44 protein-coding genes and 1 pseudogene are annotated in these 52,852 nt (G+C 56.1%); 30 read left to right on the top strand and 15 right to left on the bottom strand.

Annotated elements, in window-relative coordinates; translation table 11 throughout:
• Positions 1-4: 4 nt before the first annotated feature.
• The 5 genes and pseudogenes from leuD to leuL form a co-directional block, all read right to left on the bottom strand.
• A pseudogene (gene leuD / locus QRD42_RS08285) lies at positions 5-604 on the bottom strand (3-isopropylmalate dehydratase small subunit); the annotation flags it as partial.
• Between the two features lie 10 nt (positions 605-614).
• On the bottom strand, positions 615-2,015 hold the full coding sequence (gene leuC, locus QRD42_RS08290) for a 3-isopropylmalate dehydratase large subunit (RefSeq protein WP_321988610.1): 1,401 nt from the start codon (positions 2,013-2,015) through the stop codon (positions 615-617).
• Positions 2,016-2,017: 2 nt separating this feature from the next.
• On the bottom strand, positions 2,018-3,109 hold the full coding sequence (gene leuB / locus QRD42_RS08295) for a 3-isopropylmalate dehydrogenase (protein ID WP_072570576.1): 1,092 nt from the start codon (positions 3,107-3,109) through the stop codon (positions 2,018-2,020).
• The gene (gene leuA / locus QRD42_RS08300; RefSeq protein WP_072570578.1) at positions 3,109-4,680 is read right to left on the bottom strand and encodes a 2-isopropylmalate synthase; all 1,572 of its coding nucleotides are present in this window, start codon (positions 4,678-4,680) and stop codon (positions 3,109-3,111) included. The genes leuB and leuA overlap by 1 nt, the downstream gene beginning before the upstream one ends.
• Positions 4,681-4,772: 92 nt before the next feature.
• Entirely contained in the window at positions 4,773-4,859 is an 87-nt protein-coding gene (gene leuL, locus QRD42_RS19605) for a leu operon leader peptide (RefSeq protein WP_099458810.1), read from the bottom strand.
• 629 nt (positions 4,860-5,488) lie between these two features.
• On the opposite strand from leuL, the gene leuO reads away from it, so the two are divergent.
• The 23 genes from leuO to mutT all read left to right on the top strand — a co-directional run bounded on the left by leuO (position 5,489) and on the right by mutT (position 32,608).
• Positions 5,489-6,433, top strand: coding sequence for a transcriptional regulator LeuO (gene leuO, locus QRD42_RS08305; RefSeq protein WP_072570580.1), 945 nt, complete (start codon positions 5,489-5,491; stop codon positions 6,431-6,433).
• Positions 6,434-6,740: 307 nt separating this feature from the next.
• A complete protein-coding gene (ilvI, locus tag QRD42_RS08310; protein ID WP_321988611.1) occupies positions 6,741-8,465 on the top strand; it encodes an acetolactate synthase 3 large subunit in 1,725 nt (574 codons plus the stop codon).
• Positions 8,466-8,467: 2 nt separating this feature from the next.
• Positions 8,468-8,959, top strand: a complete 492-nt coding sequence (ilvN, locus tag QRD42_RS08315; protein ID WP_072570582.1) for an acetolactate synthase small subunit — start codon at positions 8,468-8,470, stop codon at positions 8,957-8,959.
• A 180-nt stretch (positions 8,960-9,139) separates the two neighbouring features.
• Positions 9,140-10,144 (top strand): catabolite repressor/activator, encoded by a 1,005-nt coding sequence (cra, locus tag QRD42_RS08320; protein ID WP_072570584.1) that lies wholly within the window; start codon positions 9,140-9,142, stop codon positions 10,142-10,144.
• A 608-nt stretch (positions 10,145-10,752) separates the two neighbouring features.
• The gene (gene mraZ / locus QRD42_RS08325) at positions 10,753-11,211 is read left to right on the top strand and encodes a division/cell wall cluster transcriptional repressor MraZ (RefSeq protein WP_072570586.1); all 459 of its coding nucleotides are present in this window, start codon (positions 10,753-10,755) and stop codon (positions 11,209-11,211) included.
• A gap of 2 nt (positions 11,212-11,213) precedes the next feature.
• Positions 11,214-12,155: a 16S rRNA (cytosine(1402)-N(4))-methyltransferase RsmH gene (gene rsmH, locus QRD42_RS08330; RefSeq protein WP_318363859.1), complete on the top strand. Its 942-nt coding sequence runs from the start codon at positions 11,214-11,216 to the stop codon at positions 12,153-12,155.
• Complete coding sequence (gene ftsL, locus QRD42_RS08335; RefSeq protein ID WP_072570590.1) at positions 12,152-12,517, top strand: cell division protein FtsL; 366 nt, start codon at positions 12,152-12,154, stop codon at positions 12,515-12,517. The genes rsmH and ftsL overlap by 4 nt, the downstream gene beginning before the upstream one ends.
• Positions 12,518-12,532: 15 nt before the next feature.
• Positions 12,533-14,299, top strand: a complete 1,767-nt coding sequence (gene ftsI, locus QRD42_RS08340) for a peptidoglycan glycosyltransferase FtsI (RefSeq protein WP_318373929.1) — start codon at positions 12,533-12,535, stop codon at positions 14,297-14,299.
• Positions 14,286-15,773, top strand: a complete 1,488-nt coding sequence (gene murE, locus QRD42_RS08345) for a UDP-N-acetylmuramoyl-L-alanyl-D-glutamate--2,6-diaminopimelate ligase (protein WP_318376570.1) — start codon at positions 14,286-14,288, stop codon at positions 15,771-15,773. The genes ftsI and murE overlap by 14 nt, the downstream gene beginning before the upstream one ends.
• Complete coding sequence (gene murF, locus QRD42_RS08350; protein ID WP_321988613.1) at positions 15,770-17,128, top strand: UDP-N-acetylmuramoyl-tripeptide--D-alanyl-D-alanine ligase; 1,359 nt, start codon at positions 15,770-15,772, stop codon at positions 17,126-17,128. Before murE ends, murF begins: the two co-directional genes overlap by 4 nt.
• The gene (gene mraY / locus QRD42_RS08355) at positions 17,122-18,204 is read left to right on the top strand and encodes a phospho-N-acetylmuramoyl-pentapeptide-transferase (protein ID WP_072570598.1); all 1,083 of its coding nucleotides are present in this window, start codon (positions 17,122-17,124) and stop codon (positions 18,202-18,204) included. The genes murF and mraY overlap by 7 nt, the downstream gene beginning before the upstream one ends.
• A 2-nt stretch (positions 18,205-18,206) precedes the next feature.
• Positions 18,207-19,523, top strand: a complete 1,317-nt coding sequence (gene murD, locus QRD42_RS08360; RefSeq protein ID WP_321988614.1) for a UDP-N-acetylmuramoyl-L-alanine--D-glutamate ligase — start codon at positions 18,207-18,209, stop codon at positions 19,521-19,523.
• Positions 19,523-20,767 carry a cell division protein FtsW gene (gene ftsW, locus QRD42_RS08365; RefSeq protein ID WP_072570602.1) on the top strand — a complete coding sequence of 415 codons (1,245 nt, stop codon included), beginning with the start codon at positions 19,523-19,525 and terminating at the stop codon, positions 20,765-20,767. Before murD ends, ftsW begins: the two co-directional genes overlap by 1 nt.
• Positions 20,764-21,831: an undecaprenyldiphospho-muramoylpentapeptide beta-N-acetylglucosaminyltransferase gene (murG, locus tag QRD42_RS08370; protein ID WP_321988615.1), complete on the top strand. Its 1,068-nt coding sequence runs from the start codon at positions 20,764-20,766 to the stop codon at positions 21,829-21,831. The genes ftsW and murG overlap by 4 nt, the downstream gene beginning before the upstream one ends.
• Before the next feature lie 55 nt (positions 21,832-21,886).
• Complete coding sequence (murC, locus tag QRD42_RS08375; RefSeq protein ID WP_072570605.1) at positions 21,887-23,362, top strand: UDP-N-acetylmuramate--L-alanine ligase; 1,476 nt, start codon at positions 21,887-21,889, stop codon at positions 23,360-23,362.
• A complete protein-coding gene (locus QRD42_RS08380; protein ID WP_072570607.1) occupies positions 23,355-24,275 on the top strand; it encodes a D-alanine--D-alanine ligase in 921 nt (306 codons plus the stop codon). Before murC ends, QRD42_RS08380 begins: the two co-directional genes overlap by 8 nt.
• Before the next feature lies 1 nt (position 24,276).
• Positions 24,277-25,110: a cell division protein FtsQ gene (ftsQ, locus tag QRD42_RS08385; protein ID WP_318363866.1), complete on the top strand. Its 834-nt coding sequence runs from the start codon at positions 24,277-24,279 to the stop codon at positions 25,108-25,110.
• Positions 25,107-26,363: a cell division protein FtsA gene (ftsA, locus tag QRD42_RS08390; RefSeq protein ID WP_072570610.1), complete on the top strand. Its 1,257-nt coding sequence runs from the start codon at positions 25,107-25,109 to the stop codon at positions 26,361-26,363. Before ftsQ ends, ftsA begins: the two co-directional genes overlap by 4 nt.
• Positions 26,364-26,424: 61 nt before the next feature.
• Entirely contained in the window at positions 26,425-27,576 is a 1,152-nt protein-coding gene (gene ftsZ / locus QRD42_RS08395) for a cell division protein FtsZ (protein ID WP_072570612.1), read from the top strand.
• 100 nt (positions 27,577-27,676) lie between these two features.
• Positions 27,677-28,594, top strand: coding sequence for a UDP-3-O-acyl-N-acetylglucosamine deacetylase (gene lpxC / locus QRD42_RS08400; RefSeq protein ID WP_072570614.1), 918 nt, complete (start codon positions 27,677-27,679; stop codon positions 28,592-28,594).
• A gap of 290 nt (positions 28,595-28,884) precedes the next feature.
• Complete coding sequence (gene secM, locus QRD42_RS08405; protein ID WP_318363868.1) at positions 28,885-29,388, top strand: secA translation cis-regulator SecM; 504 nt, start codon at positions 28,885-28,887, stop codon at positions 29,386-29,388.
• A 61-nt stretch (positions 29,389-29,449) separates the two neighbouring features.
• Entirely contained in the window at positions 29,450-32,155 is a 2,706-nt protein-coding gene (gene secA / locus QRD42_RS08410; RefSeq protein ID WP_072570618.1) for a preprotein translocase subunit SecA, read from the top strand.
• A gap of 60 nt (positions 32,156-32,215) precedes the next feature.
• The gene (mutT, locus tag QRD42_RS08415; RefSeq protein WP_072570620.1) at positions 32,216-32,608 is read left to right on the top strand and encodes an 8-oxo-dGTP diphosphatase MutT; all 393 of its coding nucleotides are present in this window, start codon (positions 32,216-32,218) and stop codon (positions 32,606-32,608) included.
• Here mutT and yacG read toward each other — a convergent pair.
• From yacG to coaE, 3 genes are read right to left on the bottom strand one after another with little or no spacing between them, the layout of a single operon-like run.
• Positions 32,605-32,799, bottom strand: coding sequence for a DNA gyrase inhibitor YacG (yacG, locus tag QRD42_RS08420; protein ID WP_088220816.1), 195 nt, complete (start codon positions 32,797-32,799; stop codon positions 32,605-32,607). The genes mutT and yacG overlap by 4 nt on opposite strands.
• A 9-nt stretch (positions 32,800-32,808) precedes the next feature.
• Positions 32,809-33,552, bottom strand: coding sequence for a cell division protein ZapD (zapD, locus tag QRD42_RS08425; RefSeq protein ID WP_072570624.1), 744 nt, complete (start codon positions 33,550-33,552; stop codon positions 32,809-32,811).
• The gene (gene coaE, locus QRD42_RS08430) at positions 33,552-34,172 is read right to left on the bottom strand and encodes a dephospho-CoA kinase (protein ID WP_072570625.1); all 621 of its coding nucleotides are present in this window, start codon (positions 34,170-34,172) and stop codon (positions 33,552-33,554) included. Before coaE ends, zapD begins: the two co-directional genes overlap by 1 nt.
• A 261-nt stretch (positions 34,173-34,433) precedes the next feature.
• Between coaE and QRD42_RS08435 the strand changes: the two genes are divergently transcribed.
• Positions 34,434-35,477, top strand: a complete 1,044-nt coding sequence (locus tag QRD42_RS08435) for a GMP reductase (protein WP_318373939.1) — start codon at positions 34,434-34,436, stop codon at positions 35,475-35,477.
• 36 nt (positions 35,478-35,513) lie between these two features.
• On the opposite strand, the gene hofC is transcribed toward QRD42_RS08435, so the two are convergent.
• The 4 genes from hofC to nadC form a co-directional block, all read right to left on the bottom strand.
• A complete protein-coding gene (gene hofC, locus QRD42_RS08440; RefSeq protein WP_321988617.1) occupies positions 35,514-36,716 on the bottom strand; it encodes a protein transport protein HofC in 1,203 nt (400 codons plus the stop codon).
• Positions 36,706-38,091: a type II secretion system protein GspE gene (gene gspE / locus QRD42_RS08445; protein WP_072570630.1), complete on the bottom strand. Its 1,386-nt coding sequence runs from the start codon at positions 38,089-38,091 to the stop codon at positions 36,706-36,708. Before gspE ends, hofC begins: the two co-directional genes overlap by 11 nt.
• A complete protein-coding gene (gene ppdD / locus QRD42_RS08450; RefSeq protein ID WP_318377031.1) occupies positions 38,088-38,537 on the bottom strand; it encodes a prepilin peptidase-dependent pilin in 450 nt (149 codons plus the stop codon). The genes gspE and ppdD overlap by 4 nt, the downstream gene beginning before the upstream one ends.
• A 175-nt stretch (positions 38,538-38,712) precedes the next feature.
• Positions 38,713-39,609, bottom strand: coding sequence for a carboxylating nicotinate-nucleotide diphosphorylase (gene nadC, locus QRD42_RS08455; RefSeq protein ID WP_321988618.1), 897 nt, complete (start codon positions 39,607-39,609; stop codon positions 38,713-38,715).
• An 87-nt stretch (positions 39,610-39,696) separates the two neighbouring features.
• On the opposite strand from nadC, the gene ampD reads away from it, so the two are divergent.
• Positions 39,697-40,260 carry a 1,6-anhydro-N-acetylmuramyl-L-alanine amidase AmpD gene (gene ampD, locus QRD42_RS08460; protein ID WP_072570633.1) on the top strand — a complete coding sequence of 188 codons (564 nt, stop codon included), beginning with the start codon at positions 39,697-39,699 and terminating at the stop codon, positions 40,258-40,260.
• A complete protein-coding gene (gene ampE / locus QRD42_RS08465; RefSeq protein ID WP_072570635.1) occupies positions 40,257-41,111 on the top strand; it encodes a beta-lactamase regulator AmpE in 855 nt (284 codons plus the stop codon). The genes ampD and ampE overlap by 4 nt, the downstream gene beginning before the upstream one ends.
• A gap of 152 nt (positions 41,112-41,263) precedes the next feature.
• On the opposite strand, the gene QRD42_RS08470 is transcribed toward ampE, so the two are convergent.
• From QRD42_RS08470 to aroP, 3 genes are all read right to left on the bottom strand, one after another.
• The gene (locus tag QRD42_RS08470; protein WP_321988619.1) at positions 41,264-42,214 is read right to left on the bottom strand and encodes a family 43 glycosylhydrolase; all 951 of its coding nucleotides are present in this window, start codon (positions 42,212-42,214) and stop codon (positions 41,264-41,266) included.
• 10 nt (positions 42,215-42,224) lie between these two features.
• Positions 42,225-43,619, bottom strand: a complete 1,395-nt coding sequence (locus tag QRD42_RS08475) for a glycoside-pentoside-hexuronide (GPH):cation symporter (protein WP_318377026.1) — start codon at positions 43,617-43,619, stop codon at positions 42,225-42,227.
• 169 nt (positions 43,620-43,788) lie between these two features.
• Positions 43,789-45,162 carry an aromatic amino acid transporter AroP gene (gene aroP, locus QRD42_RS08480; protein WP_318363875.1) on the bottom strand — a complete coding sequence of 458 codons (1,374 nt, stop codon included), beginning with the start codon at positions 45,160-45,162 and terminating at the stop codon, positions 43,789-43,791.
• A 552-nt stretch (positions 45,163-45,714) separates the two neighbouring features.
• On the opposite strand from aroP, the gene pdhR reads away from it, so the two are divergent.
• From pdhR to lpdA, 4 genes are all read left to right on the top strand, one after another.
• The gene (gene pdhR / locus QRD42_RS08485) at positions 45,715-46,479 is read left to right on the top strand and encodes a pyruvate dehydrogenase complex transcriptional repressor PdhR (protein ID WP_072570643.1); all 765 of its coding nucleotides are present in this window, start codon (positions 45,715-45,717) and stop codon (positions 46,477-46,479) included.
• A 121-nt stretch (positions 46,480-46,600) separates the two neighbouring features.
• A complete protein-coding gene (gene aceE / locus QRD42_RS08490) occupies positions 46,601-49,264 on the top strand; it encodes a pyruvate dehydrogenase (acetyl-transferring), homodimeric type (RefSeq protein WP_072570645.1) in 2,664 nt (887 codons plus the stop codon).
• A gap of 14 nt (positions 49,265-49,278) precedes the next feature.
• Positions 49,279-51,180: a pyruvate dehydrogenase complex dihydrolipoyllysine-residue acetyltransferase gene (gene aceF / locus QRD42_RS08495; RefSeq protein ID WP_321988620.1), complete on the top strand. Its 1,902-nt coding sequence runs from the start codon at positions 49,279-49,281 to the stop codon at positions 51,178-51,180.
• Positions 51,181-51,378: 198 nt separating this feature from the next.
• On the top strand, positions 51,379-52,803 hold the full coding sequence (lpdA, locus tag QRD42_RS08500; RefSeq protein ID WP_321988743.1) for a dihydrolipoyl dehydrogenase: 1,425 nt from the start codon (positions 51,379-51,381) through the stop codon (positions 52,801-52,803).
• The last annotated feature ends 49 nt before the right edge of the window (positions 52,804-52,852 follow it).

Genomic DNA, 52,852 nt, shown 5'->3' on the forward strand with positions numbered 1-52,852 from the left:
AGCGCATAAACGCCGGTTGTTTTGCTTCGTAAGACGCGATGGCGTCGTCGTGCTGCAAGGTCAGGCCGATGCTGTCCAGCCCGTTCAGCATACAGTGGCGGCGGAAGGCGTCGATGTTAAAGCGGTAGGTTTTATCCCCGGCCTTCACTTCCTGCGCTTCCAGATCCACTTCAAAGCGGATCCCCGGATTGGCCTTCACCAGCTCAAACAGTTCATCCACTTCGGCGTCGCTCAGTTTCACCGGCAGCAGCTGGTTGTTAAAGCTGTTGCCGTAGAAGATGTCGGCGAAGCTTGGGGCGATCACCACTTTGAAGCCGTAATCGGTCAGCGCCCAGGGGGCGTGCTCACGGGAGGAGCCGCAGCCAAAGTTTTCCCGCGCCAGCAAAATGGACGCGCCTTTGTAGATCGGGAAATTAAGCACGAAGTCAGGATCCGGCTGCTGGCCTTTGTCGTCCAGGAAACGCCAGTCATTAAACAGATGCGCGCCAAAACCGGTGCGGGTCACTTTCTGCAAAAACTGCTTCGGAATGATCGCGTCGGTATCGACGTTGGCGGCATCCAGCGGAACCACCAGGCCGGTATGTTGAATAAATTTCTCTGCCATGATGGTGTCCTTATTTCAGGTTGCGAATGTCAGCGAAGTGACCGGTGACGGCGGCAGCCGCTGCCATGGCCGGGCTCAGCAGGTGCGTGCGTCCGCCGCGGCCCTGACGTCCTTCGAAGTTACGGTTGCTGGTGGAGGCGCAACGCTCGCCGGGGTTCAGGCGGTCATTGTTCATTGCCAGACACATGGAGCAGCCCGGCAGACGCCATTCAAAACCGGCTTCGATGAAAATCTTGTCCAGCCCTTCCGCTTCCGCCTGAGCTTTCACCGGCCCGGAACCCGGCACCACCAGCGCCTGTACGCCCGGCGCGACTTTGCGCCCGCGGGCGATGTCAGCCGCCGCGCGCAGATCTTCAATACGCGAGTTGGTGCAGGAGCCGATAAATACTTTATCGATAGCCACCTCGGTCAGCGGCACGCCCGGTTTCAGGCCCATGTAGGCCAGCGCTTTTTCCGCGGAGGCGCGTTCGACCGGATCGGCAAAAGAAGCCGGATCGGGAATAATATCGTTCACCGAGATCACCTGGCCGGGGTTGGTGCCCCAGGTCACCTGCGGGGCGATCTCTTCGGCGCGCAGCGTCACCACACGGTCAAACTCTGCATCTTCGTCGCTTTTGAGGGTGGACCAGTACGCCACCGCCTCGTCAAAATCGTGGTCTTTCGGCGCGTGCAGACGGCCTTTCACATAGTTGAAGGTGGTTTCATCCGGCGCGACCAGGCCCGCTTTCGCGCCCATCTCAATCGCCATGTTGCACAGCGTCATGCGGCCTTCCATGCTCAGGGCGCGGATCGCGTCGCCGCAAAACTCCACCACATAGCCGGTACCGCCGGCGCTGCCGGTTTTGCCGATGATCGCCAGCACGATGTCTTTCGCGGTGATCCCCGGCGCTGCCTGGCCGGTGACTTCAATCTTCATGGTTTTCGCGCGGCCCTGTTTCAGGGTCTGCGTCGCCAGCACGTGTTCCACTTCCGACGTGCCGATGCCGAACGCCAGCGCGCCAAATGCGCCGTGGGTGGCGGTGTGGGAATCGCCGCAGACGATGGTCATGCCCGGCAGGGTGATGCCCTGTTCCGGCCCCATCACGTGCACGATCCCCTGATACGGGTGGTTCAGATCGTAAAGTTCGACGCCGAATTCATTGCAGTTCTTGATCAGCTCCTGCATCTGGATGCGCGCCATTTCGCCGGAGGCGTTGATGTCTTTGGTCTGCGTCGAGACGTTGTGATCCATGGTGGCGAAGGTTTTACCCGGCTGACGTACCGGGCGCTTGTGGGCGCGCAGGCCATCAAACGCCTGCGGCGAGGTCACTTCGTGCACCAGATGGCGGTCGATATACAGCAACGGGGTTTCGTCTGGCGCTTCATAGACGACGTGCGCATCAAACAATTTTTCATACAAGCTCTTAGCCATGATCACACCCCTTCGGAAACATAACGGGCAATAATGTCGCCCATTTCATCAGTACTGACGGCCGCGCCGCCGTGGGCCAGGTCACCGGTACGCACGCCTTCTTCCAGCGCGCGGTTAATGGCGACTTCAATGGCCGTGGCGGCCTCGTTCGCGTCCAGGCTGTAGCGCAGCAGCAGCGCCAGCGACAGGATCTGCGCGATCGGGTTGGCGATATTTTTCCCGGCGATATCCGGCGCGGAGCCGCCGGCGGGTTCGTACAGACCAAAGCCCTGCTCGTTCAGGCTGGCGGACGGCAGCATACCCATGGAACCGGTGATCATCGCGCATTCGTCAGACAGGATGTCGCCGAACAGGTTAGAGCACAGCAGCACGTCAAACTGCGACGGATCTTTAATCAGCTGCATGGTGGCGTTATCGATATACATATGCGCCAGTTCAACGTCCGGGTATTCCTGCGCGATTTCGTTAACGATTTCGCGCCACAGGATCGACGACTGCAGGACGTTCGCTTTATCGATGGAGGTCACTTTGTGGCGGCGTTTACGCGCCGATTCAAAGGCGATACGCGCGATGCGTTCGATCTCAAAACGGTGATACACCTCGGTGTCGAACGCTTTTTCGTGCTGACCGCTACCTTCGCGGCCCTTCGGCTGACCAAAGTAGATGCCGCCGGTCAGTTCACGTACGCACAGAATGTCGAAGCCGTTCGCGGCGATATCGGCACGCAGCGGGCAAAAGGCTTCCAGCCCCTGGTACAGCTTCGCCGGACGCAGGTTGCTGAACAGCTTAAAGTGTTTACGCAGCGGCAGCAGCGCGCCGCGCTCGGGCTGCTGATCGGGCGGCAGCTTTTCCCATTTCGGGCCGCCGACGGAGCCGAACAGCACCGCATCGGCCTGTTCGCAGCCTTCAACGGTGGCCTGCGGCAGCGGGTTGCCGTGGCGGTCAATGGCGATACCACCCACATCGTAGTGGCTGGTGGAAATACGCATGTCAAAACGGTTACGGATCGCGTCCAGTACTTTCAGGGCTTGCGCCATCACTTCCGGGCCAATGCCGTCGCCCGGCAAAACTGCAATATGATAATTTTTAGACATCACACGGTTTCCTGATTGTTTTCTTTAATAGCTTTGCGTTGCAGTTCTTTTTCGACTTCGTTAGCACGCCAGATATTGTTCAGCACGTGCACCATGGCTTTGGCGGAGGATTCCACGATATCGGTGGCCAGACCCACGCCATGGAAGCGACGCCCGTTATAGTTCGCCACGATGTCCACCTGGCCCAGCGCGTCTTTGCCGTGGCCTTTGGCGGTTAACTGGTATTTCACCAGCTCAATGTTGTAGTCGGTGATGCGGTTGATCGCCTGGTATACGGCGTCGACCGGGCCGTTGCCGTTGGCGGCTTCGGCTTTCACGTCATCACCGCATGCCAGCTTCACGGAGGCGGTGGCGATGTCGTTAGAGCCTGACTGCACGCTGAAGTAATCCAGACGGAAATGCTCCGGCTCTTCCTGCTGCTTATTAATGAAGGCTAAGGCTTCCAGATCGTAATCAAAGACCTGGCCTTTTTTATCCGCCAGCTTCAGGAAGGCGTCGTACAGGTTGTCCAGGTTGTAGTCGCTTTCTTTATAACCCATCTCGTCCATGCGGTGTTTCACAGCGGCGCGGCCAGAGCGGGAGGTCAGGTTCAGCTGCACCTGGTTCAGACCGATGGATTCCGGGGTCATGATTTCGTAGTTGGAGCGGTTTTTCAGTACGCCGTCCTGGTGAATACCGGAGGAGTGGGCGAAAGCGCCGGTGCCGACAATCGCTTTGTTGGCCGGGATCGGCATGTTGCAGATCTGGCTGACCATCTGGCTGGTGCGCCAGATTTCCTGATGGTTGATACGGGTGTGCACCTTCATGATGTCCTGGCGTACTTTGATCGCCATGATCACTTCTTCCAGCGAGCAGTTACCGGCACGCTCGCCGATACCGTTCATCGCGCCTTCGACCTGACGCGCGCCGGCGTTAACGGCGGCCATGGCGTTGCCGACGGCCAGCCCCAGATCGTCATGGGTATGCACAGATATAATGGCTTTATCAATGTTCGGCACGCGCTCATACAGGCCGCTAATGATACTGGCGAATTCGAACGGCATGGTGTAGCCGACGGTATCAGGAATATTAATGGTTCTGGCCCCGGCGTTGATCGCCGCTTCGACCACGCGCGCCAGGTCTTCAATCGGCGTGCGGCCTGCGTCTTCACAGGAGAACTCCACATCGTCGGTATAGTTACGGGCGCGTTTGACCATGTAGACCGCGCGCTCAATCACTTCATCCAGCGTACTGCGCAGTTTGGTGGCGATGTGCATCGGGGAGGTGGCAATAAAAGTGTGAATACGGAAGGCTTCCGCGACTTTCAGCGACTCCGCCGCTACATCAATATCTTTCTCCACACAGCGCGCTAAAGCACAGACGCGGCTGTTTTTAACCTGACGGGCGATGGTCTGCACAGATTCAAAATCGCCAGGGGAGGAGACAGGGAACCCGACTTCCATGACGTCAACACCCATACGTTCCAGCGCCAGCGCGATTTGCAGTTTTTCTTTCACGCTCAGGCTTGCCTGTAATGCCTGTTCACCGTCACGTAAGGTCGTATCGAAAATAATGACTTGTTGCTGGCTCATGGTTTAGGTCCTTTTCTGTCTGAGGGCGCTTTGCTACGAGCATAAAAAAACCCGCGCAATAGCGCGGGTTCGTTATTCTACCGGGAGATGACTTAATTCTGCGTGTCGCCCACCAGTCCACCGCGCAAGGAAGATGCGTTTAGTAGTAGTAGACCGGCGAAACGAACGTGGCGAATCATGTGTCATGCTCCAGATGAATACAATATGCTTCTAGTGGTACTGGATACGTAATCTGATGTCAACCCCCGATCCCGGAAATGCACTTTTTTAAGCGCGTCAGCCGTATGGCGTGATGAGGTAATTGTGCTGTATCTGACAGCAAAGGCAGTGACATCCTTTTTCAAAAAATGACGCGCTTGCATTTTGTGACAAATACACATGACTGCTTATTTTTGTTCGCAAGCCGCAATGACGATTTTCCTGTCTGTATCGCTATGATTTTCCATTACTTGTTTCAGATACTGGTTTTGTCTCAGGAATATATTGTTAAGTATTGTACTTATCATGTTAATTCTCTGGTGCTTTATTGTTTTGAGTTAAGAGAAACTGAAATGGCGATTAAATAAAAGTGATTATGTATATTCATGGTGTTTATGTTTTTATTTGCGTCAAGTTATACGGTGAATGTGTTGATCACTAATACGCCGCATTGATTACCAAATTTAATCTCTTTACTCATCAAGAGATCTTTATATATTCCTATTTTGTAAAAATCTTCTTTTGCTTGTTTCATATGCATGGTAAATAATATTTCACGAAATTATTACTGCATAAGTAAAGGGAGGTTGGCGTGACAGTGGAGTTCAATATGCCCGAAGAAAACATTACCAATATTAATCCATCCGAAGCGACGAAACCCAAGCTGCGAATGGTCGACCTTAATTTACTGACGGTATTTGATGTGGTGATGCAGGAGCAAAACATCACCCGCGCCGCGATGCATTTACAGATGTCGCAACCCGCCGTCAGCAACGCGGTTGCCCGTCTGAAAGTGATGTTCGATGATGAGCTGTTTGTCCGCTATGGCCGCGGCATCCAGCCCACTGCGCGCGCTTTCCAGCTGTACGGATCTGTTCGCCAGGCGTTGCAGCTCATTCAGAATGAACTGCCGGGAGCGGGTTTCGAGCCGATTAACAGCGCACGGGTATTTAATTTATGCGTCTGTAGTCCGCTGGACAATTATCTGACGTCGGTGATTTATAATCGCGTCGAAGAAATGGCCCCCAATATTCATTTAGTCTTTAAATCTTCCCTCAATCACAATACTGAACATCAACTGCGCTATCAGGAAATTGAGTTCGTGATTGGTTATGAAGAATTTCGTCGTCCGGAGTTTTCCTGTATTCCTCTGTTTAAAGATGAAATGGTGCTGGTGGCCAGTAAAAAACATCCGCGCCTGACGGGGCCATTACGGGAAAGCGATGTTTATAATGAAGAGCACGCGGTGGTGGCGCTGGATCGTTATGCCTCTTTTAGCCAGGCATGGTATGACACGCCGGAAAAACAGCGCTGTATCGCTTATCAGGGCATGGCATTAATTAGCGTTCTGAATGTCGTATCGCAAACGCATCTGGTCGCTATTGCGCCGCGCTGGTTAGCGGATGAATATGCCGAGAAATTAGAATTACAAATTCTGCCGTTACCGCTGAAATTGAATAGCCGCACCTGTTTCCTTTCCTGGCACGAAGCGGCAGGGCGCGATAAGGGCCATCAATGGATGGAGGAGTTGCTCGTTTCCGTCTGCCGTCGTTAAATCTTAACAGACGCGCAGCGTCTTATTTATTCTGTTAATCATTTATAATGCAATATTTTCTACTAATGCATTTTTAACGTCAGCCTTCGCGCGACGTTAAAAATGCATGATTACCTGTCTCATTCCCTTTTACCGTGACGATTGGTCATCGTCTTTACTTATCATGGTGTATTCTTCTTTCTGAGCTTCGCCGACCTCTTATTTCTTCTTCCTGATGACTGTCGGGCTAAACCTTTGCCAATTGCCTGCCTGATTTTGAGCGGTTAAGGTGATCCTCAAATAACAAAATAACGCCTGGAGGCAAACCATGGAGATGTTGTCTGGAGCCGAGATGGTCGTCCGATCGCTTATCGATCAGGGCGTAAAGCAAGTATTCGGTTATCCCGGAGGCGCCGTCCTTGATATATATGACGCCTTACATACGGTAGGGGGCATCGATCATGTGCTGGTGCGCCATGAGCAGGCGGCGGTGCATATGGCAGACGGGCTGGCACGCGCGACCGGTGAAGTCGGCGTCGTGCTGGTGACTTCAGGACCGGGCGCCACCAACGCCATTACCGGTATCGCTACCGCGTATATGGACTCTATTCCGCTGGTAGTGCTTTCCGGTCAGGTGGCGACCTCGCTGATTGGCTACGATGCCTTCCAGGAGTGCGACATGGTGGGCATCTCCCGCCCGGTGGTGAAGCACAGTTTCCTCGTCAAACAGACAGAAGACATACCCGGCGTGCTGAAAAAGGCCTTCTGGCTGGCAGCGAGCGGCCGTCCCGGCCCGGTGGTGGTCGATTTGCCGAAAGACATTATGAACCCGGCGAACAAATTCCCTTATGTGTGGCCCGAGTCGGTCAGCATGCGTTCTTATAATCCAACCACCCAGGGGCATAAAGGCCAGATCAAACGCGCGCTGCAAACGCTGATCGCGGCGAAAAATCCGGTGGTTTACGTCGGCGGTGGAGCGGTGAACGCGGGCTGCGAAGCACAGCTGCGCGAGCTTATCGAAAAACTCAATCTGCCGGTGGCGTCATCATTAATGGGGCTGGGGGCGTTTCCGGCCACGCACCGTCAGGCGCTCGGCATGCTCGGGATGCACGGCACTTACGAAGCCAACATGACGATGCACCATTCCGATGTGATCTTCGCCGTTGGCGTGCGTTTCGACGATCGCACCACCAATAACCTGATGAAGTACTGTCCGAATGCCACCGTGCTGCATATCGACATCGATCCCACGTCCATTTCAAAAACCGTGGCGGCGGATGTGCCTATTGTCGGCGATGCGCGTCAGGTGCTGGAGCAGATGCTGGAACTGCTGGGACAGGAAACCTCCAGTCAGCCGCTGGACGATATCCGCGACTGGTGGCTTAAGATCGACCAGTGGCGCGCCCGGCAGTGTCTGAAATATGACACCAGCAGCGAAAGCATTAAGCCGCAGGCGGTGATCGAAACCATCTGGCGCTTAACCCAGGGCGACGCCTATGTGACTTCCGATGTCGGTCAGCACCAGATGTTCGCCGCCCTCTATTATCCCTTTGATAAGCCGCGTCGCTGGATCAACTCCGGCGGCCTCGGCACCATGGGCTTCGGCCTGCCCGCGGCGCTGGGCGTAAAAATGGCGCTGCCGGAGGAAACGGTGATCTGCGTGACCGGTGACGGCAGCATCCAGATGAACATTCAGGAACTCTCCACCGCGTTGCAATACGAGCTGCCGGTGCTGGTGCTCAACCTGAATAACGGTTATCTGGGTATGGTGAAGCAGTGGCAGGACATGATCTATTCCGGCCGCCACTCCCAGTCCTATATGAACTCCCTGCCTGATTTTGTGCGTCTGGCGGAAGCCTACGGGCATGTGGGCATGCGCATTACTCATCCAGCCGAACTGGAAAGCCAGCTGGCAGAAGCCCTTGCGCAGGTACGCAACAATCGTCTGGTGTTTGTCGATGTCTGCGTGGATGGCAGTGAACACGTTTATCCGATGCATATTCGCGGCGGCGGCATGGATGAGATGTGGTTAAGCAAAACGGAGAGGACCTGATTATGCGCCGGATATTATCTGTGTTACTGGAAAACGAGTCCGGGGCCTTGTCCCGCGTGATCGGTCTGTTTTCCCAGCGCGGCTATAACATTGAAAGCCTGACCGTAGCGCCCACTGACGATCCCACGCTTTCGCGCATGACCATTCAGACGGTGGGCGATGCGAAAGTGCTTGAGCAGATCGAAAAGCAGCTGCACAAGCTGGTGGACGTGCTGCGCGTCAACGAACTGGGGCAGGGGGCGCACGTTGAGCGTGAGATCATGCTGGTGAAAATCCAGGCCAGCGGATACGGGCGTGAAGAAGTGAAGCGCAACGCCGAAATCTTCCGTGGACAGATCATCGACGTGACGCCGTCGATTTACACGGTTCAGCTTGCCGGCACCAGCGATAAGTTGGACGCTTTTCTGGCGACGATCCGCGATGTCGCCAAAATTGTCGAAGTGGCACGCTCCGGCGTGGTGGGTCTGTCTCGCGGCGATAAGATCATGCGTTAAGACGATAGCGCCAGCCTAAATCCCGGCCCGACACTCCCTGTCGGGCTTTTTTTTGCGAATTCAATTGAAAGCATGCGCGAAAGCGGTTGCCGCAGTGACTATTCTGCGTTTAGATGTTATGGAATTTAACCTATATCCTCAAAAAGGTTATGGAGTATCTTTTTTTCTTGAGAGGCAATTGTGAAACTGGATGAAATCGCCCGGCTAGCCGGCGTCTCACGTACCACAGCCAGCTATGTCATCAACGGTAAAGCTAAGCAGTATCGTGTCAGCGATAAAACCGTTGAAAAAGTTATGGCCGTGGTCCGTGAGCATAACTACCATCCGAATGCGGTAGCGGCCGGGCTGCGTGCAGGACGTACGCGATCGATTGGACTGGTTATTCCCGATCTGGAGAACACCAGTTATACGCGGATTGCAAACTATCTGGAGCGCCAGGCGCGGCAACGCGGCTATCAGTTACTGATTGCCTGCTCCGAAGATCAGCCGGATAACGAAATGCGCTGCATTGAACATCTGCTGCAACGACAGGTGGATGCCATTATCGTCTCCACCTCGTTACCGCCAGAGCATCCATTTTATCAGCGCTGGGCTAATGACGCGTTCCCCATCGTCGCCCTCGATCGCGCGCTGGATCGTGAGCACTTCACCAGCGTGGTCGGTGCCGATCAGGACGACGCCGAAATGCTGGCCGCCGAATTGCGCACCTTCCCCGCTGAAACGGTTCTTTATTTAGGCGCGCTGCCGGAGCTGTCGGTAAGCTTCCTGCGCGAGCAGGGATTCCGCACCGCCTGGAAAGACGATCCGCGCGAAGTGCAGTATCTCTACGCTAACAGTTATGAACGGGAAGCCGCCGCGCAGCTATTCGAAAAGTGGCTGGAAACACACCCGATGCCGCAGGCGCTGTTCACCACATCTTTTGCGCTGTTGCAGGGCGTGATGGACGTCACGCTGCGTCGCGATGGCAAGCTGCCATCGAATCTGGCTATCGCCACCTTTGGCGACCACGAACTGCTGGACTTCCTGCAATGCCCGGTACTGGCCGTCGCGCAGCGTCACCGTGATGTGGCGGAGCGCGTGCTGGAGATCGTCCTGGCAAGCCTTGATGAACCGCGCAAACCGAAGCCAGGCCTGAGCCGTATCCGGCGTAATCTGTACCGCCGCGGCATACTTAACCGTATTTGAGTTCCACCCGAAAGGCAGCCATAGCTGCCTTTTTCTTTTCTGCTGGTTTTAAATTATCACGCCTGCTTAAGAATCAGATTAATCCTTAAAAAATTCAGGGGCGTTAATAACGAAGGCGATTAATTATCTGTGGCCTGTTTTTCATCATTATAAGAAGTAAGCATTCGTATATTTTGAATTGTTTTGTTACATCCTCATCTGATTTGCCGAATTAACCATCACTTTTCCCGGCGGCTTTTATAAATTGCGCTTATGGCCGCGCAGCCGCGGCATGCGCAGCTTTAACGGGCGCTGTCATCTGAATGCAATATGGCTTAAAATGCCGCCCGCGTCGCAAACTGACACTTTATATTTCAGCACTGCTAAGAAGTGTGAGGGAGCGCTCATGAAGAAATTCGGTTTATTTTCTTACAAATATTCATGACGTTAATTTGCAGTGCAGGTAGGGCAAAATTTCCCCGGTGCCGATCGCTGTCTGAAGCTGGCTGGCTTTTAAATCGCTTAGCGTCAGTGCTGGCTTGACAAGCTTTTCCTCCGCTCCGTAAACTCCTCCAGTGGAGATTTGTGGGATAAAGTGGTGAAAAGGGTCATGGTGAGGTGAAACTGGCATGTTCCGTGGAGCAACATTAGTTAATCTCGACAGTAAAGGCCGGCTCGCTGTGCCTACCCGTCATCGGGAATATCTGGTCGGGCACGCTTCTGGTCAACTGGTTTGCACCATCGACATCCACCACGCCTGTCTGCTGCTTTATCCTCTCCCGGAATGGGAAATTATTGAGCAAAAATTATCGCGTCTGTCGAGTATGAACCCGCTGGAGCGACGTGTGCAGCGTTTACTGCTGGGCCATGCCAGTGAATGTCAGATGGACAGCGCGGGCCGTTTACTGATACCGCCCGTTTTACGGCAGCACGCCGGACTAAACAAAGAAGTGATGCTGGTCGGGCAGTTTAATAAATTTGAACTGTGGGATGAAACGACCTGGTATCAACAGGTCAGGGAAGATATCGACGCTGAGCAATCTGGTGCTGAACAGCTTTCAGATCGATTGCAGGATTTGTCTCTATAACGATGATGGATAATTTTAAACATACTACGGTTCTGCTGGATGAAGCGGTTAACGGCCTTAACATCCAGCCGGACGGCATTTACATTGACGGCACCTTTGGCCGCGGTGGACATTCACGTTTGATCCTCTCTCAGTTGGGAGCGGAAGGTCGCTTACTGGCTATCGATCGCGATCCAGAAGCCATTGCCATTGCTAATACCATTGATGATCCCCGCTTTTCTATTGTGCACGGGCCTTTCTCGGCGCTGGCAGATTACGTTGCTGAGCGCGGGCTGACCGGCAAAATCAACGGCATTCTCCTCGATCTGGGCGTTTCTTCTCCGCAACTTGACGATCCTGAGCGCGGCTTTTCCTTTATGCGCGATGGCCCGCTGGATATGCGTATGGATCCAACGCGGGGCCAGTCTGCCGCCGAATGGCTGCAAAACGCGGACGAAGCTGACATCGCCTGGGTGCTGAAAACCTTCGGCGAAGAGCGTTTCGCAAAACGTATTGCGCGCGCCATTGTCGAGCGTAATCGTCTCGATCCGATGACCCGCACCAAAGAACTGGCGGAAGTGGTCGCTGCGGCCACGCCGATTAAAGATAAGTTTAAACACCCCGCGACCCGTACCTTCCAGGCGGTGCGCATCTGGGTTAACAGTGAACTGGAAGAGATTGAGCTGGCGCTAAAAAACTCGCTCAACGTGCTGGCCCCGGGAGGCCGGCTTTCCATCATCAGTTTCCACTCCCTTGAAGACCGCATTGTGAAGCGCTTTATGCGTGAAAACAGCCGTGGTCCGCAGGTTCCGGCGGGATTACCGATGACGGAAGCACAACTCAGCAAGCTGGGTGGCCGTTATCTGCGGGCATTAGGCAAGTTGATGCCGGGCGATGAAGAAGTGGCAGAGAACCCACGCGCCCGTAGTTCAGTTCTGCGCATCGCAGAGAGGACGAACGCATGATCAGCAGAGTGACAGAGACCTTCAGCAAGGTTAAAGAATCGTTAGGAAGCAACGAGCGCCATGCCTTGCCTGGTGTGATCGGCGACGATCTTTTGCGATTTGGGAAACTGCCACTCTGTCTGTTCATTTGCATCATTGCCACGGCGGTGACGGTAGTCACTACCGCGCACCATACGCGCTTACTCACCGCCCAGCGCGAACAGCTGGTGGTGGAGCGCGATGCGCTGGACATCGAATGGCGCAACCTGATCCTTGAAGAGAACGCGCTCGGCGATCACAGCCGGGTTGAGCGGATCGCCACCGAGAAGCTGCAAATGCAGCATGTCGATCCTTCGCAAGAAAATATTGTCGTACAAAAATAAGGACTTACCCGACGCATGAAAGCAGCGGCGAAGGCGATAAAACCGAAACGCCAGGAAGAACAGGCCAACTTTATTAGTTGGCGTTTTGCGTTGCTTTGCGGTTGCATTCTACTGGCGCTGGCATTTTTGCTGGGTCGCGTAGCATGGTTGCAGATCATCAACCCGGATATGCTGGTGCGGCAGGGCGACTTACGCTCGCTGCGCGTGCAGGAAGTGTCTACCTCGCGCGGTATGATCACCGATCGCTCTGGCCGCCCGCTGGCGGTAAGCGTGCCGGTAAAAGCGATCTGGGCCGATCCGAAAGAGCTGCATGACGCAGGCGGCATTTCGCTGGATAACCGCTGGAAAGCCCTTTCCGACGCGCTGAATATGCCGCTGGATCAGCTTGCGGCGCGCGTCAATGCCAACCCGAAAGGGCGCTTTATCTATCTGGCGCGCCAGGTTAACCCGGATCTGGGCGATTACATCAAAAAACTCAAACTGCCCGGCATTCACTTACGTGAAGAGTCTCGCCGTTACTACCCTTCAGGCGAAGTTACCGCTCACCTCATCGGCTTTACCAACGTTGACAGCCAGGGCATTGAAGGCGTCGAGAAAAGCTTTGATAAATGGCTCACCGGTCAGCCGGGCGAGCGCATCGTGCGTAAAGACCGCTACGGTCGCGTGATCGAAGACATCTCTTCCACCGACAGCCAGGCGGCGCACAACCTGGCGCTGAGTATTGACGAGCGCCTGCAGGCGCTGGTGTACCGAGAACTGAACAACGCCGTCGCCTTTAACAAAGCGGAATCAGGCAGCGCGGTGCTGGTGGATGTGAACACCGGCGAAGTGCTGGCGATGGCGAACAGCCCCTCCTATAACCCGAATAACCTCACCGGCACGCAGAAAGATGTCATGCGTAACCGTACCATCACCGACGTCTTCGAACCCGGTTCGACCGTCAAACCCATGGTGGTGATGACGGCGTTACAGCGCGGCGTGGTGCGGGAAAATACGGTGCTCAACACCGTGCCTTACCGGATCAACGGTCACGAAATCAAAGACGTGGCGCGTTACAGTGAATTAACCCTCACCGGGGTATTGCAGAAGTCGAGTAACGTCGGTGTTTCAAAGCTGGCGTTAGCGATGCCGTCCTCAGCGCTGGTAGAAACTTACTCGCACTTTGGGCTGGGAAAAGCGACCAATTTGGGGTTGGTCGGAGAACGCAGTGGCTTATATCCTCAAAAACAACGGTGGTCTGACATAGAGAGGGCCACCTTCTCTTTCGGCTACGGGCTAATGGTAACGCCGTTACAGTTAGCGCGAGTCTACGCAACGATTGGCAGCTATGGCGTTTATCGTCCGCTGTCGATCACCAAAGTTGATCCCCCGGTGCCGGGCGAACGTATCTTCCCGGAATCCATTGTGCGTACCGTGGTGCACATGATGGAAAGCGTGGCGCTGCCTGGCGGCGGCGGCGTGAAAGCGGCGATCAAAGGCTATCGCATTGCCATCAAAACCGGTACGGCGAAAAAAGTCGGCCCGGACGGAAAATACATCAATAAATACATTGCTTACACCGCAGGCGTTGCGCCCGCCAGTCAGCCGCGTTTCGCGCTGGTGGTGGTGATTAACGATCCGCAGGCGGGTAAATATTACGGTGGCGCCGTTTCCGCGCCGGTGTTCGGTGCCATCATGGGCGGCGTTCTGCGCACCATGAACATCGAACCGGATGCGCTGGCGACGGGCGAGAAAAGTGAATTTGTGATTAATCAAGGCGAGGCAACAGGTGGCAGATCGTAATTTGCGCGACCTACTCGCTCCGTGGGTACCAGCACTGCCTGCGAGAGCACTTCGGGAAATGACACTCGACAGCCGCGTGGCGGCGTCGGGCGATCTCTTTGTGGCCGTTGTTGGTCATCAGACGGACGGGCGTCGTTATATCCCGCAGGCGATTGCCCAGGGTGTTGCCGCTATTATTGCCGAAGCGCAGGGTGAAGCCACCGACGGCGAGGTGCGTGAAATGCACGGCGTGCCGGTGATCTACCTGAGCCAGCTTAATGAACGCCTCTCCGCGCTGGCGGGCCGTTTTTACGATGAGCCGTCAGATCGGTTACGCCTGATTGGCGTGACCGGCACCAACGGCAAAACCACCACCACGCAGCTTATTGCGCAGTGGGGCCAGCTGCTCGGCGAAACCAGCGCCGTGATGGGCACCGTCGGTAACGGTTTACTGGGCAACGTTATTCCTACTGAAAACACCACCGGCTCCGCCGTTGATGTGCAGCATGTGATTGCCGGACTGGCAGAGCAGGGCGCGACCCTGGCGGCAATGGAAGTCTCTTCCCACGGTCTGATCCAGCACCGCGTGGCGGCGCTCAAATTCCGCGCCAGCGTCTTTACCAATTTAAGCCGTGATCACCTTGATTATCATGGCGATATGGAAAACTACGAAGCGGCAAAATGGCTGCTGTTTTCCGCGCATCATTATGGCGAAGCCATTGTGAACGCCGATGATGAAGTGGGCCGCCGCTGGCTGGCAAAACTGCCGGACGCGGTTGCCGTTTCGATGGAAGATCACATCAACCCGGACTGTCATGGCCGCTGGTTAAAAGCGACCGACGTCAACTATCACGACAGCGGCGCGACTATCCGTTTTGACTCCTCCTGGGGCGAAGGCGAGATCGAAAGCCGTCTGATGGGCGCCTTTAACGTCAGCAATTTACTGCTGGCGCTGGCCACCCTGCTGGCGCTGGATTTCCCGTTAAGCGATCTGCTGAAAACCGCTGCGCGCCTGCAACCGGTATGCGGCCGTATGGAAGTGTTCAGCGCGCCGGGTAAACCGACGGTGGTGGTGGATTACGCGCACACGCCGGATGCGCTGGAAAAAGCCCTGCAGGCGGCGCGCCTGCACTGCACCGGCAAACTGTGGTGCGTGTTTGGCTGCGGCGGCGATCGCGATAAAGGCAAGCGTCCGCTGATGGGGGCCATTGCCGAAGAGTTCGCCGACATCGCCGTAGTGACCGACGACAACCCGCGTACCGAAGAGCCGCGCGCCATCATCAACGACATTCTGGCCGGTATGCTGGACGCAGGCCATGCCCGCGTCGTGGAAGGCCGTGCGGAAGCGGTGACCAACGCCATTATGCAGGCCCAGGAGAACGACGTGGTGCTGCTGGCGGGCAAAGGACATGAAGATTATCAGATTATCGGCACCAACCGTCTGGATTACTCGGATCGCGTGACTGCCGCTCGTCTGCTGGGAGTGGTCGCATGATCAGCGTGAATTTAAGCCAGCTTGCCGGGATCCTGAAAGGTGAACTGATCGGTTCGGATCTGACTATTGATGCGGTGACGACCGACACGCGTAAACTGACGCCCGGCTGCCTGTTTGTGGCCCTGAAAGGCGAACGTTTCGACGCTCACGATTTTGCCGCGACCGCTAAAGAAGGCGGCGCGGGCGCGCTGCTGGTCAGCCGCAAAGTGGAGTGCGATTTACCGCAGCTGCTGGTGAAAGACACCCGTTTAGCCTTTGGCGAACTGGCGGCCTGGGTGCGTCAGCAGGTGCCGACGCGCGTCGTGGCGCTGACCGGTTCCTCCGGCAAAACCTCGGTCAAAGAGATGACCGCGGCGATCCTCAGCCAGTGCGGAAACACACTTTATACCGCCGGCAACCTAAATAATGACATCGGCGTGCCGATGACATTGCTGCGTCTGACGCCGGAGCACGAATTTGCGGTGATCGAACTGGGTGCCAACCACCAGGGCGAAATCGCCTGGACCGTGAGTCTGACCCGTCCGGAAGCGGCGCTGGTGAATAACCTGGCGGCGGCGCATCTGGAAGGTTTCGGATCGCTGGCCGGCGTGGCGAAGGCCAAAGGTGAGATCTTCACCGGCCTGCCGCAAAACGGCATAGCGATCATGAACGCGGATAATAACGACTGGCTTAACTGGCAGAGCGTGATTGGCGATCGTAAAACCTGGCGTTTTTCCCCGAATGCCGCCAACAGCGATTTTACCGCCACCAATATCCATGTGACCTCCCACGGCACGGAATTCACCCTGCAAACGCCGACCGGCGATGTTGAGGTGCTGCTGCCGCTGCCGGGCCGTCATAACATTGCTAACGCGCTGGCCGCGACGGCATTGTCTATGGCAGTGGGCGCAACCCTGGACGCGGTGAAAACCGGGCTGGCGCAGCTGAAAGCCGTACCGGGGCGTTTGTTCCCGATTGCGCTGGGGGAAAACCAGCTGCTGCTGGATGACTCCTATAACGCCAACGTCGGTTCCATGACCGCCGCCGCGCAGGTGCTGTCTGAAATGCCGGGCTACCGCGTGATGGTGGTGGGCGATATGGCGGAACTGGGCGCAGAAAGCGAAGAATGTCATGCGCAGGTCGGCGCCGCCGCGAAAGCCGCAGGCCTGGATCGGGTACTGAGCGTAGGTACAGCAAGTAAAACCCTTAGCGACGCCAGCGGTGTGGGCGAGCATTTTAACGATAAGTCTGCGGTCGTAACGCGTCTGAAAGCGCTGATCGCAGAACATCAAATTATCACCATTCTGGTGAAAGGTTCACGTAGTGCTGCCATGGAAGAGGTAGTACACGCATTACAGGAGAACGGGACATGTTAGTGTGGCTGGCCGAGCATCTGGTCAAATATTATTCTGGCTTTAACGTCTTTTCTTATCTGACGTTTCGCGCCATTGTCAGCCTGCTGACCGCGCTGTTCATCTCGCTGTGGATGGGCCCGCGCATGATTGCCCGTCTGCAAAAACTCGCTTTTGGCCAGGTCGTCCGTAACGACGGTCCGGAATCGCACTTCAGTAAACGCGGTACGCCAACCATGGGCGGGATCATGATCCTGACCGCGATTGTCATTTCCGTCCTGCTGTGGGCCTATCCCTCCAACCCTTACGTCTGGTGCGTACTGGTGGTGCTGGTCGGCTACGGCATCATCGGCTTTGTGGATGATTACCGCAAGGTGGTGCGTAAAGACACCAAAGGACTGATTGCCCGCTGGAAGTATTTCTGGATGTCAGTGATCGCGCTGGGCGTGGCCTTTGCGCTTTACCTCGCCGGTAACGATACGCCAGCCACGCAGCTGGTAGTGCCGTTCTTCAAGGACGTGATGCCGCAGCTGGGGCTGTTCTATGTGCTGCTGGCCTACTTCGTGATTGTCGGCACCGGCAACGCAGTCAACCTGACTGACGGTCTGGATGGCCTTGCCATTATGCCGACGGTGTTTGTCGCCGGGGGCTTTGCGCTGGTGGCCTGGGCGTCCGGTAACATGAATTTCGCCAACTATCTGCACATCCCTTACCTGCGTCATGCGGGTGAACTGGTGATCGTCTGTACGGCAATCGTCGGCGCAGGACTCGGTTTCTTATGGTTCAACACCTATCCGGCGCAGGTCTTTATGGGCGACGTCGGCTCGCTGGCGCTGGGCGGCGCGCTGGGCATTATCGCCGTGCTGCTGCGTCAGGAATTCCTGCTGGTGATCATGGGCGGCGTCTTTGTGGTGGAAACCCTGTCGGTGATCCTGCAGGTTGGCTCGTTTAAACTGCGCGGCCAGCGGATCTTCCGCATGGCGCCGATCCATCACCATTACGAACTGAAAGGCTGGCCGGAGCCGCGCGTTATTGTGCGCTTCTGGATTATTTCGCTGATGCTGGTCCTCATCGGACTGGCAACGCTGAAGGTACGTTAATCATGGCAGATTACCAGGGCAAAAAAGTCGTCATCATCGGGTTAGGTTTAACCGGCCTGTCCTGCGTGGACTTTTTCCTTGCGCGCGGCGTTAACCCGCGGGTAATGGACACGCGCGTTGCGCCGCCGGGGCTGGACAAGCTGCCGGAAACGGTGGAGCGCCATCTTGGTAGTCTGAATGACGACTGGCTGCTGGCCGCCGATCTGATTGTCGCCAGTCCGGGTATGGCGCTGGCGCATCCGTCCCTCAGCGCCGCCGCCGATGAAGGCGTGGAGATTATCGGCGACATCGAACTGTTTTGCCGTGAAGCCCAGGCGCCGATCATCGCCATTACCGGTTCAAACGGTAAAAGCACCGTCACCACTCTGGTGGGCGAAATGGCGAAAGCTGCGGGTATGAACGTTGGCGTCGGCGGCAATATCGGCCTGCCTGCGCTGATGCTGCTGGACAGCGCCTGTGAACTGTACGTGCTGGAACTGTCGAGCTTCCAGCTGGAAACTACCACCAGCCTGCGCAGCGTGGCGGCGACGATCCTGAACGTCACTGAAGATCATATGGATCGCTATCCGTTTGGCCTCCAGCAGTATCGTGCGGCGAAACTGCGCGTCTATGAAAACGCCAAAGTCTGCGTGGTGAATGCCGATGATGCGCTGACCATGCCGGTGCGTGGCGCGGACGAACGCTGCATCAGCTTCGGCGTGGATGTGGGCGACTATCACCTGAACCGCCAGCAGGGGGAAACCTGGCTGCGCGTGAAGGGCGAAAAGGTGCTGAACGTAAAAGAGATGAAGCTTACGGGGCAGCATAACTACACCAATGCGCTGGCGGCGCTGGCGCTGGCGGATGCCGCCGGTATACCGCGCGCCAGCAGCCTGAAAGCGCTAACCACCTTCACCGGTCTCGCGCACCGTTTCCAGCTGGCCCTTGAGCATAACGGCGTACGCTGGATCAACGACTCCAAAGCCACCAACGTCGGCAGCACCGAAGCGGCGCTGAACGGCCTGCAGGTGGACGGCACCTTACATTTATTGCTCGGCGGCGACGGCAAATCCGCGGATTTCTCGCCGCTGGGGCGTTATCTGACCGGCGATCGTGTTCGCCTGTACTGCTTTGGCCGCGACGGCGCTGAACTTGCCGCGCTGCGTCCGGACGTTGCCGTGCAAACGGAAACCATGGAACAGGCGATGCGCCTGATCGCGCCGCAGGTAAAAGCCGGGGACATGGTGCTGCTGTCGCCCGCCTGCGCCAGCCTGGATCAGTTTAAGAATTTCGAACAACGGGGCGATCTCTTTACCCGTCTGGCGAGGGAGTTAGGCTGATGCGTTTATCGCTACCGCGCCTTCGACTGCCGCGCCTGCCGGGGATGGGTATCCTTGGCTGGGCTGGCTCGGCACTTCGTGGCTGGGTCATGGGATCCCGTGAGAAAGACACCGACAGTCTGATCATGTATGACCGCATGCTGCTGTGGCTGACGCTTGGCCTGGGTGCGGTAGGTTTTATCATGGTGACCTCGGCGTCGATGCCGGTCGGCCAGCGCCTGACTAACGATCCGTTCTTCTTCGCCAAACGTGACGCGCTGTATCTGTTCCTCGCGTTTTGTCTGGCGGTGATCACCCTGCGTCTGCCGATGACCTTCTGGCAGCGCTACAGCTCGGCGATGCTGATCCTCGCCATTATCATGCTGCTGCTGGTTCTGGTAGTGGGCAGCTCGATCAACGGGGCATCGCGCTGGATCGATTTAGGGCTGATGCGTTTCCAGCCCGCGGAATTTACCAAGCTGTCGCTGTTCTGCTATCTGGCGAACTACCTGGTGCGTAAGGTTGATGAGGTGCGAAATAACCTGCGCGGCTTCTTAAAACCGATGGGCGTGATCCTCGTGCTGGCGGTGTTACTGCTGGCGCAGCCTGACCTCGGTACGGTGGTGGTGCTCTTTGTCACCACGCTCGCGATGCTGTTTCTGGCGGGCGCCAAGCTGTGGCAGTTCATCGCCATTATCGGCATGGGCATCTCCGCGGTGGTGCTGCTGATCCTCGCCGAACCCTATCGTATCCGCCGCGTGACCTCTTTCTGGCGTCCGTGGGACGATCCGTTCGGCAGTGGTTACCAGCTTACGCAGTCGCTGATGGCATTTGGTCGCGGCGAATTGTGGGGGCAGGGGCTGGGGAATTCGGTACAGAAACTGGAATATCTGCCCGAAGCGCATACTGACTTTATCTTCGCCATTATTGGTGAGGAACTGGGTTATATCGGTGTGGTACTGGCGCTTTTGATGGTATTCTTCGTCGCTTTCCGCGCCATGTCCATCGGTCGCAAGGCGCTGGAGATCGATCAGCGTTTTTCCGGCTTTCTGGCCTGTTCGATCGGCGTCTGGTTCAGCTTCCAGGCGCTGGTTAACGTCGGTGCGGCGGCGGGTATGCTGCCAACCAAGGGTCTGACGCTACCGCTGATCAGTTACGGTGGTTCCAGTTTGTTGATTATGTCGACGGCGATCATGCTGCTGTTACGTATTGATTATGAAACTCGTCTGGAAAAAGCCCAGGCGTTTACACGAGGTGTTCGATGAGTGTTCAGGCGAAGCGATTAATGGTGATGGCTGGCGGCACCGGCGGGCATGTTTTCCCCGGGCTGGCGGTTGCGCATCATTTAATGGCTGAGGGCTGGCAGGTTCGCTGGCTGGGCACCGCCGACCGAATGGAAGCGGATTTAGTGCCGAAACACGGCATCGAGATCGATTTTATCCGCATTTCCGGCCTGCGCGGGAAAGGCGTGAAAGCGCTGCTGCTGGCGCCGCTGCGAATTTTCAACGCCTGGCGTCAGGCGCGCGCCATCATGAAGCGCTTTCGTCCGGACGTGGTGCTGGGCATGGGCGGTTATGTGTCAGGCCCCGGCGGGCTGGCGGCCTGGTCGCTGGGCATTCCCGTGGTGCTTCATGAGCAGAACGGCATCGCCGGTCTGACCAACAAGTGGCTGGCGAAAATCGCCAGAACGGTGATGCAGGCGTTTCCCGGTGCCTTTGCCAATGCAGAGGTGGTCGGCAACCCGGTGCGTACCGATGTGCTGGCGCTGCCGCTGCCGCAGGATCGTCTGGCCGGTCGTGAAGGGCCGGTGCGCGTGCTGGTGGTGGGCGGCTCCCAGGGGGCGCGCATCCTGAACCAGACCATGCCGCAGGTCGCCGCGAAGCTCGCCGACCGCGTCACCATCTGGCATCAGAGCGGCAAGGGCGCGCAGCAGACCGTCGAGCAGGCGTATGCGGAAAACGGTCAGCCGCAGCATAAAGTTACCGAATTTATTGACGATATGGCGGCAGCTTATGCCTGGGCCGATGTCGTGGTTTGCCGTTCCGGCGCGTTAACGGTGAGCGAAATTGCCGCCGCCGGTTTACCGGCGCTGTTTGTGCCCTTCCAGCACAAAGATCGGCAGCAGTACTGGAATGCCCTGCCGCTTGAAAAAGCGAGCGCGGCAAAGATCCTTGAACAGCCGCAGTTTACCGTCGATGCCGTGGCAGAGACGCTGGCGGGCTGGGATCGCAGAACATTATTAGTCATGGCAGAGCGCGCACGTGCCGCCGCCATACCGGATGCAACCGATCGGGTTGCCAGAGCAGTATGCCTTGCAGCACAGGCATAAAGATCGCGACGCCTTTTGCGTCGCACGAATTTTTGAAGTCGATGGCGTTTAGAGAATGAATACACAACAACTGGCGAAACTGCGTTCTATCGTGCCCGAGATGCGTCGCGTCCGGCACATTCACTTTGTTGGCATTGGCGGTGCCGGTATGGGCGGTATCGCTGAAGTGCTGGCCAACGAAGGCTATCAGATCAGCGGCTCCGATCTGGCGCCCAATCCGGTGACGCAGCAGTTGTCTTCCCTCGGCGCGACCATCTACTTCAATCACCGTCCAGAAAACGTACTGGATGCCAGCGTGGTGGTGGTGTCGAGCGCCATTACCGCGGATAACCCGGAGATCGTCGCCGCTCATGAAGCGCGCATTCCGGTGATCCGCCGCGCTGAAATGCTGGCGGAGTTAATGCGTTTTCGTCACGGTATCGCCATCGCCGGTACGCACGGTAAAACCACCACCACGGCGATGGTGGCCAGTATTTATGCGGAAGCAGGGCTGGATCCGACCTTCGTTAACGGCGGTCTGGTGAAAGCGGCGGGCGTGCATGCGCGTCTGGGTCACAGCCGTTATCTCATCGCCGAGGCGGATGAGAGCGATGCCTCTTTCCTGCATTTGCAGCCGATGGTGGCGATTGTTACCAATATCGAAGCCGATCATATGGATACCTACCAGGGCGACTTTGAAAATTTAAAGCAGACGTTCATTAACTTCCTGCACAACCTGCCGTTTTATGGTCGTGCGGTAATGTGCGTGGACGATGGCGTGATCCGTGAGCTGCTGCCGCGTGTGGGACGTCAGACGACCACTTATGGCTTCAGTGATGATGCGGATGTGCGCATTGAAAATTATCGCCAGACCGGGCCGCAGGGGCACTTTACGCTGCTGCGTCAGGACAAGCCTGCGCTGCACGTAACGCTGAACGCGCCGGGTCGCCATAACGCGCTGAACGCAGCGGCGGCGGTAGCGGTCGCTACAGAAGAAGGTATCGACGATGCGGCGATCCTGCGCGCGCTGGAAAGTTTCCAGGGCACCGGCCGTCGTTTCGATTTCCTCGGTGAATTCCCGTTAGAGACGGTGAACGGTAAAGCAGGTACCGCGATGCTGGTTGATGATTACGGTCATCACCCGACGGAAGTGGACGCCACGATCAAAGCGGCACGCGCGGGCTGGCCGGAAAAGAATCTGATCATGATCTTCCAGCCGCACCGCTATACCCGTACCCGCGATCTCTACGACGATTTCGCCAACGTGCTGACGCAGGTGGATACCCTGCTGATGCTGGATGTGTATTCCGCCGGCGAAACGCCGATCCCGGGCGCAGACAGCCGTTCGCTTTGCCGTACCATTCGTGGTCGCGGTAAAATCGACCCGATCCTTGTGCCGGATCACGCGCAGGTGGCGGCGATGCTGGCGCCGGTATTAACCGGCAACGATCTGATTCTGGTGCAGGGCGCAGGCAATATCGGCAAAATCGCCCGCAGCCTTGCTGAAAGTAAACTGAAACCGCAAACCCAGGAGGAAGAACATCATGGCTGAGAAAGTTGCCGTCCTCTTTGGCGGAACCTCTGCGGAACGTGACGTATCGCTGAATTCCGGCGCGGCAGTGCTGGCCGGTCTGCGCGAAGGGGGCGTTGATGCCCATCCTGTTGATCCGCGCGATACCGATGTCACGCAGTTAAAAGCGCTCGGCTATCAGAAAGTGTTTATTGCCCTGCACGGTCGCGGGGGAGAAGATGGCACGTTACAGGGATTGCTGGAGCTGATCGGGCTGCCCTATACCGGCAGCGGCGTGATGGCGTCGGCGATCTCCATGGACAAACTGCGCAGCAAATTGTTGTGGCAGGGCGCGGGTTTACCGGTCGCCCCCTGGGTGGCGCTAACCCGTAAGGCCTTCGAAGCGGGTCTTGATGACGCCGTTACGGCACAGATTTCCGCGCTGGGCTTACCGCTGATTGTGAAGCCGAGCCGCGAGGGCTCCAGCGTGGGCATGTCAAAAGTCACCGAAGCCAGTGCATTACAGGATGCATTGACAATGGCTTTTCAACATGATGAAGATGTTCTTATTGAAAAATGGCTCAGTGGCCCGGAATTTACGCTGGCCGTGCTCGGTGAAGAAATTTTACCGTCAATTCGCATCCAACCCGCTGGAACCTTCTATGATTATGAGGCGAAGTATCTCTCTGATGAGACACAATATTTCTGTCCTTCCGGTTTAGAAGCAGGCGATGAATCGCATTTACGCGATCTGGTGCAAAAAGCATGGACCGCGTTAGGCTGTCAGGGCTGGGGTCGCATTGACGCCATGCAGGACAGCGATGGCCAGTTTTATCTCCTGGAAGCGAATACCTCGCCGGGCATGACCAGCCATAGTCTGGTGCCGATGGCGGCGCGCCAGGCGGGAATGAGCTTCTCGCAGCTGGTTGTAAGAATTTTGGCATTGGCGGACTGATATGTCGCAGGCGGCACTGAACACGCGCAACCAGAGTGAGGAAGAGGTTAGCTCCTCACGACGGAATAATGGAACGCGTCTGGCAGGGATTATTTTCCTGCTTACGGTAGTGTGTACCGTGCTGGTGAGCGGCTGGATGGTGCTGGGCTGGATGGATGACGCGCAACGTTTACCCCTTTCCAGACTGGTAGTCACGGGCGAACGGCATTACACGCGTAATGATGATATTCGTCAGTCCATACTGGCGCTGGGATCGCCCGGCACCTTTATGACGCAGGACGTCAACATCATTCAGAGCCAGATCGAGCGCCTGCCGTGGATCAAACAGGCGAGCGTTCGTAAGCAATGGCCTGATGAATTGAAGATTCATCTGGTTGAATATGTGCCTATAGCGCGGTGGAATGATCAGCACATGGTGGATGCCGACGGCAATTCGTTCAGCGTACCTGCGGATCGCGTCAGTAAAGAGGGATTACCTCTGCTGTACGGTCCCGAAGGCAGCGAAAACGAAGTTTTGCAGGGCTACCGTGATATGGGTAAAGAGCTGGCTAAGGATAAGTTCACGTTGAAAGAGGCGGCCATGACCGCGCGGCGCTCCTGGCAATTAACGTTGAACAACGATATTAAGCTCAATCTTGGGCGGGGCGATACGATGAAACGCCTGTCCCGCTTTGTTGAACTGTACCCGGTGCTTTTGCAGCAGGCGCAGACCGATGGCAAAGAGATTAGCTACGTTGACTTGCGCTATGACTCAGGCGCGGCGGTCGGATGGAAACCGGCTCCCATTGAGGATCCTAATCAGCAACAGAATCAGGCACAGGCAGAGCAACAATGATCAAGGCGACGGACAGAAAACTGGTAGTTGGACTGGAGATTGGCACCGCGAAGGTCGCCGCTTTAGTAGGGGAAGTTCTGCCCGACGGTATGATCAATATCATTGGCGTGGGCAGCTGCCCGTCCCGTGGTATGGATAAAGGTGGGGTTAATGACCTGGAGTCCGTGGTTAAATGCGTACAGCGCGCCATTGACCAGGCCGAATTAATGGCAGACTGCCAGATTTCGTCAGTGTATCTGGCGCTTTCAGGTAAACACATCAGCTGCCAGAATGAAATTGGTATGGTGCCGATTTCAGAAGAAGAAGTGACGCAGGAAGACGTTGAAAACGTGGTGCATACCGCTAAATCCGTACGTGTTCGCGATGAGCATCGCGTCCTGCATGTGATTCCGCAGGAGTACGCCATTGATTACCAGGAAGGGATCAAGAACCCGGTAGGTCTGTCGGGCGTACGTATGCAGGCAAAAGTGCACTTGATCACATGTCACAACGATATGGCGAAAAACATTGTCAAAGCCGTTGAACGTTGTGGCCTGAAAGTTGACCAACTGATCTTTGCCGGACTGGCGTCCAGTTATTCTGTGCTGACAGAAGACGAACGTGAGCTGGGTGTCTGCGTTGTAGACGTCGGCGGTGGTACAATGGATATTGCCGTCTATACCGGTGGGGCGTTACGTCACACAAAAGTGATCCCTTATGCGGGGAACGTCGTCACCAGCGATATCGCTTATGCCTTCGGTACGCCGCCGAGCGATGCCGAAGCCATCAAAGTGCGTCATGGCTGCGCACTCGGCTCCATCGTCGGTAAAGACGAGAGCGTAGAAGTGCCGAGCGTGGGCGGTCGTCCGCCGCGCAGCCTTCAGCGTCAGACGCTGGCGGAAGTGATTGAGCCGCGGTATACCGAACTGCTCAATCTGGTAAACGAAGAGATTTTACAGTTGCAGGAGCAGCTTCGTCAGCAGGGTGTGAAACATCATCTGGCGGCGGGGATTGTGTTGACAGGCGGTGCCGCGCAGATTGAAGGCTTAGCCGCCTGCGCACAGCGAGTGTTCCATACGCAGGTGCGTATTGGTGCGCCGCTGAATATTACCGGACTTACGGATTATGCCCAGGAGCCGTATTATTCCACGGCGGTTGGGTTGCTTCACTACGGGAAAGAGTCCCATTTGAGTGGTGAAGCAGAAGTGGAAAAACGTGTGTCAGTCGGCTCGTGGATCAAACGACTCAACAGCTGGCTGCGAAAAGAGTTTTAATTTTTCAGAGACCGGAGAATATTAGCGGTCTCAGGCGACAGGCACAAAACGGAGAGAAATTATGTTTGAACCTATGGAACTGACCAACGACGCGGTGATTAAAGTCATCGGCGTCGGTGGTGGCGGCGGTAACGCCGTCGAACACATGGTGCGCGAACGCATCGAAGGTGTGGAATTCTTCGCGGTGAATACTGACGCTCAGGCGTTGCGTAAAACTGCGGTGGGTCAAACCATTCAGATTGGCGGCGGCATCACCAAAGGTCTGGGAGCAGGCGCTAACCCGGAAGTCGGTCGCAATGCGGCAGAAGAAGATCGTGAAGCACTGCGTGCGGCGCTGGATGGCGCAGACATGGTGTTTATCGCAGCGGGCATGGGCGGCGGTACCGGTACCGGTGCAGCGCCAGTCGTCGCTGAAGTAGCAAAAGATTTAGGTATTCTGACCGTTGCTGTCGTGACCAAGCCTTTCAATTTTGAAGGCAAGAAGCGTATGGCGTTTGCGGAGCAGGGTATCACTGAGCTGTCCAAGCATGTGGATTCGCTGATCACCATTCCTAACGACAAACTGCTGAAAGTGCTGGGACGCGGTATCTCCCTGCTGGATGCGTTTGGCGCGGCGAATGACGTGTTAAAAGGCGCAGTGCAGGGTATCGCTGAACTGATCACCCGTCCGGGCCTGATGAACGTCGACTTTGCTGACGTGCGCACCGTAATGTCCGAAATGGGCTATGCGATGATGGGCTCCGGCGTGGCCAGCGGTGAAGACCGTGCGGAAGAAGCGGCAGAAATGGCGATCTCCAGCCCGCTGCTGGAAGATATCGATCTGTCCGGTGCGCGCGGCGTGCTGGTTAACATCACCGCTGGCTTCGACCTGCGTCTGGATGAGTTCGAAACCGTGGGTAACACCATTCGTGCCTTCGCTTCCGATAACGCGACCGTGGTAATTGGTACGTCGCTGGATCCGGAAATGAACGACGAACTGCGCGTGACTGTGGTGGCGACCGGTATCGGCATGGACAAACGTCCGGAAATCACGCTGGTGACCAACAAGCAGACGCAGCAACCGGCTCTGGATCGTTACCAGCAGCACGGTATGGCGCCGCTGACGCAGGAACAAAAACCGGCAGCAAAAGTGGTTAACGACAACACGCCGCAGACCACCAAAGAGCCGGATTATCTGGATATCCCGGCATTTTTGCGTAAACAGGCTGATTAAGAATTGGCTGGAAGTTGGGCATCTCCGCTCTTTGTGCTAAACTGGCCCACCGGTTGTGTAGTACAATCTGGTTGGATAGGTAATTAGGCGAGATAATACGATGATCAAACAAAGGACTCTTAAACGTATCGTTCAGGCGACTGGCGTCGGTTTACATACCGGCAAGAAAGTCACACTGACGCTACGCCCTGCGCCGGCAAACACCGGGGTCATCTATCGTCGCACCGACTTGAATCCACCGGTAGATTTCCCGGCTGATGCCAAATCTGTGCGTGATACCATGCTCTGTACTTGCCTGGTCAATGAGCATGACGTACGAATTTCTACCGTAGAGCACCTTAATGCCGCTCTGGCGGGTCTGGGTATCGACAACATTATGATTGAAGTCGACGCGCCAGAAATCCCGATCATGGACGGTAGTGCCGCGCCGTTCGTATACCTGCTGCTTGATGCCGGTATCGAAGAGCTTAATTGCGCGAAGAAATTCGTTCGCATTAAAGAGACAGTTCGCGTTGAAGATGGCGATAAATGGGCTGAATTTAAACCGTACAATGGTTTCTCGTTGGACTTTACCATCGACTTCAACCATCCGGCGATTGACTCCAGCAACCAGCGCTATGCAATGAACTTCTCTGCCGATGCGTTCATGCGTCAGATCAGCCGTGCGCGTACTTTCGGCTTCATGCGTGATATCGAATATCTGCAATCCCGTGGTTTGTGCCTGGGCGGTAGTTTCGATTGTGCCATCGTCGTTGACGATTATCGCGTACTGAACGAAGACGGTCTGCGTTTTGAAGACGAATTCGTACGTCACAAAATGCTGGATGCGATTGGCGACCTGTTTATGTGTGGTCACAATATCATCGGCGCATTTACCGCGTACAAATCCGGTCACGCACTGAACAACAAACTGTTGCAGGCAGTCCTGGCAAAACAGGAAGCCTGGGAATATGTGACGTTCCAGGACGAGGCAGAAATGCCGCTGGCGTTCAAAGCACCGACAATGGTTCTGGCGTAACAGTCCATACCATTATTAAAATTCGGCTGGCAAACCTGGCACTCTCTCCGGTCAGGGGTGTCAGCCGTTTTTGTTTTTAAATCACGGTATTCCGCTTCTTCTGCCCGCCCGTTACTCCTCTTACGGTTTTCAGCATTTTTCCTGGTGCGTTCGGTGTTTTCTTAAGCAGTTTTACCTCTTCCACGCCTTCATTACTGCTGTCCTGTCACGCCATTAGTGGTAATATTTGGGCGCACAAAAACGAATACACAAATAAACCTGTGCAGGTTTGCATCATTCAGGTGAGGTAAGTGAGCGGATTACTGACGCGCTGGCGACAATTTGGCAGACGCTACTTCTGGCCGCATCTCTTGTTAGGGATGGTCGCGGCGAGTCTCGGCCTCCCCACGCTCAATAACAACGCTGACGCCGCGCAACCCGCCAGAACCGCTGCCAGTAATCACGATCGCATCACCCCGGTTAACTTCACCAGCCTTGCGCTGCTGGAAGCAAACCGCCGCCCCAGTTTTACGGTGGATTACTGGCATCAGCACGCGATCCGCACGGTTATCCGCCATCTCTCTTTTGCTATGGCGCCGCAGACGCTGTCTGTCGCGGAAGCGCCATTGCCTGGCGAAGCGCACCACCGCGCGCTGCTGGATACGCTCAATGCCTTACTGACGCTGGAGAGAAAACCTCCGGTCATCGTTCGTCAGTACATCACTGCTTCATCGTTCTCCCCGAAGGCGTTTAACGTCTCTGCCTGGCTGAGCCAGGTGCAGGGGATCCGCGCCGGACCTCAACGCCTCAGCTGATCTTTTCTGGTTTTTTCCTTTTTATTAGACTCCGCGAAGCGGGGCGTTTGAGATTTTTATTATGCTAATCAAATTATTAACAAAAGTTTTTGGTAGTCGTAACGACCGTACCCTGCGCCGTATGCGTAAAGTGGTGGGCGTCATTAACAGCATGGAACCGGCAATGGAAAAGCTCACCGACGATGAGCTGAAAGCGAAAACCGGTGAATTCCGAGCGCGTCTGGAAAAGGGCGAAACCGTTGAAAGTCTGATCCCGGAAGCCTTTGCAGTGGTCCGTGAAGCCAGTAAACGCGTATTCGGTATGCGTCACTTTGACGTGCAGCTGCTGGGCGGCATGGTGCTGAACGAACGTTGCATCGCCGAGATGCGTACCGGTGAAGGTAAAACTCTGACCGCAACCCTGCCCGCTTACCTGAACGCCCTGAGCGGTAAAGGTGTGCACGTGGTTACCGTCAACGACTATCTGGCGCAGCGTGACGCCGAAAACAACCGTCCGCTGTTTGAGTTCCTCGGCCTGACGGTAGGCATCAACCTGCCCAATATGCCCGCTCCGGCGAAGCGCGAAGCTTATGCCGCTGACATCACCTACGGCACCAACAACGAATACGGCTTTGACTACCTGCGCGATAACATGGCCTTCAGCCCTGAAGAGCGCGTGCAGCGTAAACTTCACTACGCGCTGGTGGATGAGGTGGACTCCATCCTTATCGATGAAGCCCGTACGCCGCTGATCATTTCCGGCCCGGCTGAAGACAGCTCCGAAATGTACATGCGCGTCAACAAAATCATTCCTAACCTGATCCGTCAGGAAAAAGAAGACTCCGACACCTTCCAGGGTGAAGGTCACTTCTCGGTGGACGAAAAATCCCGCCAGGTGAACATCACCGAGCGCGGTCTGGTGCTGGTGGAAGAGCTGCTGGTCAAAGAAGGCATTATGGAAGAGGGCGAGTCACTGTACTCTCCGGCCAACATCATGCTGATGCACCACGTTACCGCTGCGCTGCGTGCGCACGTGCTCTTTACCCGTGACGTTGACTACATCGTGAAAGACGGCGAAGTCATCATCGTTGATGAGCACACCGGTCGTACCATGCAGGGCCGTCGCTGGTCTGATGGTCTGCACCAGGCGGTTGAAGCCAAAGAAGGCGTGCAAATCCAGAACGAGAACCAGACGCTGGCGTCCATCACCTTCCAGAACTATTTCCGCCTGTATGAAAAACTGGCCGGTATGACCGGTACCGCGGACACCGAAGCCTTTGAATTCAGCTCTATCTATAAGCTGGATACGGTGGTGGTGCCGACCAACCGTCCGATGATCCGTAAAGATATGCCGGATCTGGTCTACATGACCGAAGCGGAAAAAATTCAGGCCATTATCGAAGATATTAAAGAGCGTACCGCCAAAGGCCAGCCGGTGCTGGTGGGTACTATCTCCATTGAGAAATCAGAAGTGGTGTCTCAGGAACTGGAAAAAGCGGGTATCAAGCACAACGTGCTGAACGCCAAGTTCCACGCCAACGAAGCGGCCATCGTCGCACAGGCGGGTTATCCGTCAGCGGTGACCATCGCCACCAACATGGCGGGTCGTGGTACGGATATCGTGCTGGGCGGTAGCTGGCAGGCAGAGCTTGCTGAACTTGAAGATCCAACCCCGGAGCAGATCGCGCAGATTAAAGCCGACTGGCAGGCGCGTCACGATGCCGTGCTGGCGTCCGGCGGTCTGCACATCATCGGTACCGAACGTCACGAATCCCGTCGTATCGATAACCAGCTGCGTGGCCGTTCTGGCCGTCAGGGCGATGCGGGTTCTTCACGCTTCTACCTGTCGATGGAAGATGCCCTGATGCGTATTTTTGCCTCTGACCGTGTGTCGGGCATGATGCGTAAACTGGGTATGAAGCCAGGCGAAGCTATCGAACACCCGTGGGTGACCAAAGCCATTGCTAACGCCCAGCGCAAAGTGGAAAGCCGTAACTTCGATATTCGTAAGCAGCTGCTGGAATATGATGATGTGGCGAACGATCAGCGCCGTGCGATTTATACCCAGCGTAACGAATTGCTGGACGTGTCCGACGTAAGCGAAACCATCAACAGCATCCGTGAAGATGTCTTTAAGGCGACCATTGATGCGCACATTCCGCCGCAGTCGCTGGAAGAAATGTGGGATATCCCTGGCCTGCAGGAACGTCTGAAAAACGATTTCGATCTGGAACTGCCGATCGCTGAGTGGCTGGATAAAGAGCCAGAGCTGCACGAAGAAACCCTGCGTGAGCGTATTCTGACTCAGGCGGTGGAAGTCTATAAACGCAAAGAAGAGATCGTGGGCGCGGAGATGATGCGCCACTTCGAAAAAGGCGTGATGCTGCAAACGCTGGATTCCCTGTGGAAAGAGCATCTTGCAGCCATGGATTATCTGCGTCAGGGTATCCATCTGCGTGGTTACGCGCAGAAAGATCCGAAGCAGGAGTACAAGCGTGAATCCTTCGCCATGTTCGCGGCGATGCTCGAATCCCTGAAGTACGAAGTGATCAGCACCCTGAGCAAGGTTCAGGTACGCGAGCCGGAAGAAGTGGAAGAGATGGAGCAGCAGCGCCGTCAGGAAGCTGAACGTCTGGCGCAGATGCAACAGCTCAGCCATCAGACCGATGAAGCCGAAGCCGCAGAAGCGCTGGCTGCCCAGACCGGCGAACGCAAAGTGGGCCGTAACGATCCTTGCCCGTGCGGTTCCGGCAAGAAATTTAAACAGTGTCATGGCCGTCTGAACTGATCCTGTCACGACCACCACAAAAGGCGCAGATATCTGCGCCTTTTTTATGGAGCGAAATAAATGAAAGTACTGCATATTTCAGCGGGCATTATCCGCAACGCGCAGGGCGAAATCTTTATTACTCAACGTGCTGCCGACGCGCATATGGCGAACAAAAAAGAGTTTCCCGGCGGTAAGATCGAAGCGGGAGAAACGCCGGAACAGGCGCTGGTGCGCGAGCTGGAAGAAGAGGTGGGGATTGTCGTCACCAGCGCGCAGCTGTACGAGCGGCTGGAGTACAGCTACCCGGAACTGCATATCACGCTGTGGTTTTATCTGGTGGAAAGCTGGGAAGGCGAACCCTGGGGCAGGGAAGGTCAGCCGGGCGGCTGGATAGCGCAGCAGGCGCTGAATGCGGACGATTTCCCGCCCGCGAACGCACCCATCGTCACCCGGTTACACCAGGAGCTTTAAAGCTTCTCTTCGCTCCAGTCATCGCTGTCATTAAGCTCGCCGGAGCTCGGGATGCGTTTTTCTTCTGCGGCCCACTCGCCGAGATCGATCAGCTGGCAGCGTTTAGAACAAAACGGGCGAAACGGGCTGACGTCGCCCCAGACTACTTTTTTCCCGCAGGTCGGGCAGTTTACGATCATAACTTCAGACATATCAGTTCCTTAACAGCAGGCCAGTTCAAAATCCAGACGCTCAGGGATCACGCCATTTTCACTGTCCAGCGGCAGAAAGCGAATGGCGAAGCGGCTTTTATGGCCGGAAATTTGCGGATAGAGCGCATCCGACAGCGCAAGTTGCAGACGCAGTAAATCGGCATCCTCGCCGTTATCCTGGTAAAAACCATGCAGGCTGGTCTGCTTACGGAATGGCGCGGAATTACGCACTAATTCGAGGATCAGAGTTAACGTCTGGGTCAGGGGCTGCAGGCTGTTAAGCCAGACGCTGACCTGCTCATCCCGTTGCGCCTGGGGTAAATGCAGCCACAGGTGCAGCGTCGGCAAATCAAAGCTACAGCAGCCGCCGGGAATGCTCAGACGCTGGCGAACCAGGCCAATGAGTTTATCTTCCCGCAATAACTGGCCAATGCGCGGGGCCGACATCAGCGTCGTGCTGCACTGTCTGAGCTGATCGCTGAGAGCGGCGATCCGCTCCTGATCCACGCCCGGCACTTCGACCCAGGCTTTAAGTTTACGCTGCTGGCGCTCCAGCTCTTTTAACAATTCTGTGCGTACTTCCCCGCGTTCGAACACATCCAGCAGGTCGCCGATATTACGGAAAAAATGCAGCGCGTCGGTGGAATCAGCGATGGGTAAACGGCATGACAGCTGCTGGACCAAAAATTCAATGCGCAACCAGGTGCGCATTTTTTCATTAAGCGGATGTTCAAAGAGGACATGGGTGTGCATTACGCTTTTTCCTGTGAAACGGCCCGGGCGGCGTAGCTAAGGTACGCGGCATGCAGGCGGGCAACATCCGATGCCACGGCATCTGGTGCGCCATTATTGTCAATAATATCGTCAGCGATGGCCAGGCGAGCTTCCCGCGTCGCCTGCGCGGCGAGTATATGTTCGGCATGTTCGCGTGTTACGCCATCGCGCTGCATGGTGCGAGAGAGTTGTATTTCAGGCGAGACGTCCACCACCAGCACCCGATCGGCTTTGGTATGTAACTGGTTTTCCACCAGTAACGGAACGACCCATAAGACATAAGGGGATGTCGCCTGCGCAATCTGGCGCTGGGTTTCCTGATGAATTAAAGGATGCAGTAAGGCGTTAAGCCAGGCTTTTTCTGCCGGGGAGGAAAAAATGCGTTCGCGCAGCACGCGACGATTTAACGTCCCGTCTGCGTTAATCACCGTATCGCCGAAGTGCTCGCCGATGGCAGCCAGCGCGGGCGTACCCGGTTCCACCACCTGGCGGGCGATAACATCAGCGTCTACTACGTTAACCCCACAGCGGGAGAAAGCGTTTGCGACAGTGGTTTTGCCACTGCCAATACCCCCGGTTAAGGCGACCGTATACCCCATAAAACAAAATCCCAAAATGGTCAGCCAGACGACGACCGGTCAATTTATTTGTTTCGTAAATCAATCGGTTATAATTCGTACAGAAAACGGGGCGTCAGATGCGGCGAAACTGAGCCGTTTTCCAGGTAAATTTATAGGATTGTAGCGTAAAAAAAGAGAATTTCGCAGTCTTGCGCAGACCTATTTAGTGCGTATGATAGCGTCACTGGAGTTGTGTGTTTGACAGTTTGCATTTATCGCCATTAACCCCAGGACCCCTACATGCGTATCGAAGAAGATTTGAAGTTAGGTTTCAAAGACGTTCTTATCCGCCCTAAACGTTCCACCCTCAAAAGCCGTTCCGACGTTGAACTGGGACGCGAATTCACCTTTAAGCATTCAGGTATGGCCTGGTCAGGCGTGCCGATTATTGCCGCCAATATGGATACCGTCGGCACCTTCGCGATGGCAAAAGCACTGGCTTCATTCGACATCCTGACGGCAGTACATAAACACTATTCCGTAGCCGACTGGCAGGCGTTCGTTGCGCGTGAATCCGACGCGGTGTTAAAACACGTGATGGTGTCCACCGGCACCTCTGATGCGGATTTCGACAAAACCCGCCAGATCCTTGCCCTGAATCCGGCGCTGAACTTTATTTGCATTGACGTGGCAAATGGTTACTCCGAACACTTCTCGCAGTTTGTGACCAAAGCGCGTGAAGCCTGGCCGAATAAAACTATCTGCGCGGGCAACGTGGTGACCGGCGAAATGTGTGAAGAGCTGATCCTTTGCGGCGCGGATATCGTCAAAGTAGGCATTGGCCCCGGCTCCGTGTGTACCACCCGAGTGAAAACCGGCGTTGGCTACCCGCAGCTGTCCGCGGTGATCGAATGTGCCGATGCGGCGCACGGTCTGGGCGGCCAAATCGTCAGCGATGGCGGCTGCACCGTACCGGGCGATGTGGCGAAAGCTTTCGGCGGCGGCGCAGATTTTGTGATGCTCGGCGGTATGCTGGCGGGTCATGATGAAAGCGGCGGCACCGTTGTTGAAGAAGACGGTGAGAAATTCATGCTGTTTTACGGCATGAGCTCTGAATCAGCGATGAATCGTCATGTCGGCGGCGTTGCGGGTTACCGTGCAGCCGAAGGTAAAACCGTGAAGCTGCCGCTGCGTGGCCCGGTTGAAAACACGGCGCGCGATATCCTCGGCGGCCTGCGTTCTGCCTGCACCTATGTGGGCGCGTCCCGTCTGAAAGAGCTGACCAAGCGCACCACCTTTATCCGCGTAGCGGAGCAAGAGAACCGCGTGTTCAATAGCCTCTGATGCGTCTGCTGGCGCGGTTCGCTGCGCCAGCCTTATCTATCCCATTCCGCTCATTGCATCCCCCAGATGAAACACCGGCAGATACATGGCCACCACCAGCGTACCAATAATTAATCCCGTCACGATCAGCATGATCGGCTCCAGCAGTGCGGCCAGGTTATCTGCCAGCTGCTGCGTCTTTTCGCTGTGATAGCGAGCCAGATCGCCGAGCATGGTATCCAGCGCCCCTGACGCCTCGCCGGTTCTGACCAGCTGTACGCAGAGCGGGGTAAATTCGCCGCTGTTCTTCAGCGCCTGCCAGATCGGTGCTCCCTGGGTGATCTCATGATGCGCCTGATGCAGCAGGTCACGCCAGTACGGGCAGGGCAGCGTATTTTCCACACTCTCCAGCCCCTGCAAAAAGGCGATACCGGCGTTTTGCGTAAGCATCAGCACGGTAAAAATCTGGCTGAGCTTTTGCCCGCGCAGGAGAGCGCCCACCACCGGGCACCGCAGCAGCAGGCGCTGACGATAGCGCAACCAGCGCGGCTTTTTACGCAGCTTATACAGGGTAAGCATCAGCGCGATAAACAGTACCAGCACCGCTGCGCCCCACTGGTGTATACCGTCCGCCAGCGCCATCACGCCGCGCGTTAATGCCGGCAGCGGCGCGTTAAAGGTCCGGTAGATGGCGGCGAACTCCGGCAGCACCAGGTAAACCATTGCCAGCACAATCAGCACCGCCAGCGATAACACGATCAGCGGATAGCGCAGCGCCTTTTTAACCTTCGCCGCCAGCAGCCGCTGCGCCTTTTGCCGGGCCGCCAGCTCAAAACAACAGCTATCGAGTTTACCCGTCAGTTCACCGGTGTGGATCAGGGCAACATACAGCGGTGGAAAGGCCTGCGGCCATTGCTGGATCGCCGCCGAAAACGGCGTGCCCTGTTCCAGCTCCTCCGCCAGGTGTTGCAGCAGCGCCTGCCACTGGGGGCGCGGATGCTGTCCGGCTAAAAGCCGTAACCCATCCGGCAACGCCAGCCCCGCCTGCAACAGGGTCGCCAGCTGGCGGATCAGCTCCTCGCTTTGCGTTCCCCGCCAGGCGCGCGCATGCACCGGACAGCGTTTAAGCTGTACGAGGTGCACAGCGCGGTGCTGTAAGGCCATCGCCACGCTGACCCGGTCCTCACCCCACAGCAGCCCCTCGTGCGGATGCCCCGCCTGATCCAGCCCGCGCCACTGCCACAGGGTATTAGTCGGCATGGGGAATACCCAGTACGCGCAGCAGCTCTTCCTGCGTGGTCAGTCCGCGCTCGACGGCCAGACAGCCGCTCTCGAACAGCGTGGTCATTCCGGCCTGCCGCGCTTTACGATGAATGTCGCTGGCCGTATCCCCCGCGGCGATGGCATGCCGCAGCGGCTTGTTTACCGGCAGCACCTCAAACAGCGCGATCCTGCCGTAAAAACCGTGATAGCACTGGTCGCAGCCGGTGGACTGCCATCGTGGTAACGGGCGCGGCCACAGCGCTGGCGGGATCAGCGTGTCGCTCTGGATTTTTGACCGGCAGTGCGGGCAGAGTTTGCGCACCAGCCGTTGCGCCACCACCAGCGAAAGCGCCGAGGCGAGCATCCATGGCGCAACGCCCATTTGCTGGATGCGCGTCAGGGTTTCGCTGGTGGAGTTGGTGTGCAGCGTCGACAGCACCAGATGCCCGGTCTGCGAGGCTTTAATGGCGATTTCCGCCGTTTCGCCATCGCGGATCTCACCGACCATGACGATATCCGGATCCTGACGCAGCAGCGCGCGCAGTACGCTCTGAAAGCTCAGGCCCGCACGTGGATTGATCTGCGTCTGATTAAGTCCCGCCAGCGGGATTTCAACAGGATCTTCCACGCTGCAAATATTCACCTCATCGCTGTTACGCGACTGTAAGGCGCTGTAGAGCGTCACCGTTTTACCGCTGCCGGTAGGCCCGGTCACCAGCAGCAGGCCCTGGGGTTTGCTGAGCGCGGTCTGAAACTGCGCCAGCTGTTCCGGCAGCATGCCCAGTTGCGTCAGCTCCAGCGTCTGATTGACCTGATGCAGCAGACGCAGAACAACTTTTTCACCGTAGCGGCAGGGCAGGGTGGCAATGCGAAACGAAATGGCTTTACCGTTGAGCGTTACGGTAAACTGCCCGTCCTGCGGCAGGCGGCGCTCGGCAATGTCCAGATTGCCCAGTACCTTAAGACGCGCCACCAGGGTTTTCGCCATGGCTGGCGCCACCGGCGGCAAGGTGTGCAGTACGCCGTCCACCCGCAGACGAATTCGAAAATCAGCCTCGCCCGGCTCAAAGTGGATATCCGATGCCCGCAGCGTCAGCGCCTGTTGCAGGGTATGATCGAGAAACGCCGTCGTGGTGGCGCTGTCCTGCGTCACAACAGATAGCTGCGGCGCAGAGAGACGCTGCCGGTGTTTTTCCATCTCCTCCGCCGTCCAGCACTCAATGTCGATACGCTTTTGGGTAGCAAAGCGCAGCGCAGCCATCAGATCGTCAGACGGTTCGTTTATAACCGCGATAGCGATGCGCCGATCGTTACTCTCCAGCAGCAGGGCGTTATGACGCTGACATAACGCGATCAACTGTTCCTGTTTCATTTCGCCTCCTGTTGACCGCTGAAGCGAAACACCTCTTCACAGGCCTGTTTCAGCGCGCCATCGTCCTGCACCGTGCACAGCCGATCCCAGCCCGTCATGCCATTGCTGTTATTCCACTGCGGCGTGAGGGTAACGCCAAGCCCGGTCAGGCTTTCCTGTCCGGTAAGCGCCACGACGCCTTTCACTACGCTCATGGCGGAGACATAGCGGGTGGTGGTAGGCGACGGAATGCCGTTACTGCCCGCATCGCAGGCCGACACGCCGCCATGATCGAGGGCGCACAGTTCGATTGCTGTCCGGTAGGGGATGAAGGTTTGCAGCATGTCCGTCAGCGCCGCTTTGCGCAGGTAGTTCTGATAGGCGGGAATGCTGATGGCGCTGAGGATGGAAATAATGCCGATAACCACCATTAGCTCAATTAAGGTAAATCCTTTTTGCGTGTCCATAATGTGCTCCTTGTTGACCAGGAGCGACTCTGGCAGTAATGGCGGGGCGGTGCGAGGGGATAAAACGTATCCGCGAAGGCGGCTTCAGAAGATTTTACGCGTGTTGCAATATTCCGCATGATTATTGCGAGCGGCTACGAAAAATTGCCCGACGGGTCGCGCCGGGCAACGCACGCTATCCGCGAAAACGCATCGACAGATCCAGCGCCTGCACATGCTTGGTCAGCGCGCCCACGGAAATGTAATCCACGCCGGTGTCGGCAAATTCGCGGATCGTTTCTGCGGTGACGTTGCCGGACACTTCCAGCCGTGCCTGGCCGCTGGCGCGCTTCACCGCTTCGCGCATTTGGTCAGTGTCGAAGTTGTCGAGCATGATGATGTCGGCCCCGGCTTTCAGCGCATCATCCAGCTCATCCAGGGTTTCCACTTCCACCTCCACCGGCACGTCGGGGTGCAGCCAGAAGGCTTTTTCCACCGCCTGACGGACGCTGCCCGCGGCGATAATGTGGTTCTCTTTGATCAGGAAGGCATCCGACAGCCCGAGGCGATGATTCGCCCCGCCGCCGCACAGCACGGCATATTTCAGCGCGGTACGCAGCCCCGGCAGGGTTTTGCGCGTATCCAGCAGCTGCGTTTTGGTGCCCGCCAGCAGCGCGACGTAGCGGCTGACCACGCTGGCGACGCCGGAGAGCGTTTGCACAAAGTTCAGCGCCGTACGCTCGCCGGTCAGCAGCACGCGGGACGGGCCGTCCAGCTCGAACAGCGTTTGATTCGCGGTGATGGCATCGCCATCGGCGACATGCCACGTCAGGGCGACATCATCGCCAGCCAGCTGAATAAAGACTTCTTCCACCCAGCGTTTGCCGCAGAAAATACCGTCTTCGCGGGTGATCACCACGGCGTGTGCGCGGTCGTCTGCGGGCAATAATTGGGCGGTAATATCATTGTTCGCATCCACCTCTCCACCGAGATCTTCCTGCAGCGCGCGCGCCACAGCGGCAGGAATGTCGAGGTTAATACGTTCTAAAAGCGCGTCACGTCGATGGTCGGGGTTATAGCGGCGAGGCGGCATGATAAACTCCAAAAAGGGTAACGAATCAAAAGATTGAAACATGCTACTCTGAACCGTGTATCAGCACCATATCTTAGGAGATCCTGCATGCTGTTAAACAAGGGCTGGTTGGTGGATGCTCGCCATGTGCCTTCGCCGCACCATGACTGCCGCCCGGACGATGAGACCCCCTCGTTACTGGTTGTGCATAATATAAGCCTGCCGCCCGGACAATTTGGCGGGCCGTGGATTGATGCGCTGTTCACCGGTACGCTGGATCCGCAAGCCGATCCCTTCTTCGCTGAGATTGCCCATCTGCGCGTGTCAGCGCATTGCCTGATCCGTCGTGATGGCGAAATCGTGCAGTACGTTCCTTTCGATAAACGCGCCTGGCATGCGGGTGTGTCTTGTTATGCGGGCCGCCAGCGGTGCAATGATTTTTCCATCGGCATAGAGCTTGAGGGAACGGACACCACGCCCTACACCCCGGCGCAATATCAGCAGTTAGCCGCGGTGACGCAAACATTGATCGGGCTTTATCCGGCAATTGCTGACAATATAACCGGGCACAGCGATATCGCACCTGAGCGTAAAACCGATCCCGGCCCGGCTTTTGACTGGGCGACATTTCGTGCTCTGGTCACCCCCTCGTCAGATAAGGAGATGACATGACGTTGTTTACTATGCTGTTAGTTCTGATTGCCGAGCGCCTGTTTAAACTCGGCGAGCACTGGCAGCTTGATCACCGCCTTGAAGTGCTGTTCCGCCGCATCCGCCATTTTTCGATGTTCCATACGCTGGGTATGACCGCGCTGGCGATGCTGGCGACCTTTCTCGTGTTACGCGCGCTTTATGGCCTGTTTTACAACGTGCCGCTGCTGGTGGTGTGGATCCTACTCGGGCTGTTGTGTATCGGCGCGGGCAAAGTACGGCTGCACTACCATGCTTATCTGAAGGCCGCAGCGCGGGATGATGCCCATGCGCGCGGCGCAATGGCCAGTGAACTGACGATGATCCACGGCGTGCCGCCGGACTGCGATGAGCGTGAGTTTTTACGCGAGCTGCAAAATGCGCTGTTGTGGATTAACTTCCGCTTTTACCTCGCGCCGCTGTTCTGGTTTATCGTCGGCGGGACATGGGGACCGGTGACGCTGGTGGGCTATGCGTTTTTACGCGCCTGGCAGTCGTGGCTGGCGCGTTATATGACGCCGCCGCAGCGCCATCAGTCAGGAATTGACGCCATTCTGCATGTGCTGGACTGGATCCCGGTACGGCTGGTGGGCGTGGTGTACGCGCTGATTGGTCACGGTGAAAAGGCGCTTCCGGCCTGGTTTGCCTCACTTTACGATCGTCATACGTCGCAGTATCAGGTGTTGACGCGGCTGGCGCAGTATTCGCTGGCGCGTGAGCCGCATCTGGACCGCGTTGAAACGCCAAAAGTGGCGGTTTCAATGGCGAAGAAAACGTCCTTTGTGGTGGTGGTTGTGGTGGCGCTGCTGACGATTTACGGGACGCTGGTGTAATTTTTGAGACGATGCCGGGTGGCGCTGTGCTTACCCGGCCTACAAGATCCTGCGCTTACCCGGCCTACATATCCTGCGCTTATCCGGCCTACAGATCCTGCGCTTACAAGCATATGTAGGCCCGGCAAGCGAAGCGCCGCCGGGCAATCTTCTTAATTGTTATCCGCCGGTGGCACCCCAAAGTCCGGCATCCCGTCTTCTTTCCAGTGGATCACTTTCAGCCGCGTATGACGGTTCGGATCGTACAGCGGATCGCCTTCGATCTCCGTGTAGTTGCGCGCGTGGTAAACCAGCACGTCCTGGCCGTCCGGCGTTTGCGTAAAGCTGTTATGACCCGGCCCGTACTGGCGATTCTCATAGCTGGTCACAAAGACCGGCTGCGGGGATTTATGCCAGTTTTCCGGCTGCTGCGGGTCGGCGTCAATAGCGATCCACAGCAGGCCCAGGCAGTAGTTTTCATCGGTGGCGCTGGCGGAATAGCTGATAAATAACCGATCGCCATGGAACAGCACCGCCGGGCCTTCGTTAACCTTAAAGCCGCGGCATTCCCAGTCAAATTCAGGTTTGCTTAACATCACCGGCTGACCCTTAATCGTCCAGGGATTTTCCAGCTCTGCCAGGTACAGGTTTGAGTTTCCTTCAATGGCCGGATCTTTTTGCGCCCACAGGTACCACTGTTTACCCTGATGGTTAAAGGTGGTGGGATCCAGGCAGAAAGAGTCGAACTGCGTTTTGATCTGCCCCTTTTCCGTCCAGCGCCCGCTCAGCGGATCGGCGTCGGCGCACTCCAGCACAAACATACGGTGCTGGAACATATTCAGCGCATCCAGATCGTGGGTGTGCGTGGCGGCAAAATAGAGATACCACTTGCCGTTAAGATGATGCAGCTCCGGCGCCCAGATAAGCTGGCTCATCGGGCCGCTGGCGGGTTTACGCCAGACCACGCTGGCAGGCGCATCGCGCAATCCTTCGATAGTGGCGGCGCGGCGGATCTCCAGCCGATCGTATTCCGGCACTGAGGCGACAAAATAGTAGGCGTTGTCGTGGCGCAGAATAAAGGGATCGGCGCGTTGTTCGATAAAGGGATTGGGCCACGGGTTCATCAGGCTTTCCTTATGGTTTAACCGGCTGATGAGAAGCAGTCTCATTCAGCTCGCGATAATTAGTGCGACGTTTCTCCAGATCGCTCTGGATCTGCTTCATGGTTTCACGGTCGACTTTCAACAGGCGAACCACGCCCGCGGTGATCAAATAGCCCACGCCCGGAATGACGCTGAACAGCAGTACGATACCGTTAATGGCGCTTGCGCTTTGCGCTTTCGCGCCCGCGTCGTAACCATACCAGGAGAGCAGGAAGCCTACCATCGCCCCGGCAACCGCCAGACCCACTTTCAGGAAGAACAGGTTGCCGGAGAAGCTGATGCCGGTGATGCGTTTACCGGTTTTCCACTCGCCGTAGTCATCCACGTCCGCCATCAGCGACCAGTGCAGCGGGGAGGGGATTTGATGAATAACGTTAAGCAGGAAATAGAGCACCACGATAAGCGTCGTCGCCTGCGGATCCAGGAAGTAAAAGCCGCCGGAGAAAATCGCCAGCACAATGTTGGTCCAGAAGAAGACCTGCAATTTACACCAGCGGTCGGTCAGCACTTTCGCCAGCATACTGCCAATCATCATGCCCACCACGCCGAGGCTGATAAACAGGGTGGCGAAATGGGTGCTTTGTCCCATGACCCAGGTGACGTAGTACATGGTGGCCGCCATGCGTATGAAGCCCGGGCAGACATTGCACAGGGTGAGCAGCAGAATGCGTACCCACTGGTCGTTTTTCCAGACGTCTTTGAAGTCTTTTTTCAGATCGTCATTGGTCGGGACAGCGGGTTTGACGCGCTCGCGCACCGTCGCAAAGCAGTAGAGGAACATGCACATGCCGATAAACGCCAGCACCGTCATCGCCATCTGGTAGCCTTTGGCTTTATCTTCGCCGCCAAACCACTCCGCCATCGGCAGCAGCGTCAGCGACAACAGCAGGGTGGCGATCCCCACCATCACAAAACGGTAAGACTGACAGGCGACGCGCTCTTTTGGATCGTTGGTGATCACGCTGCCCAGCGAGCAGTAAGGAATGTTGATGGCGGTATAGGTCAGCGACAGCAGGAAGTAGGTGACAAACGCATAGATAACCTTGCTGTTATATGTCCAGTCCGGCGTGGTAAACATCAGCACGCTGAACACCGCGTAAGGCACGGCGATCCATAACAGCCATGGACGAAATCGCCCATATTTGCTCTTCGTTCTGTCTGCCAGCGCGCCCATAATCGGGTCGGTTACGGCGTCAATTACGCGGATGGAAAGCAGTAATACGCCCACCAGCGCCGGAGCCAGACCAAATATGTCCGTATAGAAATAATTCACAAACAACATGATAGCGCCAAAGATAATATTACATCCGGCGTCTCCCATTCCGTAGCCGATCTTTTCTTTGACTGACAGTTTAGCGTTGTCCATCGACAATTCTCCCGTTGAGATATGGAGAGAATTATTCGCACGCTATGACTTTTTTGCGTAGCAGGTTTAAGTTAAAGAGATGGACAAAATGGCTATGCAGGGGAAAGTGTGAACCAGGTAACAGGGGCGGGTCCCCCTCGCCCGAAGGAGAGGGGGGAAAGCAACAAGATTAATGGGCTTTTGCGGTTTTCAGGTTCTTCTGTTTGAAGAAGTAACCGACGGCAAGGATGAGCATCCACACCGGGATCAGCCAGACGGAGATCGCCATGCCCGGGGTCATCGCCATAATCACCAGCACTGCCGCCATAAAGAGCAGGCAGATCCAGTTACCCAGCGGATAGAACAGGGCAGGGAAGCGGGTTTTCACACCCTGTAGATCTTTCGCGCGGCGGAACTTCATGTGCGCCAGGCTTATCATCGCCCAGTTGATCACCAGCGCCGAAACCACCAGCGCCATCAGCAGGCCGAAGGCTTCGCCCGGTGCCAGGTAGTTGATCAGCACGCACAGCGCGGTAAAGAGCGCAGAGATGAGAATGGTGCCCACCGGCACGCCGCGTTTATCCACTTTCGCCAGCACTTTCGGCGCGTTGCCCTGTTGCGCCAGACCGAACAGCATACGGCTGTTGCAGTACACGCAGCTGTTGTACACCGACAGCGCGGCGGTCAGCACTACAATGTTCAGGGCGTTAGCCACGAAGGTGTCGCCCAGCTCATGGAAGATCAACACGAAGGGGCTGGTGTCGGCGGTCACGCGCGTCCACGGCAGCAGTGACAGCAGCACCGCCAGCGAGCCCACATAGAAGATCAGAATGCGGTAGATCACCTGGTTGGTGGCTTTCGGGATGCTGACCTGCGGGTTATCGGCTTCGGCGGCGGTAATGCCCACCAGCTCCAGCCCGCCGAAGGAGAACATGATGATCGCCATCATCATCACCAGCCCGGTAAAGCCGTTAGGCAGGAATCCGCCCTGTTCCCAGAGGTTGCGCACGGTGGCCTGCGGGCCGGCGCTGTCGCTGAACAGCAGCCAGCCGCCGAACAGGATCATCGCCACGACCGCGATCACTTTGATAATGGCAAACCAGAACTCCATCTCGCCAAACACTTTCACGTTGGTGAGGTTAATGGCGTTGATTAAAACGAAGAACACGGCGGCCGACGCCCAGGTCGGGATCTCCGGCCACCAGAACTGGATGTATTTACCGACGGCGGTCAGTTCCGCCATGGCAACCAGTACGTACAGCACCCAGTAGTTCCAGCCGGACGCGAAGCCCGCGAAACCGCCCCAGTATTTATAGGCAAAATGGCTGAACGAACCGGCTACCGGCTCTTCAACCACCATCTCGCCCAACTGGCGCATGATCAGAAAAGCGATAAAACCTGCAATCGCATAGCCGAGAATAATTCCCGGCCCGGCGGACTGGATGACTGACGCGCTGCCCAGAAACAGGCCAGTCCCGATAGCTCCACCCAGCGCAATAAGCTGAATGTGGCGGTTTTTAAGGCCGCGCTTCAGCAGTTCACCGTGCTGTTGACCTTCCATCATGAAACCTCGTGTGTGGTTATTATTAGTACGCTGTTGTGTGCGTGTACGGATGAAATTCCATTTGTTGTATTTATATGTTTACGAAAGGTCTTTCTTAAATATAGCGCTGAGTCTTTCGTCTGCATCAGAATAGTGGTAAGCGCATGCGAATGCACCTGCTTTATTAGGGGCGCATGACGACTGAATAAAAAGAAACCAATTGTAAATAGTAGCCATTCCTCCTCTTCATTACCCCAAATGCATAATTCCACTCCAGAAATGGGTATTTACTCGTTTTTCGTGCGACTGAATCGGTTCACTTTACCGGTCAGGCGTTTCACATAAGTTAAATATGCCTCTTTATGAGTAGCGGGCTCATTTGTGCGAAGTTACATTTCTGAAACGTTATTTCTGTAATGTTGTTAAAATGTGCGTGGTTCCCTGATTTCAATCAAAACCTGTATGGACAGAAGGTGAATACTTTGTTACTTTAGCGTCAAGAACATGAAATTGGTCAGACCAATTGACTCCGGTTAAATGGCACTCCGGGAAAACGGCTTAGGACAGGGAACAATGGCCTACAGTAAAATCCGCCAACCTAAATTATCCGATGTGATAGAGCAGCAACTGGAGTTTTTGATCCTTGAAGGGACATTGCGCCCCGGTGAAAAACTTCCTCCGGAACGTGAGCTGGCTAAACAGTTCGACGTTTCCCGTCCTTCGCTGCGCGAGGCGATCCAACGCCTTGAAGCCAAGGGCCTGCTACTGCGTCGCCAGGGCGGTGGTACCTTTGTCCAGAGTAACCTGTGGCAGAGCTTCAGCGATCCGCTGGTAGAGCTTTTGTCCGATCACCCCGAATCCCAGTTTGACCTCCTCGAGACGCGCCACGCGCTGGAAGGCATTGCCGCCTATTACGCGGCCTTGCGTGGCACCGACGACGATCGCGCGCGCATCCGCGAGCTGCATCAGGCGATCGAGCGCGCGCAGGAATCCGGGGATCTCGATGCCGAAGCCGATGCCGTCGTCCTGTATCAGATTGCCGTCACCGAAGCGGCGCACAATGTGGTTTTGCTGCATTTGCTACGCTGCATGGAACCAATGATGGCGCAGAACGTTCGTCAGAATTTTGAATTGCTGTATGCCCGCCGGGAAATGCTCCCGCTGGTAAGCAACCATCGCTCCAGAATTTTTGAGGCGATTATCGCCAGAGAGCCGGAGCAGGCGCGTGAAGCGTCTCACCGGCATCTGGCGTTTATTGAGGAAATATTGCTGGACCGCAGCCGTGAGCAGAGCCGTCGTGAACGCTCCATGCGCCGCCTACAGCAAAGAAAGGATTAAGCGCCATAATTTAGAGCGCGGCAACTAAACGCAGAACCTGTCTTATTGTGTTTTCTGCCGAAAATACAATGGGACAGGTTCCAGATTAATCAACGAAAATTAGATAGATAAGGAAAAACCCATGTCAGATCGTTTAATCAATGACGTGGATCCGATCGAAACTCGCGACTGGCAACAGGCGATCGAATCGGTCATCCGTGAAGAAGGTGTTGAGCGCGCTCAGTATCTGATTGACCAGTTACTGTCTCAGGCCCGCAAAGGCGGCGTTAACGTGGCAGCTGGTTCAAACGCTCGCAACTATGTAAATACTATTGCCGTTGAAGATGAGCCGGAATACCCGGGTAATCTGGAGCTGGAACGTCGCATTCGTTCTGCTATCCGCTGGAACGCCATCATGACCGTGCTGCGTGCGTCTAAAAAAGACCTCGAGCTGGGCGGCCACATGGCGTCTTTCCAGTCTTCTGCGACTGTGTATGAAGTTTGCTTCAACCACTTCTTCCGCGCACGCAGCGAGAAAGACGGTGGCGATCTGGTGTACTTCCAGGGCCACATCTCTCCGGGCGTTTACGCTCGCGCATTCCTGGAAGGTCGTCTGACTGAAGAGCAGATGAACAACTTCCGTCAGGAAGTTCACGGCAATGGCCTGTCTTCCTACCCGCACCCGAAACTGATGCCGGAATTCTGGCAGTTCCCGACCGTCTCTATGGGTCTGGGTCCGATTGGTGCGATCTACCAGGCTAAATTCCTGAAATATCTGGAACACCGTGGTCTGAAAGATACTTCCCAGCAAACCGTTTACGCCTTCCTTGGCGACGGCGAGATGGATGAGCCGGAATCCAAAGGCGCGATCACCATCGCGACCCGTGAAAAACTGGATAACCTGGTCTTCGTTATCAACTGTAACCTGCAACGTCTGGACGGCCCGGTAACCGGTAACGGCAAAATCATCAACGAACTGGAAGGCATCTTCGAAGGCGCTGGCTGGAACGTAATCAAGGTGATGTGGGGCGGTCGTTGGGATGAGCTGCTGCGTAAAGACACCAGCGGTAAACTGATCCAGCTGATGAACGAAACCGTTGACGGCGACTATCAGACCTTCAAATCCAAAAACGGCGCGTACGTTCGTGAGCACTTCTTCGGTAAATACCCGGAAACTGCCGCGCTGGTTGCCGACTGGTCTGACGATGAGATCTGGGCACTGAACCGTGGTGGCCACGATCCGAAGAAAGTCTACGCTGCATTCAAGAAAGCGCAGGAAACCAAAGGCAAAGCAACAGTTATCCTGGCCCATACCATCAAAGGTTACGGCATGGGCGACACCGCTGAAGGTAAAAACATCGCCCACCAGGTGAAGAAAATGAACATGGACGGTGTACGTTACATCCGTGATCGTTTCAATGTGCCGGTGACCGATGAGCAGGTTGAGAAGCTGTCCTACATTACCTTCCCGGAAGGTTCTGAAGAGCACACTTATCTGCACGCCCAGCGTCAGAAGCTGAACGGTTATCTGCCGTCTCGCCAGCCGAAATTCTCTGAGAAGCTTGAGCTGCCGACCCTGGCTGACTTCAACCAGCTGCTGGAAGAGCAGAACAAAGAGATCTCCACCACTATCGCCTTCGTGCGTGCCCTGAACGTGATGCTGAAGAACAAGTCGATCAAAGATCGCCTGGTGCCGATCATCGCCGACGAAGCGCGTACTTTCGGTATGGAAGGTCTGTTCCGTCAGATTGGTATTTACAGCCCGAACGGCCAGCAGTACACCCCGCAGGACCGTGAGCAGGTTGCGTACTACAAAGAAGACGAGAAAGGTCAGATCCTGCAGGAAGGTATCAACGAGCTGGGCGCAGGTTCTTCCTGGCTGGCCGCTGCGACCTCTTACAGCACCAACGATCTGCCGATGATCCCGTTCTACATCTACTACTCCATGTTCGGTTTCCAGCGTATCGGCGACCTGTGCTGGGCAGCAGGCGATCAGCAGGCACGTGGCTTCCTGATCGGCGGGACTTCTGGTCGTACTACGCTGAACGGCGAAGGTCTCCAGCACGAAGATGGTCACAGCCACATTCAGTCGCTGACCATCCCGAACTGTATCTCTTACGATCCGGCTTACGCCTACGAAGTTGCTGTCATCATGCATGACGGTCTGCATCGTATGTACGGTGAAGCGCAAGAGAACGTGTACTACTACATCACCACGCTGAACGAAAACTACCACATGCCAGCGATGCCGGAAGGCGCCGAGGAAGGGATCCGTAAAGGTATCTATAAACTCGAAACTGTCGAAGGCGCGAAAGGTAAAGTTCAGCTGCTGGGCTCCGGTTCTATCCTGCGTCACGTACGTGAAGCAGCGCAGATCCTGGCGAAAGACTACGGTATCGGTTCTGACGTGTTCAGCGTGACCTCCTTCACCGAACTGGCGCGCGATGGCCAGGATTGTGAGCGCTGGAACATGCTGCACCCGACCGACGAGCCGCGCGTACCGTACGTTGCACAGGTTCTGAGCGACGCACCGGCAGTGGCATCAACTGACTATATGAAACTGTTCGCTGAGCAGATCCGTAACTTCATCCCGGCAAGCGATTACCGCGTACTGGGTACTGATGGCTTCGGTCGCTCTGACAGCCGTGAAAACCTGCGTCACCACTTCGAAGTTGATGCTTCTTATGTGGTTGTTGCAGCACTGGGCGAACTGGCTAAACGTGGCGACATCGACAAGAAAGTAGTTGCAGAAGCAATTACCAAATTCAACATCGATGCAGATAAAGTTAACCCGCGTCTGGCGTAAGAGGTAAAAGAAGAATGGCTATCGAAATCAATGTACCGGACATCGGGGCTGATGAAGTTGAAATCACCGAGATCCTGGTCAAAGTGGGCGACAAAGTTGAAGCTGAACAGTCGCTGATCACCGTAGAAGGCGACAAAGCCTCTATGGAAGTCCCGTCACCTCAGGCTGGCGTTGTTAAAGAGATCAAAGTCTCTGTTGGCGACAAAACCGAGACTGGCAAACTGATCATGATTTTCGATTCCGCTGACGGTGCTGCTGATGCAGCACCTGCGAAAGCAGAAGAGAAGAAAGAAGCAGCACCGGCAGCAGCCTCTGCACCGGCTGCGGCGGCTGCCAAAGACGTCAACGTACCGGATATCGGCGGCGACGAAGTTGAAGTCACCGAGATCATGGTTAAAGTCGGCGACAAAGTGGCTGCTGAGCAGTCGCTGATCACCGTGGAAGGCGACAAAGCCTCTATGGAAGTCCCGGCACCGTTCGCGGGCACCGTGAAAGAGATCAAAATCAGCACCGGCGACAAAGTGTCCACCGGCTCCCTGATCATGGTCTTCGAAGTGGAAGGCGCCGCTCCGGCTGCCAGCGACGCGAAACCGCAGGTTAAAGAAGAAGCGGCTTCTGCTCCGGCAGCAGCGGCGGGCGCGAAAGACGTCAACGTACCGGACATCGGCGGTGACGAAGTTGAAGTGACCGAAGTGATGGTGAAAGTGGGCGACAAAGTTGCCGCTGAGCAGTCACTGATCACCGTGGAAGGCGACAAAGCCTCCATGGAAGTTCCGGCACCGTTCGCGGGCACCGTGAAAGAGATCAAAATCAGCACCGGCGACAAAGTGTCTACCGGCTCCCTGATCATGGTCTTCGAAGTGGAAGGCGCAGCCCCGGCTGCGGCTCCGGCTGCGGCCAAACAGGAAGCAGCACCAGCAGCGGCGGCGAAAGCACCGGCCGCCGCTGCACCGGCGAAAGCGGAAGGCAAATCTGAGTTTGCTGAAAACGACGCTTACGTCCACGCGACCCCGCTGATCCGCCGCCTGGCGCGCGAATTCGGTGTGAACCTGGCGAAAGTGAAAGGTACAGGTCGTAAAGGCCGTATCCTGCGCGAAGACGTTCAGGCTTACGTGAAAGACGCGGTTAAACGCGCTGAAGCGGCACCTGCTGCTGCTACCGGCGGCGGTCTGCCGGGCATGCTGCCATGGCCGAAAGTGGACTTCAGCAAGTTTGGTGAAGTGGAAGAAGTTGAACTGGGCCGTATCCAGAAAATCTCTGGTGCTAACCTGAGCCGTAACTGGGTGATGATCCCGCACGTTACGCACTTCGACAAAACCGACATCACCGATCTGGAAGCCTTCCGTAAGCAGCAGAACGCCGAAGCTGAGAAGCGCAAACTGGACGTGAAATTCACCCCGGTTGTCTTCATCATGAAAGCCGTTGCCGCAGCGCTCGAGCAGATGCCTCGCTTCAACAGCTCCCTGTCTGAAGACGCGCAGCGTCTGACGCTGAAGAAATACATCAACATCGGTGTGGCTGTTGATACCCCGAATGGCCTGGTGGTTCCGGTGTTCAAAGACGTGAACAAGAAGAGCATCACCGAGCTGTCCCGTGAACTGACCGTGATCTCCAAAAAAGCACGTGACGGTAAGCTGACGGCTGGCGAAATGCAGGGCGGTTGCTTCACCATCTCCAGCATCGGTGGCCTGGGTACCACGCACTTCGCGCCGATCGTTAACGCGCCGGAAGTGGCTATCCTCGGTGTGTCCAAATCCGCGATGGAGCCGGTCTGGAATGGTAAAGAGTTCGTGCCGCGTCTGATGATGCCGATCTCTCTGTCCTTCGACCACCGCGTGATCGACGGTGCTGATGGTGCGCGTTTCATCACCATCATCAATAACATGCTGTCTGATATTCGCCGTCTGGTGATGTAAATAAGAAAGCCGGCCTGACGGTCGGCTTTTTTCTGGTAATCTCATTATGTTATTGGGGTTATTGGGACAAAGGACAACTCGTTTACCGTTTGTTGTTTCAAAATTGTTAACAATTTTGTACTATGCGGGCGGATAGAACGTCCCGGCGAAGAAGGGCGATACGTCCCCTGGACTGCCGGAAATCAATAAGAGGTCATGATGAGTACTGAAATCAAAACTCAGGTCGTGGTACTTGGGGCAGGCCCGGCAGGTTACTCTGCTGCCTTCCGTTGCGCTGATTTAGGTCTGGAAACCGTCATTGTTGAACGTTACAACACCCTCGGCGGTGTTTGTCTGAACGTCGGCTGTATCCCTTCTAAAGCGCTGCTGCATGTTGCTAAAGTTATCGAAGAAGCCAAAGCGCTGGCTGAGCACGGTATCGTCTTCGGCGAACCGAAAACCGATATCGACAAGATTCGTACCTGGAAAGAAAAAGTCATCACCCAACTGACTGGCGGTCTGGCCGGTATGGCGAAAGGCCGTAAAGTAAAAGTGGTGAACGGTCTGGGTAAATTCACCGGGGCTAACACCCTGGAAGTGGAAGGCGAAAACGGCAAAACCGTAATCAACTTCGACAACGCGATCATCGCGGCGGGTTCCCGTCCGATCGAACTGCCGTTCATTCCACATGAAGATCCGCGCGTATGGGATTCCACCGACGCTCTGGAGCTGAAAGAAGTACCTAAGCGCCTGCTGGTTATGGGTGGCGGTATCATCGGTCTGGAAATGGGCACCGTATACCATGCGCTGGGTTCAGAGATCGACGTGGTTGAAATGTTCGACCAGGTGATCCCGGCGGCTGACAAAGATATCGTTAAAGTCTTCACCAAGCGTATCAGCAAGAAATTCAACCTGATGCTGGAAACCAAAGTGACTGCCGTTGAAGCTAAAGAAGACGGTATTTACGTTTCCATGGAAGGCAAAAAAGCCCCTGCTGAAGCGCAGCGTTATGACGCCGTGCTGGTGGCTATCGGCCGTGTGCCGAACGGTAAAAACCTCGACGCAGGCAAAGCTGGCGTGGAAGTGGACGACCGTGGCTTTATCCGTGTCGACAAACAGCTGCGTACCAACGTACCGCACATCTTCGCTATCGGCGACATCGTCGGTCAGCCGATGCTGGCGCACAAAGGTGTTCACGAAGGTCATGTTGCCGCTGAAGTTATCGCAGGTATGAAGCACTACTTCGATCCGAAAGTGATCCCGTCCATCGCGTACACCGAGCCGGAAGTTGCCTGGGTTGGTCTGACCGAAAAAGAAGCGAAAGAAAAAGGCATCAGCTACGAAACCGCCACCTTCCCGTGGGCTGCTTCTGGCCGTGCTATCGCGTCCGACTGCGCAGACGGTATGACCAAACTGATTTTCGACAAAGAGTCTCACCGTGTGATCGGTGGCGCTATTGTCGGTACTAACGGCGGCGAGCTGTTGGGTGAGATCGGTCTGGCTATCGAAATGGGCTGTGACGCGGAAGATCTGGCGCTGACTATCCATGCGCACCCGACTCTGCATGAGTCCGTGGGCCTGGCCGCTGAAGTGTTCGAAGGTAGCATCACCGACCTGCCGAACCCGAAAGCGAAAAAGAAATAAGCGTCTGAGTTTGTGTAGCCGGGTGGCGGCTTCGCCTTACCCGGCCTGC

The organism is Enterobacter sp. PGRG2 (genome assembly GCF_030291195.1).
Lineage (GTDB): Bacteria > Pseudomonadota > Gammaproteobacteria > Enterobacterales > Enterobacteriaceae > Enterobacter_D.

Coding starts and splice junctions, on each gene's coding strand:
- leuC (WP_321988610.1), bottom strand. CDS start 2,015: ATGGCTAAGAGCTTGTATGAAAAATTGTTTGATGCGCACGTCGTCTAT.
- leuB (WP_072570576.1), bottom strand. CDS start 3,109: ATGTCTAAAAATTATCATATTGCAGTTTTGCCGGGCGACGGCATTGGC.
- leuA (WP_072570578.1), bottom strand. CDS start 4,680: ATGAGCCAGCAACAAGTCATTATTTTCGATACGACCTTACGTGACGGT.
- leuL (WP_099458810.1), bottom strand. CDS start 4,859: ATGATTCGCCACGTTCGTTTCGCCGGTCTACTACTACTAAACGCATCT.
- leuO (WP_072570580.1), top strand. CDS start 5,489: ATGCCCGAAGAAAACATTACCAATATTAATCCATCCGAAGCGACGAAA.
- ilvI (WP_321988611.1), top strand. CDS start 6,741: ATGGAGATGTTGTCTGGAGCCGAGATGGTCGTCCGATCGCTTATCGAT.
- ilvN (WP_072570582.1), top strand. CDS start 8,468: ATGCGCCGGATATTATCTGTGTTACTGGAAAACGAGTCCGGGGCCTTG.
- mraZ (WP_072570586.1), top strand. CDS start 10,753: ATGTTCCGTGGAGCAACATTAGTTAATCTCGACAGTAAAGGCCGGCTC.
- rsmH (WP_318363859.1), top strand. CDS start 11,214: ATGATGGATAATTTTAAACATACTACGGTTCTGCTGGATGAAGCGGTT.
- ftsL (WP_072570590.1), top strand. CDS start 12,152: ATGATCAGCAGAGTGACAGAGACCTTCAGCAAGGTTAAAGAATCGTTA.
- ftsI (WP_318373929.1), top strand. CDS start 12,533: ATGAAAGCAGCGGCGAAGGCGATAAAACCGAAACGCCAGGAAGAACAG.
- murF (WP_321988613.1), top strand. CDS start 15,770: ATGATCAGCGTGAATTTAAGCCAGCTTGCCGGGATCCTGAAAGGTGAA.
- mraY (WP_072570598.1), top strand. CDS start 17,122: ATGTTAGTGTGGCTGGCCGAGCATCTGGTCAAATATTATTCTGGCTTT.
- murD (WP_321988614.1), top strand. CDS start 18,207: ATGGCAGATTACCAGGGCAAAAAAGTCGTCATCATCGGGTTAGGTTTA.
- ftsW (WP_072570602.1), top strand. CDS start 19,523: ATGCGTTTATCGCTACCGCGCCTTCGACTGCCGCGCCTGCCGGGGATG.
- murG (WP_321988615.1), top strand. CDS start 20,764: ATGAGTGTTCAGGCGAAGCGATTAATGGTGATGGCTGGCGGCACCGGC.
- murC (WP_072570605.1), top strand. CDS start 21,887: ATGAATACACAACAACTGGCGAAACTGCGTTCTATCGTGCCCGAGATG.
- QRD42_RS08380 (WP_072570607.1), top strand. CDS start 23,355: ATGGCTGAGAAAGTTGCCGTCCTCTTTGGCGGAACCTCTGCGGAACGT.
- ftsQ (WP_318363866.1), top strand. CDS start 24,277: ATGTCGCAGGCGGCACTGAACACGCGCAACCAGAGTGAGGAAGAGGTT.
- ftsA (WP_072570610.1), top strand. CDS start 25,107: ATGATCAAGGCGACGGACAGAAAACTGGTAGTTGGACTGGAGATTGGC.
- ftsZ (WP_072570612.1), top strand. CDS start 26,425: ATGTTTGAACCTATGGAACTGACCAACGACGCGGTGATTAAAGTCATC.
- lpxC (WP_072570614.1), top strand. CDS start 27,677: ATGATCAAACAAAGGACTCTTAAACGTATCGTTCAGGCGACTGGCGTC.
- secA (WP_072570618.1), top strand. CDS start 29,450: ATGCTAATCAAATTATTAACAAAAGTTTTTGGTAGTCGTAACGACCGT.
- mutT (WP_072570620.1), top strand. CDS start 32,216: ATGAAAGTACTGCATATTTCAGCGGGCATTATCCGCAACGCGCAGGGC.
- yacG (WP_088220816.1), bottom strand. CDS start 32,799: ATGTCTGAAGTTATGATCGTAAACTGCCCGACCTGCGGGAAAAAAGTA.
- zapD (WP_072570624.1), bottom strand. CDS start 33,552: ATGCACACCCATGTCCTCTTTGAACATCCGCTTAATGAAAAAATGCGC.
- coaE (WP_072570625.1), bottom strand. CDS start 34,172: ATGGGGTATACGGTCGCCTTAACCGGGGGTATTGGCAGTGGCAAAACC.
- QRD42_RS08435 (WP_318373939.1), top strand. CDS start 34,434: ATGCGTATCGAAGAAGATTTGAAGTTAGGTTTCAAAGACGTTCTTATC.
- hofC (WP_321988617.1), bottom strand. CDS start 36,716: ATGCCGACTAATACCCTGTGGCAGTGGCGCGGGCTGGATCAGGCGGGG.
- gspE (WP_072570630.1), bottom strand. CDS start 38,091: ATGAAACAGGAACAGTTGATCGCGTTATGTCAGCGTCATAACGCCCTG.
- ppdD (WP_318377031.1), bottom strand. CDS start 38,537: ATGGACACGCAAAAAGGATTTACCTTAATTGAGCTAATGGTGGTTATC.
- nadC (WP_321988618.1), bottom strand. CDS start 39,609: ATGCCGCCTCGCCGCTATAACCCCGACCATCGACGTGACGCGCTTTTA.
- ampD (WP_072570633.1), top strand. CDS start 39,697: ATGCTGTTAAACAAGGGCTGGTTGGTGGATGCTCGCCATGTGCCTTCG.
- ampE (WP_072570635.1), top strand. CDS start 40,257: ATGACGTTGTTTACTATGCTGTTAGTTCTGATTGCCGAGCGCCTGTTT.
- QRD42_RS08470 (WP_321988619.1), bottom strand. CDS start 42,214: ATGAACCCGTGGCCCAATCCCTTTATCGAACAACGCGCCGATCCCTTT.
- QRD42_RS08475 (WP_318377026.1), bottom strand. CDS start 43,619: ATGGACAACGCTAAACTGTCAGTCAAAGAAAAGATCGGCTACGGAATG.
- aroP (WP_318363875.1), bottom strand. CDS start 45,162: ATGATGGAAGGTCAACAGCACGGTGAACTGCTGAAGCGCGGCCTTAAA.
- pdhR (WP_072570643.1), top strand. CDS start 45,715: ATGGCCTACAGTAAAATCCGCCAACCTAAATTATCCGATGTGATAGAG.
- aceE (WP_072570645.1), top strand. CDS start 46,601: ATGTCAGATCGTTTAATCAATGACGTGGATCCGATCGAAACTCGCGAC.
- aceF (WP_321988620.1), top strand. CDS start 49,279: ATGGCTATCGAAATCAATGTACCGGACATCGGGGCTGATGAAGTTGAA.
- lpdA (WP_321988743.1), top strand. CDS start 51,379: ATGAGTACTGAAATCAAAACTCAGGTCGTGGTACTTGGGGCAGGCCCG.